The 56,353-nt window shown below is 60.8% G+C and carries 51 protein-coding genes and 1 other annotated feature (2 of these 52 running past the window's edge); of the genes, 27 read left to right on the forward strand and 24 right to left on the reverse strand.

Annotated elements, in window-relative coordinates; all coding sequences use genetic code 11:
* The 3 genes from WA302_RS01220 to WA302_RS01230 all read right to left on the reverse strand — a co-directional run.
* Positions 1 to 165, reverse strand: partial view of an HHA domain-containing protein gene (locus WA302_RS01220; RefSeq protein ID WP_004940313.1) — the 5' portion only. It extends 39 nt beyond the left edge of the window; the window shows 165 of its 204 coding nt (coding positions 1-165); it begins with the start codon at positions 163 to 165; its stop codon lies off the left edge, out of view.
* 50 nt (positions 166 to 215) lie between these two features.
* A complete protein-coding gene (tomB, locus tag WA302_RS01225) occupies positions 216 to 584 on the reverse strand; it encodes an Hha toxicity modulator TomB (protein ID WP_004940312.1) in 369 nt (122 codons plus the stop codon).
* A 158-nt stretch (positions 585 to 742) separates the two neighbouring features.
* Entirely contained in the window at positions 743 to 1,096 is a 354-nt protein-coding gene (locus WA302_RS01230) for a hypothetical protein (RefSeq protein ID WP_025301779.1), read from the reverse strand.
* 408 nt (positions 1,097 to 1,504) lie between these two features.
* Between WA302_RS01230 and WA302_RS01235 the strand changes: the two genes are divergently transcribed.
* Genes WA302_RS01235 through WA302_RS01245 form a run of 3 tightly spaced genes read left to right on the forward strand, consistent with a single transcriptional unit; the run spans position 1,505 to position 3,976 of the window.
* Positions 1,505 to 2,218 (forward strand): metal ABC transporter ATP-binding protein, encoded by a 714-nt coding sequence (locus WA302_RS01235; RefSeq protein ID WP_025301780.1) that lies wholly within the window; start codon positions 1,505 to 1,507, stop codon positions 2,216 to 2,218.
* A complete protein-coding gene (locus WA302_RS01240) occupies positions 2,215 to 3,072 on the forward strand; it encodes a metal ABC transporter permease (RefSeq protein WP_043135664.1) in 858 nt (285 codons plus the stop codon). Before WA302_RS01235 ends, WA302_RS01240 begins: the two co-directional genes overlap by 4 nt.
* A gap of 25 nt (positions 3,073 to 3,097) precedes the next feature.
* Positions 3,098 to 3,976, forward strand: coding sequence for a metal ABC transporter substrate-binding protein (locus WA302_RS01245; RefSeq protein ID WP_025301782.1), 879 nt, complete (start codon positions 3,098 to 3,100; stop codon positions 3,974 to 3,976).
* Positions 3,977 to 4,083: 107 nt separating this feature from the next.
* Here the strand turns inward: WA302_RS01245 and ykgO are convergent, their stop codons facing one another.
* The 4 genes from ykgO to sdeX all read right to left on the reverse strand — a co-directional run bounded on the left by ykgO (position 4,084) and on the right by sdeX (position 9,029).
* Positions 4,084 to 4,224, reverse strand: a complete 141-nt coding sequence (ykgO, locus tag WA302_RS01250; RefSeq protein WP_004940304.1) for a type B 50S ribosomal protein L36 — start codon at positions 4,222 to 4,224, stop codon at positions 4,084 to 4,086.
* 12 nt (positions 4,225 to 4,236) lie between these two features.
* Entirely contained in the window at positions 4,237 to 4,491 is a 255-nt protein-coding gene (locus WA302_RS01255; RefSeq protein ID WP_004940303.1) for a type B 50S ribosomal protein L31, read from the reverse strand.
* 186 nt (positions 4,492 to 4,677) lie between these two features.
* Positions 4,678 to 7,824 carry a multidrug efflux RND transporter permease subunit SdeY gene (gene sdeY / locus WA302_RS01260; RefSeq protein WP_147823682.1) on the reverse strand — a complete coding sequence of 1,049 codons (3,147 nt, stop codon included), beginning with the start codon at positions 7,822 to 7,824 and terminating at the stop codon, positions 4,678 to 4,680.
* Positions 7,825 to 7,841: 17 nt separating this feature from the next.
* Positions 7,842 to 9,029: a multidrug efflux RND transporter periplasmic adaptor subunit SdeX gene (gene sdeX, locus WA302_RS01265; protein ID WP_025301784.1), complete on the reverse strand. Its 1,188-nt coding sequence runs from the start codon at positions 9,027 to 9,029 to the stop codon at positions 7,842 to 7,844.
* Positions 9,030 to 9,171: 142 nt separating this feature from the next.
* On the opposite strand from sdeX, the gene acrR reads away from it, so the two are divergent.
* The 3 genes from acrR to mscK all read left to right on the forward strand — a co-directional run bounded on the left by acrR (position 9,172) and on the right by mscK (position 13,695).
* Positions 9,172 to 9,846, forward strand: coding sequence for a multidrug efflux transporter transcriptional repressor AcrR (gene acrR / locus WA302_RS01270; protein WP_043135668.1), 675 nt, complete (start codon positions 9,172 to 9,174; stop codon positions 9,844 to 9,846).
* Between the two features lie 11 nt (positions 9,847 to 9,857).
* Positions 9,858 to 10,211, forward strand: coding sequence for a DsrE/DsrF/TusD sulfur relay family protein (locus WA302_RS01275; protein ID WP_004940282.1), 354 nt, complete (start codon positions 9,858 to 9,860; stop codon positions 10,209 to 10,211).
* Between the two features lie 100 nt (positions 10,212 to 10,311).
* Entirely contained in the window at positions 10,312 to 13,695 is a 3,384-nt protein-coding gene (mscK, locus tag WA302_RS01280) for a mechanosensitive channel MscK (protein ID WP_261456726.1), read from the forward strand.
* 40 nt (positions 13,696 to 13,735) lie between these two features.
* On the opposite strand, the gene rsmS is transcribed toward mscK, so the two are convergent.
* Both rsmS and priC read right to left on the reverse strand, forming a co-directional pair.
* The gene (gene rsmS, locus WA302_RS01285; RefSeq protein WP_016928837.1) at positions 13,736 to 13,915 is read right to left on the reverse strand and encodes a pleiotropic regulatory protein RsmS; all 180 of its coding nucleotides are present in this window, start codon (positions 13,913 to 13,915) and stop codon (positions 13,736 to 13,738) included.
* A gap of 106 nt (positions 13,916 to 14,021) precedes the next feature.
* Positions 14,022 to 14,558, reverse strand: coding sequence for a primosomal replication protein PriC (priC, locus tag WA302_RS01290; protein WP_025301787.1), 537 nt, complete (start codon positions 14,556 to 14,558; stop codon positions 14,022 to 14,024).
* 134 nt (positions 14,559 to 14,692) lie between these two features.
* Between priC and WA302_RS01295 the strand changes: the two genes are divergently transcribed.
* The 12 genes from WA302_RS01295 (at position 14,693) to WA302_RS01350 (ending at position 27,998) form a co-directional block, all read left to right on the forward strand.
* Positions 14,693 to 15,073 carry a DUF454 family protein gene (locus tag WA302_RS01295; RefSeq protein WP_043135674.1) on the forward strand — a complete coding sequence of 127 codons (381 nt, stop codon included), beginning with the start codon at positions 14,693 to 14,695 and terminating at the stop codon, positions 15,071 to 15,073.
* Between the two features lie 153 nt (positions 15,074 to 15,226).
* Entirely contained in the window at positions 15,227 to 15,778 is a 552-nt protein-coding gene (apt, locus tag WA302_RS01300; RefSeq protein WP_019454166.1) for an adenine phosphoribosyltransferase, read from the forward strand.
* A 92-nt stretch (positions 15,779 to 15,870) separates the two neighbouring features.
* The gene (gene dnaX, locus WA302_RS01305; RefSeq protein ID WP_043135676.1) at positions 15,871 to 17,829 is read left to right on the forward strand and encodes a DNA polymerase III subunit gamma/tau; all 1,959 of its coding nucleotides are present in this window, start codon (positions 15,871 to 15,873) and stop codon (positions 17,827 to 17,829) included.
* Positions 17,162 to 17,226: a sequence feature (DnaX frameshifting element), on the forward strand. It overlaps the preceding gene by 65 nt.
* Before the next feature lie 41 nt (positions 17,830 to 17,870).
* Positions 17,871 to 18,200, forward strand: coding sequence for a YbaB/EbfC family nucleoid-associated protein (locus WA302_RS01310; RefSeq protein WP_025301790.1), 330 nt, complete (start codon positions 17,871 to 17,873; stop codon positions 18,198 to 18,200).
* Positions 18,200 to 18,805 carry a recombination mediator RecR gene (gene recR, locus WA302_RS01315; RefSeq protein WP_025301791.1) on the forward strand — a complete coding sequence of 202 codons (606 nt, stop codon included), beginning with the start codon at positions 18,200 to 18,202 and terminating at the stop codon, positions 18,803 to 18,805. Before WA302_RS01310 ends, recR begins: the two co-directional genes overlap by 1 nt.
* 144 nt (positions 18,806 to 18,949) lie before the next feature.
* Positions 18,950 to 20,815, forward strand: coding sequence for a molecular chaperone HtpG (htpG, locus tag WA302_RS01320; protein WP_038628970.1), 1,866 nt, complete (start codon positions 18,950 to 18,952; stop codon positions 20,813 to 20,815).
* 203 nt (positions 20,816 to 21,018) lie between these two features.
* The gene (gene adk, locus WA302_RS01325; RefSeq protein ID WP_025301793.1) at positions 21,019 to 21,663 is read left to right on the forward strand and encodes an adenylate kinase; all 645 of its coding nucleotides are present in this window, start codon (positions 21,019 to 21,021) and stop codon (positions 21,661 to 21,663) included.
* A gap of 166 nt (positions 21,664 to 21,829) precedes the next feature.
* Positions 21,830 to 22,963 carry a sugar diacid recognition domain-containing protein gene (locus WA302_RS01330; protein ID WP_025301794.1) on the forward strand — a complete coding sequence of 378 codons (1,134 nt, stop codon included), beginning with the start codon at positions 21,830 to 21,832 and terminating at the stop codon, positions 22,961 to 22,963.
* 119 nt (positions 22,964 to 23,082) lie between these two features.
* Positions 23,083 to 24,348, forward strand: a complete 1,266-nt coding sequence (locus tag WA302_RS01335; RefSeq protein ID WP_261456727.1) for a GntP family permease — start codon at positions 23,083 to 23,085, stop codon at positions 24,346 to 24,348.
* 9 nt (positions 24,349 to 24,357) lie between these two features.
* On the forward strand, positions 24,358 to 25,521 hold the full coding sequence (locus tag WA302_RS01340) for a glycerate kinase (RefSeq protein ID WP_025301796.1): 1,164 nt from the start codon (positions 24,358 to 24,360) through the stop codon (positions 25,519 to 25,521).
* A gap of 119 nt (positions 25,522 to 25,640) precedes the next feature.
* Complete coding sequence (gene hemH / locus WA302_RS01345) at positions 25,641 to 26,603, forward strand: ferrochelatase (RefSeq protein WP_004940253.1); 963 nt, start codon at positions 25,641 to 25,643, stop codon at positions 26,601 to 26,603.
* A gap of 90 nt (positions 26,604 to 26,693) precedes the next feature.
* Positions 26,694 to 27,998, forward strand: coding sequence for an inosine/guanosine kinase (locus WA302_RS01350; protein ID WP_025301797.1), 1,305 nt, complete (start codon positions 26,694 to 26,696; stop codon positions 27,996 to 27,998).
* Between the two features lie 58 nt (positions 27,999 to 28,056).
* Here WA302_RS01350 and ybaL read toward each other — a convergent pair whose 3' ends face one another.
* Positions 28,057 to 29,748: a YbaL family putative K(+) efflux transporter gene (gene ybaL / locus WA302_RS01355; RefSeq protein WP_025301798.1), complete on the reverse strand. Its 1,692-nt coding sequence runs from the start codon at positions 29,746 to 29,748 to the stop codon at positions 28,057 to 28,059.
* 245 nt (positions 29,749 to 29,993) lie between these two features.
* Positions 29,994 to 31,214: an MFS transporter gene (locus WA302_RS01360; protein ID WP_049206191.1), complete on the reverse strand. Its 1,221-nt coding sequence runs from the start codon at positions 31,212 to 31,214 to the stop codon at positions 29,994 to 29,996.
* Between the two features lie 178 nt (positions 31,215 to 31,392).
* On the opposite strand from WA302_RS01360, the gene ushA reads away from it, so the two are divergent.
* The gene (gene ushA / locus WA302_RS01365; protein WP_025301800.1) at positions 31,393 to 33,045 is read left to right on the forward strand and encodes a bifunctional UDP-sugar hydrolase/5'-nucleotidase UshA; all 1,653 of its coding nucleotides are present in this window, start codon (positions 31,393 to 31,395) and stop codon (positions 33,043 to 33,045) included.
* A 108-nt stretch (positions 33,046 to 33,153) separates the two neighbouring features.
* On the opposite strand, the gene WA302_RS01370 is transcribed toward ushA, so the two are convergent.
* The gene (locus WA302_RS01370) at positions 33,154 to 33,921 is read right to left on the reverse strand and encodes an AraC family transcriptional regulator (RefSeq protein WP_025301801.1); all 768 of its coding nucleotides are present in this window, start codon (positions 33,919 to 33,921) and stop codon (positions 33,154 to 33,156) included.
* Between the two features lie 100 nt (positions 33,922 to 34,021).
* Between WA302_RS01370 and WA302_RS01375 the strand changes: the two genes are divergently transcribed.
* Complete coding sequence (locus tag WA302_RS01375) at positions 34,022 to 35,179, forward strand: multidrug effflux MFS transporter (protein ID WP_025301802.1); 1,158 nt, start codon at positions 34,022 to 34,024, stop codon at positions 35,177 to 35,179.
* Positions 35,180 to 35,271: 92 nt separating this feature from the next.
* Complete coding sequence (gene dacB / locus WA302_RS01380; protein ID WP_043135694.1) at positions 35,272 to 36,738, forward strand: D-alanyl-D-alanine carboxypeptidase/D-alanyl-D-alanine endopeptidase; 1,467 nt, start codon at positions 35,272 to 35,274, stop codon at positions 36,736 to 36,738.
* A 10-nt stretch (positions 36,739 to 36,748) separates the two neighbouring features.
* Here the strand turns inward: dacB and ybaK are convergent, their stop codons facing one another.
* From ybaK to copA, 3 genes are all read right to left on the reverse strand, one after another.
* The gene (gene ybaK / locus WA302_RS01385; RefSeq protein ID WP_025301804.1) at positions 36,749 to 37,228 is read right to left on the reverse strand and encodes a Cys-tRNA(Pro)/Cys-tRNA(Cys) deacylase YbaK; all 480 of its coding nucleotides are present in this window, start codon (positions 37,226 to 37,228) and stop codon (positions 36,749 to 36,751) included.
* Between the two features lie 228 nt (positions 37,229 to 37,456).
* Positions 37,457 to 38,263, reverse strand: coding sequence for a TraB/GumN family protein (locus WA302_RS01390; protein WP_025301805.1), 807 nt, complete (start codon positions 38,261 to 38,263; stop codon positions 37,457 to 37,459).
* Positions 38,264 to 38,396: 133 nt separating this feature from the next.
* Positions 38,397 to 41,108 carry a copper-exporting P-type ATPase CopA gene (copA, locus tag WA302_RS01395; protein ID WP_336062392.1) on the reverse strand — a complete coding sequence of 904 codons (2,712 nt, stop codon included), beginning with the start codon at positions 41,106 to 41,108 and terminating at the stop codon, positions 38,397 to 38,399.
* A 107-nt stretch (positions 41,109 to 41,215) separates the two neighbouring features.
* Between copA and cueR the strand changes: the two genes are divergently transcribed.
* Positions 41,216 to 41,617: a Cu(I)-responsive transcriptional regulator gene (cueR, locus tag WA302_RS01400; protein ID WP_197837016.1), complete on the forward strand. Its 402-nt coding sequence runs from the start codon at positions 41,216 to 41,218 to the stop codon at positions 41,615 to 41,617.
* Here cueR and WA302_RS01405 read toward each other — a convergent pair.
* A complete protein-coding gene (locus tag WA302_RS01405; RefSeq protein ID WP_025301808.1) occupies positions 41,614 to 42,075 on the reverse strand; it encodes an NfeD family protein in 462 nt (153 codons plus the stop codon). The genes cueR and WA302_RS01405 overlap by 4 nt on opposite strands.
* A 2-nt stretch (positions 42,076 to 42,077) precedes the next feature.
* Positions 42,078 to 42,983, reverse strand: a complete 906-nt coding sequence (locus WA302_RS01410) for an SPFH domain-containing protein (protein ID WP_004940203.1) — start codon at positions 42,981 to 42,983, stop codon at positions 42,078 to 42,080.
* A 320-nt stretch (positions 42,984 to 43,303) separates the two neighbouring features.
* Here WA302_RS01410 and cfa point away from each other — a divergent pair, with 320 nt between their 5' ends.
* The gene (gene cfa / locus WA302_RS01415; RefSeq protein WP_049295151.1) at positions 43,304 to 44,455 is read left to right on the forward strand and encodes a cyclopropane fatty acyl phospholipid synthase; all 1,152 of its coding nucleotides are present in this window, start codon (positions 43,304 to 43,306) and stop codon (positions 44,453 to 44,455) included.
* A 112-nt stretch (positions 44,456 to 44,567) separates the two neighbouring features.
* On the opposite strand, the gene WA302_RS01420 is transcribed toward cfa, so the two are convergent.
* From WA302_RS01420 to tesA, 3 genes are all read right to left on the reverse strand, one after another.
* On the reverse strand, positions 44,568 to 45,422 hold the full coding sequence (locus WA302_RS01420) for a co-chaperone YbbN (protein ID WP_025301810.1): 855 nt from the start codon (positions 45,420 to 45,422) through the stop codon (positions 44,568 to 44,570).
* Between the two features lie 77 nt (positions 45,423 to 45,499).
* Entirely contained in the window at positions 45,500 to 46,276 is a 777-nt protein-coding gene (locus WA302_RS01425) for an SDR family oxidoreductase (protein WP_004940195.1), read from the reverse strand.
* A 26-nt stretch (positions 46,277 to 46,302) separates the two neighbouring features.
* Complete coding sequence (gene tesA, locus WA302_RS01430) at positions 46,303 to 46,941, reverse strand: multifunctional acyl-CoA thioesterase I/protease I/lysophospholipase L1 (RefSeq protein ID WP_336063430.1); 639 nt, start codon at positions 46,939 to 46,941, stop codon at positions 46,303 to 46,305.
* On the opposite strand from tesA, the gene ybbA reads away from it, so the two are divergent.
* The 3 genes from ybbA (at position 46,912) to WA302_RS01445 (ending at position 51,791) form a co-directional block, all read left to right on the forward strand.
* Positions 46,912 to 47,598 (forward strand): putative ABC transporter ATP-binding protein YbbA, encoded by a 687-nt coding sequence (ybbA, locus tag WA302_RS01435; protein WP_025301812.1) that lies wholly within the window; start codon positions 46,912 to 46,914, stop codon positions 47,596 to 47,598. The two genes, tesA and ybbA, sit on opposite strands and share 30 nt — an antisense overlap.
* Positions 47,595 to 50,027: a putative ABC transporter permease subunit YbbP gene (gene ybbP / locus WA302_RS01440; protein ID WP_043135711.1), complete on the forward strand. Its 2,433-nt coding sequence runs from the start codon at positions 47,595 to 47,597 to the stop codon at positions 50,025 to 50,027. Before ybbA ends, ybbP begins: the two co-directional genes overlap by 4 nt.
* 357 nt (positions 50,028 to 50,384) lie before the next feature.
* Positions 50,385 to 51,791: a sugar porter family MFS transporter gene (locus WA302_RS01445; RefSeq protein ID WP_043135713.1), complete on the forward strand. Its 1,407-nt coding sequence runs from the start codon at positions 50,385 to 50,387 to the stop codon at positions 51,789 to 51,791.
* 63 nt (positions 51,792 to 51,854) lie between these two features.
* On the opposite strand, the gene purK is transcribed toward WA302_RS01445, so the two are convergent.
* The 4 genes from purK to ppiB all read right to left on the reverse strand — a co-directional run bounded on the left by purK (position 51,855) and on the right by ppiB (position 54,820).
* Positions 51,855 to 52,922: a 5-(carboxyamino)imidazole ribonucleotide synthase gene (gene purK / locus WA302_RS01450; protein ID WP_004940189.1), complete on the reverse strand. Its 1,068-nt coding sequence runs from the start codon at positions 52,920 to 52,922 to the stop codon at positions 51,855 to 51,857.
* A complete protein-coding gene (gene purE / locus WA302_RS01455; RefSeq protein WP_025301815.1) occupies positions 52,919 to 53,443 on the reverse strand; it encodes a 5-(carboxyamino)imidazole ribonucleotide mutase in 525 nt (174 codons plus the stop codon). Before purE ends, purK begins: the two co-directional genes overlap by 4 nt.
* A gap of 149 nt (positions 53,444 to 53,592) precedes the next feature.
* Entirely contained in the window at positions 53,593 to 54,315 is a 723-nt protein-coding gene (locus tag WA302_RS01460; protein WP_043135719.1) for a UDP-2,3-diacylglucosamine diphosphatase, read from the reverse strand.
* A gap of 10 nt (positions 54,316 to 54,325) precedes the next feature.
* A complete protein-coding gene (ppiB, locus tag WA302_RS01465; RefSeq protein ID WP_025301816.1) occupies positions 54,326 to 54,820 on the reverse strand; it encodes a peptidylprolyl isomerase B in 495 nt (164 codons plus the stop codon).
* 309 nt (positions 54,821 to 55,129) lie between these two features.
* Between ppiB and cysS the strand changes: the two genes are divergently transcribed.
* Positions 55,130 to 56,353 carry the 5' portion of a cysteine--tRNA ligase gene (gene cysS / locus WA302_RS01470; protein WP_025301817.1) on the forward strand. Its footprint extends 162 nt past the window's final position, so 1,224 of the gene's 1,386 nt are visible here — the first part of the coding sequence; its start codon is at positions 55,130 to 55,132; the stop codon falls past the right edge of the window.

Here is a 56,353-nt window from a genome sequence, read left to right on the forward strand (position 1 = left end):
ATACAGTTTGTTCATGGTGAGCTCTGCCAGACGGTGATCGGCCGCTGAGTAAAACAGCTCCAGTTCATCATCGGAAAGCTCGTACTTATTTTTCTCAATAACACGTTCGAGAGTATCAATCGTGGTGCATTTACGTAAACGCATCAGATAGTCGGTTTTAGTCATGGTGGCCTTTAGTTTAATAACCGTAAAAATAGCTCGGGAATAATTATCCCTTAAGTTTTCATTGTCGTACAGATGTCCTCTCCTGAGAACATTCTGAATAATCTCGCCTTGGTTTTTTGCCAGCGGCGCAGGTCGGAATCATTGATACCGTAACTGCTGAACAGCGTATAGGTATCATCGAGATATTCTTCGACTAACTCCGACAGGTCAGATTCGTCCATGTATTTAATTTTATAGCTCATCACAAACGAAGCGATATGTTCGATCAACTCATTAAGCTGCAGGTTGACGGAGGACGTCGGATCGTTGACCCACCCATGATGACTGTCTCCCAGGGTAGCGATACCTTCATCATACAAATTTTCGCACAAGAATTTGAGCTGAGCAATGTCGTGTCGCTTAGGCGAATACTCATCCATATCATCCCCTCCGTAAGTCTTAATTGCGGTGTGATAACACTATGTGAGTAAGCTGATTTACATCATGGACGGAGGCAGCTTAACGGTCTTTAAATAAACTTCCCGTAAAGTGAATATAAATCATTTTTTCGCGTTTGGCCTGTAGTTATTACGTAAACTTACAATTCATCCGCTGTTGATGGACGTGAGTTATCAATGATGTCGAAGATTAAACCCCGTTCTGTCACACGGAACCGGACGCTATCGCTGAGAGTGTCTTCGCTGTTGATATCCAGGCAGGCATTAAAAATGCCCCACTTATAACGATAACTCATTGAATAATCGCTACCACCCTGTTGCACTATATCAAGTATTTCTAATGAATCTTCGGCATAGCGTGCGCTTTCAGAATAAAAACTGAGTCCGCTGGTCAGCGCCGGCACTAACTCCGCTATATTGTCATTAATCACTTTCTTTAATTTGTTAACAGAAAGTGCGTTGACATCCAGGTTACAGGCAAGGGTAACAAGCATTAATCTCGGCCAACAGCAATGTTATCTGCTTATCTTACTCCTTTTCCTCCCTCGTCGGTAAATTTTTCGATTTACCGCTGTTCTTTACCTTACGCCAACATTTCAACCGAATGGGAATATCCCTGGATTTGATAAGGAAGCTTGGGGGGAAAGTGCCGCTGCGCGAGAGATTGTTACGTTCCGTTGCATTATTGTCGCGCCATAGCTTGAGATGCGACAGTGTATGTGATGTTATATTATAACTATAAACCCATCATTTTTGGCTACGACATTGACTCCCACTTCGCAACATGACGCCACGCCGTCACTGAATTCGTTGTTCACCACCTCTGCTGCCGCGCGTTGCGCAGGTGCCGTTATGCTGCTGGCCCTGCTGTGGCTCGGCATCTTCTGGGCGGTGTCGCTGCCATGATTACCTTGCGTCAGCTGGCGATAGGCTATGGCGCCACGCCGCTTTTCCCGCCGCTGAGCGGGCAGTTTACCGCCGGATCGCTCACCGCGGTGGTGGGCGTCAACGGGGCAGGTAAGTCGACGCTGCTGAAAACCTTCGCCGGATTGTTGCCGCCGCTGGGCGGCAGCCTGAGTTTTATCGGCGGAAAGCCGCCGCGCAGAGCTTATCTACCGCAACAGGCGGAGCTGGATCGGCAATTCCCGATTGCGGTAAGCGATCTGGTGGCGATGGGCTGTTGGCCGCAAAGTGGCATGTTCGGCGGCATGAGCAAGCGTGCGGCGAGCCAGGTCAACGAGGCGTTGGCGAGCGTTGGCATGAGCGCGCTGGCGCACACTCCGGTGGGTGAACTGTCCGGCGGCCAGCTGCAGAGGGGGTTGTTTGCGCGCCTGCTGGTCCAACAGGCGCCGCTGATTTTGCTGGATGAACCTTTCACCGGTATCGACAGCGCCACCACGCAAATTTTGCTGCAGGTGATTGCACAACTGCACCGGCAGGGGAAAACGGTGATCGCCGTGCTGCACGATATGTCGATGGTCGCCGAGCATTTTTCACAGGTACTGTTGCTGACGCCGCAGGCTTGCCACTGGGGCGCGGCCAAGCGGGTGCTGGAACAGGTGCCGAGGTATCACGCCGCCGAACGGCAGCCGGATCTGCGGGCGGTGGCGCCATGATGTTGTTGCATGGGCTTATCGATCCTTTCCTCTCTTTCGGTTTTATGCGCCGCGCGCTCATGGCCTGTCTGGCGTTGTCGCTCAGCGCCGCCCCGCTGGGCGTGTTTCTGCTGCTGCGCCGCATGAGCCTGGTCGGGGACGCATTGTCCCACGCGGTGTTGCCGGGCGCGGCGATCGGTTATCTGATCTCCGGCATGTCGCTGGTGGCGATGGGGGTGGGCGGTTTTATCGCCGGGTTGGCGGTGGCGATGCTGTCCGGCCTGGTGAGCCGCCGCACGCCGTTAAAAGAAGATGCCAGCTTCGCCGGGTTCTATCTGGGGTCACTGGCGCTGGGGGTCACGCTGGTCTCGCTGCGCGGTTCCAGCGTGGATCTGCTGCACGTGCTGTTCGGTTCGATTTTGGCGGTGGATGCGCAGGCCATGCTGATGGTCGGTGCGATCGCCTCGGTTTCGCTGCTGGCATTGGCGGCGCTGTACCGCGCGTTAGTGATCGAATCCTTCGACGTCACTTTTCTGCGCGTCAACGCCCCGCGCCGGTTGGCACTGATCCACGGCCTATTTCTGGCGCTGGTGGTGGTCAATCTGGTGGCGGGATTCCAGATCCTCGGCACTCTGATGTCGGTGGGGCTGATGATGCTGCCCGCCGCCAGCGCGCGCTTCTGGGCGCGCAATCTGCCGCAGACGCTGGCGACGGCGATGGGCATCGGCGCGCTGTCCAGCGTGATTGGGCTGGTGTGGTCCTACTATGCTTCGCTGCCTGCCGGCCCGGCGATCGTGCTCAGCGCCAGCGTCATCTTTTTCGTCTCGATCCTATTTGGAACGCGCGGAGGCATTTGCGCCTTCGCGCGCCGTTGAGAAGTGCCATTTGCAAGGAGAAAGTATGAAACGTTTACCTATATCGCTGGCGGTTGCTGCTCTGCTGGCCAGCCCATGGGCGATGGCGAAGACCGTCGACGCCGTCGCCAGCTTTTCCATTCTGGGTGATATCGTCAAAGAGGTGGGCGGCGATCACGTTAAGGTCAGCACGCTGGTGGGGCCGGATGGCGATCCGCACAGCTTCGAGCCTTCGCCGCAGGACGGCAAGAAGCTGGCTCAGGCTGATGTGGTGTTCGTCAGCGGTCTGGGGCTGGAAGGGTGGATCGATCGCTTGGTCAGCGCTTCGGGTTATAAAGGGCAGGTGATCACCGCTTCACAGGGGATCAGTACCCGCCAGATGGAAGAGGACGGCAAACCGATTACCGATCCCCACGCCTGGAACAGCATGAAAAACGGCGTACAGTACGCCACTAACGTGATGAACGCCCTGATTGCCGCCGATCCCGAGGATGCCAACTATTTTCGCCAGCGCGGAGCCGAATACATTCAGCAGCTGCAAAAACTGGACCAGTGGGCCAAAACCCAGTTCGCCGCAGTGCCGCCACAGAAACGTAAGGTGCTGACCAGCCATGATGCGTTTGGCTACTTTGGGCAAGAGTATGGCGTCACCTTCCTTGCCCCGGTCGGGTTTTCCACCGAGGCCGAAGCCAGCGCCAGCGACGTGGCCAATCTGATCAAGCAAATCAAACAGGAAAAGGTCAACGCTTACTTTATCGAAAATCAGACCGATCCGCGGTTGGTGAAACAGATCGCCGCCGCCACCGGCGCCAAGGCGGGCGGCGAGCTGTACCCTGAAGCGCTCTCCCGCGCGGGCGGCCCGGCGGCCACCTATGAGCAGGCGTTCAAGCACAATGTCGACGCACTGCTGAGCAGCATGAAGTAATCTCCGCCCCCGCCTGCCGGCGGGGGACGGCTTGCAGGCACTTTCTCGCCATAAAAAAAAGCCCCGTTGAGCAGCAACGGGGCTTTGCGACAGATGACACTTTGGAGTTAACGCTTTTTCTTACGTCCCTGTACCGCTTTGAATCGCGGATTGCTTTTACAGATCACATAGATGCGGCCACGACGGCGCACGACTTTGCAATCAGGGTGGCGGTTTTTCGCCGAACGCAATGAACTCAATACCTGCATGGGATTTCCTTGTTACTTATTGCCGATAAAGCGGCCAAAGCGCTGCTGGAAGCGCGCCGTGCTGCCTTCTTTGGAATAGTCTTTCTGCTTGCCGGTGTAATACGGATGCGAAGCAGAAGAGACGTCAAGGGTGACATACGGCCAGCTTTCGCCGTCCAGCTCGATGGTGCGATCGGTTTTGATGGTCGATCCCACTTTGAAGTAGGCATTGGCGCTAACGTCGTGGAACACCACGGTGCGATAATCGGGATGGATGCCGGGTTTCATAATGGCTCTCTCGTGTAATGTTATACTATAACAATAATTATGCGCCGACCTGGCATCGCGATCAAGCGCAAATTGCACACAAAAGTGAATTAATGAGAACGGTTTGCATTAAGCAACTGAAGCAAAAGAAAAAGGCCGCATGCGCGGCCTTTTCGATTATCGGGTGGAGCTCACATCACTGAGCGATCAGTGGTGCTCTACCGGATGGCTGTGTTCCAGGTCCTCGTTCTTCTTGCTGAAGCGGCGGCGAACCACCACGAAGAACACCGGTACGAAGAAGATCGCCAAGACGGTGGCGGTGATCATCCCGCCCATTACGCCGGTACCTACCGCGTTCTGTGCGCCGGAGCCTGCACCGCTGCTGATAACCAGCGGCAGAACCCCGAGGATGAAGGCCAGAGATGTCATCAGGATTGGGCGCAGACGCATACGCACCGCTTCCAACGTCGCTTCGATCAGACCTTTGCCTTCTTTCTCCATCAGATCCTTGGCGAACTCAACGATCAGGATGGCGTTCTTCGCCGATAGACCTATGGTGGTCAGCAGCCCCACCTGGAAGTACACGTCGTTGTTCATGCCGCGCATCGTCGCGGCCAGCAACGCACCGATAACCCCCAGCGGCAATACCAGCATGACCGAGAACGGCACGGACCAGCTTTCATACAGCGCTGCCAGACACAGGAACACCACCAGAATCGAGATGGCGTACAGCGCCGGCGCCTGGTTGCCCGACAGACGTTCCTGATAGGACATACCGGTCCAGTCGTAACCGATGCCGCTTGGCAGTTTGGATGCCAGCTGTTCCATCAGGTTCATCGCTTCACCGGTACTCTTGCCCGGTGCGGCCTGGCCCAGAATTTCCATCGACGGCAAGCCGTTATAGCGTTCCAAGCGCGGTGAGCCGTATTCCCATTTCGCCGAAGAGAAGGCGGAGAATGGCACCATCTGGCCGCTCGTGCCGCGCACGTACCATTTGTTGATGTCTTCCGGCAGCATACGGAACGGCGCCTCGGCCTGCACGTACACCTTCTTCACACGACCGCGGTCGATGAAGTCGTTGACGTACGAACCACCCAGGGCGGTGCTCAGCGTGCTGTTGATGGTGGTGATGCTGACGCCCAGCGCCTTGGCTTTCTCCTGATCGACGATCAGTTTGAACTGCGGCGTATCTTCCAGGCCGTTCGGGCGCACGCCCACCAGCACGTCCGGATGCTGAGCAACCATGCCCAACAGTTGGTTACGCGCTTCGGTCAGTTTTTCGTGCCCCAGGCCACCCTGGTCAATCAGCTCGAAGTCGAAGCCGGTTGCGGTACCGAGTTCGATGATCGCCGGCAGGTTGAACGGGAACACCAGGCCTTCTTTAATCTGCGAGAAGGCGCCCATGGCACGGCCCGCGATCGCCTCGACCTTGTTCCCGGCCCCTGGACGCTCACCCCAGTCTTTCAGGCTGACGAATGCCAGGCCGTTGTTCTGGCCGTTACCGTTGAAGCCGAAGCCCGCGACGGTAAACACTGAAACCACGTTGTCCTTTTCCTTGTTCAGGAAGTAGTCGGAGACTTCTTCCAATACCTTGTTGGTACGGGATTCGGTGGCACCGGCAGGCAACTGCACCATGGTCAACAGGATGCCCTGATCTTCGTCCGGCAGGAACGAGGAAGGCAGGCGCAGGAACAGCAGGCCCATGCCAACCACGATCAACAGGTAGATGATCAGATAGCGGCCGGTGCTGCGCAGGATGTTGCCCACGCTGTCGGTATAGTGATGCGTGCTCTTCTCGAACATGCGGTTAAACCAGCCGAAGAAGCCTGTTTTAACCCCGTGATCGCCTTTCGGGATCGGTTTGAGTAGGGTGGCGCACAGCGCCGGCGTCAGGATCAAGGCCACCAGCACCGACAGCGCCATCGCGGACACGATGGTGATCGAGAACTGGCGATAGATGGCGCCGGTTGAACCGCCGAAGAACGCCATCGGCACGAATACCGCCGACAGCACCATGGCGATACCCACCAGCGCGCCCTGGATCTGGCCCATCGATTTACGGGTAGCTTCTTTCGGCGGCAGCCCCTCTTCGGACATGACGCGCTCGACGTTTTCCACCACCACGATGGCGTCATCCACCAGCAGGCCGATCGCCAACACCATGCCGAACATCGTCAGGGTGTTTATCGAGAAGCCGAACGCGGCGAGGATCGCAAAGGTCCCCAGCAGTACTACCGGCACCGCGATGGTTGGGATCAGCGTCGCGCGGAAGTTCTGCAGGAACAGATACATCACCAGGAAGACCAGGATGATGGCTTCGATCAGCGTTTTCACCACTTCGTTGATGGAGATTTTAACGAACGGGGTGGTGTCGTACGGATAAACCACTTTCATCCCTTGCGGGAAGAATGGCGCCATCTTGGCCAGCTCGTCTTTCACACCTTTGGCAGTGTTCAAGGCGTTGGCGCCGGTCGCCAGTTTGATACCCAGGCCGGCGGCAGGCTTGCCGTTGTAGCGAGCGGTAACGGCATAGCTTTCCGCGCCGCGCTCGATATGAGCGACGTCGCGCAGGCGTACCTGAGAACCGTCGGTATTCACTTTCAGCAGGATCTTGCCGAACTCTTCCGGCGAAGTCAGACGGGTCTGCGCGATGATCGAGGCGTTCAACTGCTGCCCCGGCACCGGCGGCAGGCCGCCCAGCTGGCCTGCGGCGATCTGGTTGTTCTGCTCGGTGATGGCGGAGGTCACGTCCGTGGTCGTCAGCTGGAAGTTGTTCAGCTTGTTCGGATCCAGCCAGATACGCATCGCGTACTGGGCACCGAACAGCTGCACTTCACCCACGCCGGACGAACGGCTGATCGGGTCCTTGATGTTGGACGCCACGTAGTCCGCAATATCGTCCTGAGTCATGTTCGGATCGTCGGAAACGAAGCCGGCCACCATCAGGAAGCTGCTGCTGGATTTTTCTACTTTCAGGCCCTGTTGCTGAACTTCTTGCGGCAGCAACGGGGTGGCCAACGACAGTTTGTTCTGAACCTGAACCTGCGCGATGTCAGGATCGGTGCCGGAATCAAACGTCAGGGTAATGGTGACGCTACCAGAGGAATCACTGGTGGAGGACATGTACATCAGGTTATCGATACCGTTCATGTTCTGTTCGATAATCTGCGTGACGGTATCCTGCACCGTTTTGGCATCTGCGCCCGGGTAGTTGGCGGAAATACTCACCGCCGGCGGTGCAATAGTGGGATACTGCGCGATTGGCAGTTTCATTATTGCAAGCACCCCCGCCAACATGACGATGATGGCGATTACCCAGGCGAAAATCGGGCGATCTATAAAGAACTTAGCCATGTATTACAGGCTCCTTTTTATGACTTCTGCGCTTCAGACTGCGGCTGTTTTTGCGCCTGAGTGTCAACTTCCTGCACTTTTACCTGCGCGCCCGGATGCACTTTCATCAGGCCGGAGACGATCACGCGATCGCCGGATTTCAGGCCATCGGTAACCAGCCATTTGTCGCCGATCGCCTGGTCGGCCTTCAGCGTGCGCAGCTCAACTTTGTCGTCTGCCCCTACCACCAACGCCGTCGCGTCGCCGCGCGGGTTGCGGGTAACGCCTTGCTGAGGCACCAGCAGCGCATCGCTGCGCACGCCTTCGTCCAGACGGGCGCGTACGAACATGCCCGGCAACAGCGTATCGTTCGGGTTAGGGAACAGGGCGCGAATGGTGATGGAGCCAGTGGTTTCATCGACGGTGACGTCAGAGAACTCCAGCGTGCCTTCCTGCGCGTATTCGGTGCCGTTTTCCAGCATCAGTTTCACTTTTGCCTTGCCGTTTTCCTGCTTCAGCGCGCCGCTGGCCAGCTCTTGCTTCAGGCGCAGGAAATCAGTGCTTGACTGGGTGACGTCGACATACATCGGATCCAGCTGCTGCACGGTAGACAGTGCGGTTGCCTGGCCGTTGCTGACCAGAGCGCCTTCGGTCACGGCGGACTTGCCGATGCGGCCGGAGATCGGAGAGGTCACCTTGGTGTACGCCAGGTTGATGCGCGCGGTTTCCACGGCGGCCTTGGCGGCCACGACGGCGGCGTCCGCCTGCTGCAGCGTGGAGACGGCGTTGTCGTAGTCCTGTTTACTGATGTAGCTCGTGCCCAGCAATGGCTTGTAGCGGTTTACCGTCACGCGTGCGATGGAAGCGCTGGCCTGTGCTTTGGCCAAATCGCCTTTCGCGCTGTCGTAGCTGGCTTGATAGGTTGCGGGATCGATTTGGTACAGAGACGTCCCGGCCTTGATATCGCTGCCTTCAACGAAGTTGCGCTTCAGGATGATGCCGCTGACCTGAGGGCGAACTTCGGCGATACGATACGCAGCGGTGCGGCCAGGAAGATCGGTAGTAATGTTGAGAGGCTCAGCCTTCAAGGTGACTACGCCCACTTCAGGCGCCTGTTGTTGGGCGCCTTGCTGTTGGGTTTCTTTATCGTTACATCCTGTTAGCACTAAGCTGCCTGAAAGCATCAGAACGGCCGCCAGAGGCGTTAACCCTCTGTTTTTGTTCATAGAAAAACCTCAAGTGTCCGATTTCAAAATGATCAATGGATCACAAGCTTTAAAACCCATTGCTGCGTTAATTATATGTGCGTGCTATGGTACATACATTCGCGAATGTATGTAAATCACACTCCCCCTAAATAACAATGCCATGGCACGAAAAACCAAACAGCAGGCGCAAGAAACCCGACAGCAAATCCTTGATGCTGCGGTGAGAGAGTTCTCTGAACGTGGCGTTGCTGCAACGTCACTGACAGATATTGCCACCGCTGCCGGGGTTACGCGTGGAGCCATCTACTGGCACTTCAAGAATAAGGTAGACCTGTTTAATGAAGTTTGGGAATCTACCGAGCCGAAAATTGACCAGCTCGAAACAGAGTATCAGGCAAAGTTTCCCGATAATCCACTGCGGGTTATCCGAGAAATTCTGATTTACATTCTGACGTCTACGGTTGAAGACGGCCGTAGGCGGGCGTTGATGGAAATTATATTCCACAAATGCGAGTTTGTCGGTGAAATGATGCCGCTGCTGGATTCGCGCAAGGTGCTGTACCTCGCCGGCTATGAACGCATCGAAGCGGTGCTGTATAACTGCATTCACCACGGGCAATTGCCCGCCGATTTACATACCCGTCGTGCGGCGATCATCCTGCGCGGTTATATCACCGGCCTGATGGAAAACTGGCTGTTTATGCCGGAAAGTTTCGATCTGCGGGCCGAAGCCGAAGCGCTGGTGGACGCGTTTTTGGAGATGCTGCAGTTTTGCCCCACCTTGCGCCTCAAACCCGACGCGGTGACGCCTGACGCCGACCGCGTTCCTTTATAAGGAGAGATTTCATGTCATCAGTTGTTCTTATTGCCAATGGCGCCGCCTATGGCCATGAATCCTTGTTCAATGCGCTGCGGTTGGCCATCGCCATGAAAGAGCAGCAGAGCAGCCTCGACCTGCGGCTGTTTCTGATGTCCGACGCGGTGGTGGCCGGGCTGGCCGGACAGCAGCCGCACGAAGGGTACCATCTGCAGCAGATGCTGGAGATCCTCACCGCGCAGCAGGTGCCGGTCAAGCTGTGCAAGACCTGCGCCGACGCGCGCGGCGTCAGCCGCTTGCCGCTGGCGGACGGCGTGGCGATCGGCACCTTGGTCGAGCTGGCGCAGTGGACGCTGGCGGCGGAGAAAGTGCTGACTTTCTGATTTCGCGACAACGAGACATCACCGGCAACGTTTTTGTTGTTCGTTGCCCGCCGGCGGTCGTGATAATCTTCAGGCTTCTTTACCGATCCGAAGCCAAATCATGCATCGCTGGTTGACTCTGCCTTCTCTGACGCCGCTCACGTTTGTCGGCGCATGCCGGCGGCGCATCGCCGCCGTGACACTCTTTTTCCTAATTTTTGCGTGTTGCTTGCCGGCACAGGCGGCGCTGAACGGCGATCTGCCGCAGCGCAGCGAAGTGCAAAGCCAGCTGGAAACGCTGAACAAACAAAAAGCCCTGACGCCGGTCGAAAAGCTCTCCCAGCAGGATTTGACCCGCACGCTGGAACTGCTGGATGCCATCGAGCGCAACCGGCAAGACGTCGCACAGCTTAAACAGCAGGTGCAGCAGGCGCCGGCGAAGCTCAATCAGGTCACCGCCGAACTGGATGCGCTGAAGCAGCCGACGGACAACGCGGCCGCGCGCGCCGCGCTGTTGCCGCTGTCGCTGCGCCAGCTGGAAAGCCGGCTGTATCAAACGCTCGACGAGCTGCAAAGCGCGCAGGAGAGCCTCTCGACCTACAACAGCCAACTGGTGTCGCTGCAAACCCAGCCTGAACGGGTGCAGAGCACCATGTACGCCGCTTCGCAGCGCCTGCAGGAGATCCGCAGCCAGCTCAGCGGCCAGACGCCGGGGCAAGATTCGCTGCGCAATAGCCAGCAGGTCATGCTGGCCACCGAACAGGCGCTGCTCAACGCGCAGTTGGAGCTGCAGCGCAAGAGCCTGGAAGCCAACACCACGCTACAAGATCTGCTGCAAAAACAGCGTGATTACACCACGGCGCATATCGATGCGCTGGATCGGTCGGTGCAGCTGCTGCAGGAGCTCGTCAACAGCAAGCGCCTGACGCTGTCTGAAAAAACCGCCAAAGAGGCGCAGAACCCGGAAGACGCCACCGATATCCAGCACGATCAGCTGGTCAGCAAGCAGCTGGACGTCAACCGACAGTTGAGCCAACAGCTGATTGCCGCCACCGAAGAGAGCAACACCCTGTTCCAGCAGAATATTCGGGTCAAAAACTGGCTCGATCGCGGTCTGCAGGCGGAACGTAACCTGAAAGAGCAGATCCAGGTGCTGAAGGGCAGCCTGGTGCTGTCGCGCATTCTGTATCAGCAGCAGCAGAGCCTGCCGCAGGGCACGCTGCTGGCTGATATAGACACGCGCATCGCCGATCTGCGGCTGGAGCAGTTCGATATCAATCAGCAACGCGACGATCTGTTCAAGGGTGAGGATTACATCAATCAGCTGGTGGCAGAGAGCAAGGAAAAGGCCGGCCCGGAAGTGATCGACGCGCTGAACGAGATTGTCGACATGCGCCGCGAACTGCTGGATCAGCTGAACAAGCAGCTCAGCAACCAGCTGTCGCTGTCGATCAACCTGCAGATCAACCAGCAGCAGCTCACCAGCGTCTACGGCTCGCTGCAGGATACGCTGACCCAACAGATTTTCTGGGTCAACAGCAACAAGCCGGTCGATCTGGCGTGGCTGAAGGCAATGCCGGAGGCGGTGCGCGATCAGCTCGCCGGGCTCGATATCAAATTCGACGGTGGCAAGCTATTGCAGGGCGGCTTGAATGCGCTGGTGTTCCTGATCCCGCTGCTGTTGGCGATCGGGGTATTGCGCTGGCGCTACCGGTTGATCGACAGTCATTTGCAAAAGCTGGCCAACGACGTGGGGCAACTGAAGCGCGACGGCCAGCTGCACACGCCGAAGGCCATCGCGCTGACCTTGCTGAAGGTGTTGCCTGGCGCCGCGCTGCTGCTCGGCGTCGGTTTCTGGATGTATCGCGCGGATTTGGGTATCAGCGACTTTATTTGGGCGTTGTCGCAGCAGCTGGCGTTGTCGTGGCTGGTGTTCGGCTTCAGCTATCGCATGCTGAAACCGGGCGGCATCGCCGAGCGGCATTTCAACTTCGGCGCTAACCTGTGCGCGCATTACCGCCGCCAGACGCTGCGGCTGGGGCTGGCGCTGCAGCCGCTGATCTTCTGGTCGGTATTGGGCGAGAAAGCGCCGCTGCGTCTGGTGGAAGACGTCATCGGCCAGATCGTGGTGATGTTGACGCTGGCGCTGCTTGCGGTGCTGGTGTTCCCGCTGTGCCGCGACAGCTGGCGTGAAAAGGGCTCGCATGCCGTGCGGCTGGTGGTGGTGACCGCGCTTGCCGCCACACCGCTGATCCTGCTGGGGCTGATGTTCGCCGGTTACTTCTATACCACGCTGCGGCTGGCCAGCCGCTGGATAGACAGCCTGTATCTGTTCTTCCTGTGGAATATCGTGTATCTGACTGCCCTGCGCGGCCTGAGCGTGGCGGCGCGGCGTTTGGCCTACCGGCGCGCGCTGGCGCGGCGGCAAAACGTGGTGAAAGAGGGGGCCGAAGGCGGTGAAGCGGTGGTGGAAGAGCCGCCGCTAGCGCTCGATCAGATCAACCAGCAGTCGCTGCGCCTGACCACCCTGGTGCTGTTCGCCATCTTCGCCAGCGCCTTCTACGCCATTTGGTCGGATCTGGTGACGGTCATCGCTTACCTGGACAGCATCACGCTGTGGCATTACACCAGCACCGTGGCGGGCAGCAGCGTGTCGCAGGCGGTGACGCTGGGTAACATGATGGTGGCGATCGCCGCGGTGATCGTCGCTTATGTGCTCACCCGCAACTTGCCCGGCCTGCTGGAGGTGGTGGTGCTGTCGCGGCTGCAGCTGCGGCAGGGGGCGTCTTATGCCATCACCACCGTGCTCACTTACCTGATCACCGCCGTGGGTGCCGTGGTTGCGCTGGGATCGCTGGGCGTATCCTGGGACAAACTGCAATGGCTGGCCGCCGGTCTGACGGTCGGGCTTGGCTTTGGCCTGCAGGAGATCTTCGCCAACTTCGTCTCCGGCCTGATCATTCTGTTCGAACGCCCGATCCGCATCGGCGATACCATCACCATCGGCACCTTCTCCGGTTCGGTCAGCAAGATCCGCATTCGTGCCACCACCATTACCGACTTCGATCGCAAAGAGGTGATCATTCCGAACAAGGCGTTCGTCACCGAGCGGCTGATCAACTGGTCACTGTCCGACACCATCACCCGCGTGCTGATCAAGGTGGGTGTGGCCTACGGTTCCGATCTCGACAAGGTGAAAAAGGTGCTGCTGCAGGCGGCGCACGACAACCCGCGGGTGATGACCGATCCCGAACCGCAGGTGTTCTTCCTCAACTTCGGGGCCAGCACGCTGGATCACGAACTGCGGCTCTATGTACGGGAACTGCGCGATCGCAGCTACACGGTGGACGAACTGAACCGCTCAATCGACCGCTTGTGCCGGGAAAACGATATCGACATTGCCTTCAATCAGCTGGAGGTGTATCTGCATAACCAGCAGGGCAATGAAGTGCAGGAAGTGAAAAGAACGCTCTCGCCGGATGAAGGCGGCCAGACGGCGGGCTGATGTGCGTTGAAAGATGGAAGGGACAGCGGGCTGTCCCTGATTACTGTCCGGCAGGCAAATAGGGAGAGGTGACGCCGGCGCGCTGCAGCTTTTCCTGATAATCCCGTTTGACGATATCCAGTGCTGCCAACGCGGTAGCCGGATCGATCTCGTTGCATTCCAGCAGGTAAATCAAGTCTACCGCCAGCTGCAGTTCGGGTGAGGCATTTTCCAGAGACATAGCACCTGCGCTTATTAATTAATGGGATGAAAAACTCGTGTCTCGGCAGAGTATAGTGAACCCGGCGCGCAACCGGGAATAATCATTAAAATATTGTGATAAATCTTCAAAAACCGTTTTCTTTGCGCTCGATATTGCGCTCGATGCGCGCCAGCGCCTGACGGCAGCGCATCAGTCTCCCCTCCAGCGCCGCCAGCTCGTGCTGCAGCTTTTGCTGCGCCGCCAGTGTGGTCTGGCGCCCCAGCAGGCTTTCCCGATCCTGAATCATGGCGATCAGCCGGCGTTCGTAATCCTGGTGCTCGGCCAGCTTGTGGTACAGATCGGCCTCGGGGGCTTCCTTCGGCTGATTCTTGCGCCGTAGCGCCTGGGTTGCCAGCTCGCGCTGCAGGGCAGAGATTTGGGCAACCAGTTTTTCGGCCAGAAAGGCCACCTGGCTGGCGCGGCTGTCGTTAGCGGCGTTTTGCAGCTGGGCGAAATTCTTCTCCACCTCGGCCAGGTAGTCGCGCAGCCGCGTGCCGCGGTTGGCGAACAGGGCGGCGTCGAACCGCGCCTGCGGGATCGGGGCGTCGCCGCGCGGAGTGACTTCGGCCGCCAGCGCCGCGATCTGCTGCGCCAACACCTGTAATAGACGCTGAGTGCTCACATAAGCTCCCTCTTGATTTCAACAGGCGTAAGCTTGCCCGCGATGCCGCCCTGAAACAAGCGCCGCATGCATATTCCGCCGGCGCGGCGCCGATGCTACAGTAAGCCGCAACCGATTGAGGAGCGAAGAGCCGCATGAAGCGAGGGTTATTGATCATTTTGGGCTGGCTGGCGGTGGTGCTGGCGACGTTGGGCGTGGTGCTGCCGCTGTTGCCGACCACGCCGTTCCTGCTGTTGGCTGCCTGGTGCTTCGCCCGCTCTTCGCCGCGCTTTCATCACTGGCTGCTGTACCGTTCCTGGTTTGGCCCTTATCTGCGCCACTGGCAGCAGCATCGCGCGCTGCCGCCGGGAGCGAAGTGGAAGGCGGTGCTAGTGATCGTGCTGACCTTCGCCTGTTCGCTGTGGCTGGTGAAAATCTGGTGGGTGCGCGGTCTGTTGCTGCTGATGTTGGCTATTTTGCTGACCTTTATGCTGCGCCTGCCGGTTATTGACCTGTCGCAACAAAAACAGCGCTGATTGTGCGCCGCTGGTTGCATTTGTCCGCCAGTTTGCATAGATTTGGGCGTTTTCGTGCGCGGATCGCCTGCCATTCCTTCTCCGGTGTGTTTCACCCAGAGGCGGCGGGTGAGCGGCGCGCCGGTTTTCAGGCAGCTTTATCAGGCAACAATTATGACCGCTACTGCGCAGCAGCTTCAGTTTATTAAAGACAGTATCAAAACCATCCCGGATTATCCGAAGCCGGGCATCCTGTTCCGCGACGTGACCAGCCTGCTGGAAAACCCGTTGGCCTACGCCGCCAGCATCGAGCTGCTGGTTGAGCGCTATCGCGAAGCGGGCGTGACCAAGGTGGTGGGTACCGAAGCGCGTGGTTTCCTGTTCGGCGCGCCCGTCGCGCTGGCGCTGGGCGTCGGTTTCGTGCCGGTGCGCAAACCGGGCAAACTGCCGCGTGCCACGCTCAGCGAAAGCTATGAGCTGGAGTACGGCACCGACAAGCTGGAGATCCACACCGACGCCATCACCGCGGGTGACAAAGTGCTGGTGGTGGACGATCTGCTGGCGACCGGCGGCACCATCGAAGCAACCACCAAACTGATCCGCCGTCTGGGCGGTGAAGTGAAAGACGCCGCGTTCATCATCAACCTGCCGGATCTGGGCGGGGAAGCGCGTCTGAACAAGCTGGGTATCGACTGCTACTGCCTGGTGGACTTCGCCGGCCATTGATGCGGCATCGCCCCTTGGGCACAACGGCCTCGCGGATCGCCGCGGGGCTGTGTTAGCATGACCCTCCAGATTACTCGACTTCTCCGGTATTAATGAGCTATCAGGTTCTCGCCCGTAAGTGGCGCCCTCAAACGTTCGCAGACGTGGTCGGCCAGGAACATGTCCTGACCGCGCTGGCCAACGGCCTCTCGCTGGGGCGGATCCATCACGCCTATCTGTTCTCGGGCACCCGCGGCGTGGGGAAAACCACCATCGCGCGCCTGCTGGCTAAAGGCCTGAACTGTGAAACCGGCATCACCGCCACGCCGTGCGGCCAATGCGACAACTGCCGTGAGATCGAACAGGGGCGTTTCGTCGATCTGATCGAGATCGACGCCGCTTCCCGAACCAAGGTGGAAGATACCCGCGATCTGCTGGACAACGTTCAGTACGCGCCGGCGCGCGGCCGCTTCAAGGTCTACCTGATCGATGAAGTGCACATGCTCTCGCGCCACAGCTTCAACGCGTTGCTGAAGACGCTGGAAGAGCCGCCATCGCACGTGAAATTCCTGTTGGCCACCACCGATCCGCAAAAATTGCCGGTGACCATTCTTTCCCGCTGCCTGCAGTTTCACCTCAAAGCGCTGGACGTCGATCAGATCCGTCAGCAGCTGGAAACGGTGCTGACGGCGGAGCAGATCACCAGCGACGCCCGCGCGCTGCAACTGCTGGCGCGCGCCGCCGACGGCAGCATGCGCGATGCGCTGAGCCTGACCGATCAGGCGATCGCCATGGGGCAGGGGCAGGTGACCGCCGCCACCGTCAGCCAGATGCTCGGCACGCTCGATGACGAGCAGCCGCTGGCGATCCTCGAAGCGCTGGTCAGCGCCGACGGCGAAAAGGTGATGGCGCAGGTCGCGCAGGCCGCTTCGCGCGGCGTGGACTGGGAAAACCTGCTGGTGGAGACGCTGGCGTTGCTGCACCGCATTGCGATGGTGCAACTGCTGCCTTCGATGCTCGACAACCACTACGCCGCCGTAGAACAACGGCTGCGTGAGCTGGCGCGCACTCTGCCGCCGGCCGATGTGCAACTCTATTACCAAACGCTGTTGGTGGGCCGCAAAGAGCTGGCCTATGCGCCGGATCGTCGCATGGGGGTTGAGATGACCCTGCTGCGTGCGCTGGCGTTTCACCCGAAAGCGGTGATCCCGGAGCCGGTGGCGTTGGTGCAGACCGCGCCGGCGCCGATGGCGCAGCCGCAGCAGGCCACATCGCCACAGCCGCCGCAGTTTCAGGACGTGCCGCCCCCGCTAGGGCAGCCGGCCGCGCCGCAGCGACAATCATCGACCCCTTTACCGGATGCCACCGCCCAGCTGTTGAAAGCGCGGTCCCAGCTGCAACGGCAGCAGGGAGCATCCACACCAAAAAAGAATGAGCCGGCGGCGCCAGGAATAGCGCGGCCGGCAAACTCGGCGCTGGGGCGTTTGGCTTCCGTGACCGAGCGTAGCCAGCAGCGCCTGGCGGAGAAGAAGGTGCCGGAAAAACCGGCGAAGCCGGAAGCCTATCGCTGGCGCGCGCAGACCGAGCCGGAAGCGGCGCCGGAACCGTTGGCGACGCCGAAAGCGCTGCGCACGGCGTTGGAGCACGAGAAAACGCCGGAGCTGGCCGCCAAGCTGGTGGTGGAATCGCTGGAGCGCGACGCCTGGGCGGCGGAAATCGATAAGCTCAAGATCCCGAAACTGGTGCAGCAGCTGGCGTTGAACGCCTTCAAGCAGCAGCCGGAAGCGGGCAAGATTTGCCTCCATCTGCGGTCTTCGCAGCGCCATCTGAATTCGCCTTCGGCGCAGAAGACGCTGGCCGAAGCGCTCGGCGAGCTGTACGGCAGCCCGGTTGAGCTGACCGTGGTGGAGGACGATAATCCGGCGGAGCGCACCCCGCTGGAGTGGCGACAAGCCATCTATGAAGAAAAGCTGGCGCAGGCGCGCCAGTCCATCGTTGCGGATACCCATATCCAGACGCTGTGCCGGTTCTTCGACGCGGATCTGGATGAAGAGAGTATCCGCCCCCTTTAAACGCCGCGCGAGGTGCGCGGCCCTAGCGACGAGAGACGACTATGTTTGGTAAAGGCGGTCTGGGCAACCTGATGAAGCAAGCCCAGCAAATGCAAGAAAAAATGCAGCAGATGCAGGAAGAAGTCGCCAAATTGGAAGTGACCGGCGAGTCTGGCGCAGGCCTGGTGAAAGTCACCATCAACGGCGCACACAACTGCCGCCGCGTGGAGATCGATCCTAGCCTGATGGAAGATGACAAAGACATGCTGGAAGATCTGATCGCCGCCGCGTTTAACGACGCCGCGCGCCGCATCGAAGAGACTCAGAAAGAGAAAATGGCCTCCGTTTCCAGCGGCATGCAGTTGCCGCCTGGCTTCAAGATGCCGTTCTGATGCAAACCAGCCCGCTCCTTGAATCCCTGATGGAGGCGCTGCGCTGCCTGCCGGGCGTCGGCCCGAAATCGGCGCAGCGCATGGCGTTTCAATTGCTGCAGCGCGATCGCAGCGGCGGCATGCGCCTGGCGCAGGCGTTGACGCGCGCGATGTCGGAAATCGGCCACTGCGCCGACTGCCGCACCTTCACCGAGCAGGACATCTGCACCATCTGCGCCAATCCGCGCCGTCAGCAAAACGGCCAGATTTGTGTGGTGGAAAGCCCGGCGGATATTCACGCCATCGAGCAGACCGGCCAGTTCGCCGGGCGCTACTTTGTGCTGATGGGCCATCTGTCGCCGCTAGATGGCATCGGGCCGGGGGATATCGGTCTCGATCGCCTGGAGCAACGGCTGGAAAAGGAAAGCATCACCGAAGTGATCCTCGCCACCAACCCGACGGTGGAAGGGGAAGCGACTGCCAACTACATCGCCGAGATGTGCGGCCAGTATGGCGTGCTCGCCAGCCGCATCGCCCACGGCGTACCGGTGGGCGGCGAGCTGGAGATGGTCGACGGCACCACGCTGTCGCATTCGCTGGCCGGGCGTCACGCCATCAAGTTCTGATGTTTTCCCGGACGGGGCCACTCGGCCCCGTCGTTTTTTTGCCAAAAATTTCCCGCCGTCCGCTTGAAAAACAAGACCCTGACCCTCATCTGATCCTCATTGTTCGATTTTGGTAGCCATTGTCTTTTGAGGTAATCAATGAGTATGAAAGGTCAAGAAACCCGCGGGTTCCAGTCTGAAGTAAAACAGCTGCTTCATTTGATGATCCATTCGCTGTACTCCAACAAAGAAATTTTCCTGCGCGAGCTGATTTCCAACGCCTCTGACGCCGCCGACAAGCTGCGCTTCCGCGCCCTGTCCGCGCCAGAGCTGTATGCCGGCGACGGCGAGCTGCGCGTGCGCTTGTCCTTCGATAAAGAGCAGCGCACCCTGACCATCGCCGACAACGGTATCGGCATGCGCCGCGAAGAAGTGATCGAAAACCTCGGCACCATCGCCAAATCGGGCACCAAAGCGTTCCTGGAATCCATCGGTTCAGATCAGGCGAAAGACAGCCAGCTGATCGGCCAGTTCGGTGTCGGTTTCTACTCGGCGTTCATCGTGGCGGACAAAGTGACCGTGCGCACCCGCGCTGCCGGCGCCGCCGATGACGAAGGCGTGTTCTGGGAGTCCGCCGGTGAAGGCGACTACACCATCGCCGACATCACCAAAGAGACCCGCGGCACCGAAATCACCCTGCATCTGCGCGAAGGCGAAGATGAGTACCTCGACGCCTGGCGCTTGCGCTCGGTGATCGGCAAATATTCTGATCACATCGCCCTGCCGGTAGAGATCGAAAGCAAGAACGAAGAAGACGGCACCGTCACCTGGGAGAAGATCAACAAGGCGCAGGCCCTGTGGACCCGCAGCAAGGCTGACGTCACCGACGAAGAGTACAAAGAGTTCTACAAACACATCGCCCATGACTTCACCGATCCGCTGAGCTGGAGCCACAACCGGGTGGAAGGCAAGCAGGAGTACACCAGCCTGCTGTATATCCCGGCGCAGGCGCCGTGGGACATGTGGAACCGCGATCACAAACACGGCCTGAAGCTGTACGTGCAGCGCGTGTTCATCATGGACGACGCCGAGCAGTTCATGCCGAACTACCTGCGCTTCGTGCGCGGCCTGATCGATTCCAACGATCTGCCGCTGAACGTGTCGCGCGAGATCCTGCAAGACAGCCGTGTGACGCAGAACCTGCGCGGTGCGCTGACCAAGCGTGTGCTGCAGATGCTGGATAAGCTGGCCAAAGACGACGCCGAAGGCTACCAGAAATTCTGGCAGCAGTTCGGTCTGGTGCTGAAAGAAGGCCCGGCGGAAGACAACGGCAACCAGGAAGCGATCGCCAAACTGCTGCGCTTCGCGACCACCCACGGCGACAGCTCGGCGCAGACCGTGTCGCTGGAAGAGTACGTCGGCCGCATGGCGGAAGGGCAGGAAAAGATTTACTACATCACCGCCGACAGCTACGCCGCCGCCAAGAGCAGCCCGCATCTGGAGCTGTTCCGCAAGAAAGGCATCGAAGTGTTGCTGTTGTCCGATCGCATCGACGAGTGGATGATGAGCTACCTGACCGAGTTCGACGGCAAGCCGTTCCAGTCGGTCAGCAAAGCGGATGAAACGCTGGATAAACTGGCGGATGAAACCGAAGAGCAGAAGGCGGCCGAGAAGCAGTTGGAACCGTTCATCGAACGTGTGAAAACCCTGCTGGGCGAGCGTGTGAAGGATGTACGCCTGACGCACCGCCTGACCGATACGCCGGCGATCGTGGTGACCGACGCCGACGAAATGAGCACCCAGATGGCCAAGCTGTTCGCCGCCGCCGGTCAGCAGGCGCCGGAAGTGAAGTACATTTTCGAGCTTAATCCCGAGCATGCGCTGGTCAAACGAGCATCCGACGTGGGCGATAACGAACATTTCGCCGAATGGATCGACCTGTTATTGGATCAGGCGCTGCTGGCTGAACGCGGCACGCTGGAGGATCCGAACTTGTTCATCCGTCGCATGAATAAGTTGCTGTCCGCATAAAAGCTGAAGATATGCGCCCTTAACGGCACCGTTAGGGGCGTATTTCCGGTTTTTCCCCGCTTTTTCTTGCCTTTTGTTCGTCCGTTTTTTTGCACATTCCGCAATCGATTTCCTTCGCGCGCCTTGAGCCTGCCCCCCCTGAAATGGTATCGTTGAGCGTTTTCGCAATTTTATAAAAACTACATAGCAAGGGGATTTACGCAATGCGTATCATTCTGCTGGGCGCTCCGGGCGCTGGTAAAGGTACTCAGGCTCAATTCATCATGGAGAAATACGGCATTCCGCAAATCTCCACCGGTGACATGTTGCGCGCAGCCGTGAAGGCCGGCAGTGAACTGGGCAAGCAGGCGAAAGAGATCATGGACGCCGGCAAGCTGGTGACCGATGAGCTGGTGATCGCGCTGGTCAAAGAGCGCATCACGCAGGAAGATTGCCGCAAGGGCTTCCTGCTGGACGGCTTCCCACGCACCATTCCGCAGGCTGACGCGATGAAAGAAGCCGGCATCAACGTGGACTTCGTGCTGGAGTTCGACGTGCCGGACGAGCTGATCGTTGACCGCATCGTTGGCCGCCGCGTACACGCGCCGTCCGGCCGCGTCTACCACGTGAAGTTCAACCCGCCGCAGGTGGAAGGCAAAGACGACGTGACCGGCGAAGAGCTGACCACGCGCAAGGACGATCAGGAAGAGACCGTGCGCAAGCGCCTGGTGGAATACCATCAGATGACCGCGCCGCTGATCTCTTACTACAGCAAAGAAGCGGCAGCGGGCAACACCCAATACCGCAAAATCGACGGCACCCGCAAGGTGGCCGAAGTGAGCGCAGAGCTGGCGACTATCCTCGGTTGATAGCAAACTGGCAGTGCATGACGCCGGGCCTGTGGTCCGGCGTTTTTTTTTGCCGTTTTCCCGCCAAATTGTGATCGCGGCAGCTTGTTGCGGCCGTGCCCGTTAATCGCCCGCGCCAAATGGCGTATAACAAGCCTGCGTTTTCACCCTCAGCAGGGAGCCGGGCATGCTCAGACAAACCAATCTTCTGGCGGAAGCCACCGCGCGCCAGATCGTCCAGCGGGCGATGGGCATCATCAGCCATTCCGTCAACGTGATGGACAGCAACGGCGTGATCATCGCCTCCGGCAACCCGCAGCGCCTGTTCCAGCGTCATGAAGGCGCGGTGCTGGCGCTGGCGGAGAACCGGGTGGTGGAAATCGACCGCGCCACCGCCGAACACCTGAAGGGCGTGCGGCCCGGCATCAACCTGCCGTTCAGCTTTCGCAATCAGCGGGTGGGGGTGATCGGCATCTCCGGCGAGCCGGCCGAGGTGCGCGCCTATGCCGAGCTGGTGAAGATGGCGGCGGAGATGATGGTGGAGCAGGCGGCGCTGCTGGATCAGCACCAGTGGGAAAAACGTTACCGGGAAGAGCTGGCGAATCAGCTGCTGCAGCCGCAGCCGAACACGGCGTCGCTGGAAGCGATGGCGGCGTATCTGGGATTGGATCTGCGCCAGGCGCGCATCGTCTGGATCGTCGAGCTGCAAGAGGCGCAGCCGCACCTGCTGCGTGAGCTGTTGGCGGAGCTGGAGGCCACCCAGCGCGACGCGTTGATCGCCATTACCGGCTTCAATGAAATGACCCTGTTGCGCCCGGCCTGCATGGCTCAGGGCGAATGGAGTTTGAAGCTGGAGCGCCAGCAGGCGCAGCGTTTGCAAAACCAGCTAAAACACCGCTTTCGGGTGCGGCTGATCGTCGGCGGTTTTTATGACGATCCGCAAAGCGCCTACCGTTCCAGCCTGACGGCGCGTGCCACCCAGGCAATGGCGCAGCGCCTGAAACTGCGTCACGCCACGCTGTTCTACCACGACTATCCGCTGCCGTCGCTGCTGTGCGATCTCGGGGAGGACTGGCGAGCGCAAGAGCTGGGGCGCCCCTGGCGGACGCTGGGCGAACAGGATGAAAAAGGCGTGCTGCGCGCCACGCTGCGCCACTATTTTTCGCAGAATTGTGATCAGACGCAGGCCGCCGCGCAGCTGCATATTCACGTCAATACCCTGCGCTACCGCCTGCAGCGCATCGAAGCCATAACCGGCATGAAAATCAATCAATTAACCGACGCTCTGCGGTTGTATATCGGCATGCTGATGCACGACTGAGTTGTGCCAACCCACAAATTTCTCGCCGTTCCTTCGGCGATTTTTTGTTGTTTCCCCTCAGGTCAACGCCGGGCGCGCGGGATATGTTGGCCTGCACATCAACCACGGAGAAAACAACAATGACAACCGTATCCACTCTGGGAGCGCTGGTGGCGTTAGCCGTCGCCATCGTTCTGATCCTACGCAAGGTGCCGCCGGCTTACGGCATGATTGCCGGCGCGCTGGCGGGCGGGCTGTGCGGCGGCGCCGATCTGGTGCAGACCGTAACGCTGATGATCGGCGGGGCGCAGGGCATCACCAACGCCGTGATGCGCATTCTGGCGGCGGGGGTATTGGCCGGGGTGCTGATCGAATCCGGCGCGGCGCACACCGTCGCCGAAACCATCGTGCGCAAAGTGGGCGAAACCCGCGCGCTGCTGGCGCTGGCGGTGGCTACACTGATCCTGACGGCGGTGGGGGTGTTTATCGATGTGGCGGTGATCACCGTCGCGCCGATCGCGCTGTCGATCGCCCAGAGGGCCGGCATTTCACGCGCGGCGATCCTGCTGGCGATGATCGGCGGCGGCAAGGCCGGCAACGTGATGTCTCCCAACCCGAACACCATCGCGGCGGCGGACAACTTCCACGTGCCGCTCACTTCGGTGATGATGGCCGGCATCGTGCCGGGGCTGTGCGGCCTGGTGGTGGCCTATCTGCTGGCGCGCCGCCTGAGCGATAAAGGCGGCAGGGTGATGGCTGAAGAGCTGACTCAGCATGCCGAAGGGGCGCGGCCGGGCTTCGCTGCGGCGATCAGCGCGCCGCTGGTGGCGATCCTGCTGCTGTCGCTGCGGCCGATCGCCGGTATCGCCGTCGATCCGCTGATCGCGCTGCCTGCTGGCGGGTTGGCGGGCGCGCTGCTGATGGGGCGCATCCGCCAGTGCAATCAGTTTATGGTTTCCGGCCTGTCGCGCATGGCGCCGGTGGCGATTATGCTGCTCGGCACCGGCACGCTGGCGGGCATTATCGCCAACTCGGCGCTGAAGGATGTCTTGATTAACGGTTTGACGCACACCGGGCTACCGGCCTGGCTGCTGGCGCCGCTGTCCGGCGCGCTGATGTCGATGGCGACCGCCTCGACCACCGCCGGCACCGCCGTGGCTTCCGGGGTGTTCAGCTCCACGCTGCTCGAGCTGGGGGTGAGCGGATTGGCCGGTGCGGCGATGATCCATGCGGGCGCCACGGTGCTGGATCACCTGCCGCACGGCAGCTTCTTCCACGCCACCGGCGGCAGCGTCAATATGGCGGTGCACGAGCGGCTGAAGCTGCTGCCGTATGAAACGCTGGTGGGGTTCACCATTGCGGCAATCTCGGCGCTGATGTTTGGCGTATTTAACCTGGCGGGATAAGGAACAGTGATGAAAACGCTGAAAAAAGTGGTTATTGCCCCGGATTCTTTCAAAGAGAGCCTGAGCGCGCTCGGCGTCGCTGACGCCATCGAGCGGGGATTCCGCCAAATTTACCCGCAGGCGCACTACGTGAAGCTGCCGATGGCGGACGGCGGCGAAGGCACAGTGGAGTCGATGGTGGCGGCCACCGGCGGCGAAATCGTCCAGGTGACGGTCACCGGGCCGCTGGGGGAGCCGGTGTTGGGATTTTATGGCCTGCTGGGCGACGGCGAAACCGCGGTGATTGAAATGGCCGCCGCTTCCGGGCTGCATTTGGCGCCGCCCAACCGGCGCGATCCGCGCATCACCACCAGTTACGGCACCGGTGAGCTGATGCTGGCGGCGCTGGAGCGCGGCGTGAAGGCGATCATTCTCGGCATCGGCGGCAGCGCCACCAACGACGGCGGCGCTGGGATGATGCAGGCGCTGGGCGTTAAATTGCTGGATAAGGATCGCCGGCCGCTGCCGGTGGGCGGTGCGGCACTGGCGCAGCTGGCGCATCTCGATCTCGCCGGGCTGGACGCGCGTTGGCAACGGGTGAGCGTAACCGCCGCCTGCGACGTGGATAACCCGCTGTGCGGCGAAAAGGGCGCGTCGGCGGTGTTCGGGCCGCAGAAGGGGGCGACGCCGGAGATGGTGGCCCAGCTCGATGCGGCGCTGCATCACTATGGCGAACTGCTGGAGCGGGAAACCGGCCGCGCCGTGCTGACCCAGCCAGGGGCGGGCGCGGCGGGCGGCATGGGGGCGGCGCTGCTTGGCATGCTCGAAGCGCGCTTGCGGCCGGGCATCGAGATTGTCACCGAAACCCTGCGCCTGGATGAAGCGGTGCGCGATGCCGACTTGGTGATCACCGGCGAAGGGCGGCTGGACAGCCAGTCGATCCACGGCAAAACGCCGATCGGCGTGGCGCGAGTGGCCAAGCGTCACGGCGTGCCGGTGATCGCCATCGCCGGCAGCCTGACGCCGGATTATTCGGTGGTGCATCAACACGGCATCGATGCGGCGTTTTCGGTGCTCGATCGCATCGTGACGCTGGAAGACGCGCTGGCGGACGCCGATCGCAATCTGCAGGTGACGGCGCGCAACGTGGCGGCGGTATGGCAACTGGCGCAAGGGGGAAGCCCACAGGGATAGCCTGTTGCTGTTATCGGTTCCGACGCAGGACTTTTCCGTTACAATAGCCGGCATTAATGGCTGCTGACATCCCGACCCAGAACGGAATGCCGGCCGGAAAGGAAATGAGGGGAACTGAGATGAAGCAAGAGAAACACGGCGTATTGCTGGTGAACCTGGGCACACCAGATGCGCCGACCTCGTCGGCGGTCAAACGCTATCTGAAGGAATTCCTCAGTGACGATCGCGTGGTCGACACGGCGCCGCTGATCTGGTGGCCGATCCTCAACGGCGCGATCCTGCCGATCCGCTCGCCGCGCGTGGCGAAGCTCTATCAGTCGGTGTGGATGGAAGAAGGCTCGCCGCTGCTGGTATACAGCCGCCGCCAACAGCGGGCGCTGGCGGCGCGCATGCCGAATACGCCGGTGGAGCTGGGAATGAGCTACGGCTCGCCAAGTTTGGCGGAAGCCATCGACAAGCTGCTGGCGCAAGGTGTGACCAACCTGGTGGTGCTGCCGCTCTACCCGCAATACTCCTGTTCCACCAGCGCGGCGGTATGGGATGGCGTAGCGCGAGTGCTGAAAGGCTATCGCCGCTTGCCGTCGGTGGCCTTCATCCGCGATTACGCCGAACACCCGGCCTATATCGCCGCGCTGCAGCAAAGCGTGGAGCGCTCGTTCGCCGAGCACGGCCAGCCGGATCGGCTGGTGCTGTCGTTCCACGGCATCCCCAAACGCTATGCGCGCCTGGGCGACGACTACCCGCAGCGCTGCGAGGATACGCTGCGTGCGCTGAGCGCCACGCTGCCGCTGGCGCCGGAGCGCGTGATGATGACGTACCAATCGCGCTTTGGCCGCGAGCCGTGGCTGACGCCATACACCGATGAGACCCTGAAGGGGCTGCCGGCGCAGGGCGTGAAGCACATTCAGCTGATTTGCCCCGGTTTCTCGGCGGACTGCCTGGAAACGCTGGAAGAGATCAAAGAACAGAACCGCGAGATCTTCCTCAAGGCCGGCGGCGAGAAGTTTGAATATATCTCGGCGTTGAACGACGAGCCGGCGCATATCGATATGATGCAGCAGCTGGTGGCGCAGCGCCTGTAATCATCCATAATCTGTCTATTAGATGCATCGTGATCGGGCGGGGATGTGTTAACATTCTCCGCTTGTTAAACCGTCACCACCGCCAATCACATGAAATTTCCTGGTAAACGCAAGTCCAAACACTATTTCCCGGTGAGCGCCCGCGATCCGCTTCTGCAGCAGGCTCAGCCCGAAAGTGAAATCAGCACCTCGTATATCGTCGGCATCGATCAGACGCTGGTGGATATCGAGGCGAAAGTGGACGACGCTTTTGTCCAGCGCTACGGCCTGAGCCTGGGCCACTCTCTGGTGATCGAAGACGACGTCGCCGAGGCGCTGTATCAGGAACTGAACGAAAACAACCTGGTTACCCATCAGTTCGCCGGCGGCACCATCGGTAACACCATGCACAACTATTCGGTGCTGGCGGACGATCGCTCGGTGCTGCTCGGCGTGATGTGCAGCAACGTGAAAATCGGCAGCTACGCTTACCGTTACCTGTGCAATACCTCCAGCCGTACCGATCTCAACTATCTGCAGGGCGTAGACGGCGCCATCGGCCGCTGCTTCACGCTGATCGGGGAAAGCGGCGAGCGCACCTTCGCCATCAACCCTGGCCAAATGAACCAGCTGCGCCCGGAAAGCATTCCTGAAGAGGTGATCGCCGGCGCGTCGGCGCTGGTGCTGAGCTCTTATCTGGTGCGCTGTAAGGAGGGGGAGCCGATGAAGGCCGCTACCCTGCAGGCGATCGAATATGCCAAAAAACACGACGTGCCGGTGGTGTTGACGCTGGGCACCAAGTACGTGATCGCCGACAACCCGCAGTGGTGGCGCGACTTCCTGAAGGAAAACGTGACGATTCTGGCGATGAATGAAGACGAAGCGCTGGAGCTGACCGGGCTGAGCGATCCGCTGACCGCCTCGGACATGGCGCTGGAGTGGGTGGATCTGGTGCTGTGCACCGCCGGGCCGAACGGCCTGTATATGGCGGGTTACACCGAAGAAGCCAACAAGCGCCAGACCCAGCACCCGCTGCTGCCGGGGCATATCGCCGAGTTCAACCGCTACGAATTCAGCCGCGCCATGCGCCGCGAACACTGTGAAAATCCGCTGCGCGTTTATTCGCACATCGCGCCTTATATGGGCGGCCCCGAGAGGATCATGAACACCAACGGCGCCGGCGACGGCGCACTGTCGGCGTTGCTGCACGATATCGCCGCCAACGGCTATCACCGCCATAACGTGCCGAATTCCAGCAAGCACGTGCGCAGTTACCTGACATACTCCTCATTGGCGCAGGTGTGCAAATACGCCAACCGCGTCAGCTACCAGGTGTTGAACCAGCATTCGCCGCGCCTCACTCGCGGCCTGCCGGAGCGCGAAGACAGCCTGGAAGAGTCTTACTGGGAGCGTTAACCCGCTGAAAAAGAAAAGGTCCGGCATGCCGGACCTTTTTTTGTGCGCGCGGGGCGTTTCAGATCGGGCAGCCGCCCATTTTTTCTTCTTCGCTCAGGGTGTCCAGCTGCAGGATGTTCAGCATGCTGTTGGCGATCTCCCGTTCGCCCATCACTACCTGATTGGCGCCGCGATCGGTGATGTAGGCCACCTCGTCGTCGTAGTGGGCGCGGGCGATGATCTCGATGTTCGGGCGCTTGGCGCGCGCCGAGGCGACGATCTCGCCGGCCTCATAGCCGTTGGGGATAGTCAGCAGCAGCCAGCGTGCGCAGTCGAGCCGCGCCAGATCCATCACTTCCGGATTGGCGGCGTTGCCCAACACCGTCTTAATGCCTTGCTCGCGCAGCGCTTCCACCCGCGGGCGGGAGTTTTCGATCACCACCAGCGGAATGCCCGCCTCGGCCAGTTTGCCGCCCAGCAGGCTGCCGACGCGGCCGTAGCCGACCACCAGCGCATGGTTGCACATCTCTACCGGGATCTGCTTCTCTTCTTCCACCGCCTCTTCGAGGATTTGCTCTTCGATGGTTTCGGTCTTGGCCAGATAGCGCTCCAGCAGGGTGAACAACAGCGGGTTGAGCATGATCGACAGGATAGCGCCTGCCAGCACCAGATTGCGACCGTGTTCCGACATCATGCCGAGCGTGATGCCGAGGCCCGCCAGAATAAAGGCGAACTCGCCGATCTGTGCCAGGCTGGCGGAGATGGTCAGCGCGGTGCGCTTGGAGTGGCCGAACATTTTCACCAGCAGGAACGCAGCGGCGGATTTGCCGAACACGATGATCGCCAGCGTCGCCAGCACCGCCAGCGGTTCGTTAATCACGATCATCGGATCGAACAGCATGCCGACCGAGACGAAGAACAGCACCGCGAACGCGTCGCGCAGCGGCAGGGTATCGTGCGCCGCGCGGTGGCTCAGTTCGGACTCGTTCAGCACCATGCCGGCGAAGAAGGCGCCCAGGGCGAAGGAGACGTCGAACAGTTTCACCGCGCCGTAGGCGATGCCGAGCGCCAGCGCCAATACCGCCAGGGTGAACAGTTCGCGCGAGCCGGTGCTGGCGGTTTTCGACAGGATCCACGGTACCAGACGGCGGCCGACCACGATCATCAGCGCGATGAAGGCGATGACCTTGCCGATGGTCAGCGCCAGCTCCATCAGCAGTTGGCCGCTGCTGGCGTTGTTGTTGCCCAGCATGTTGCCGAAGGCCGGTAGTAACACCAGCGTCAGCACCATCGCCAAATCTTCGACGATCAGCCAGCCGATGGCGATTTGCCCGCGCTGGCTGTCGATCAGCTGCCGTTCCTCCAGCGCGCGCAGCAGCACCACGGTGCTGGCGGTGGAGAGACAGAGGCCGAACACCAGCCCGGAGATCAGATCCCAGCCGAGCAGCTTGGACAGCCCCATGCCGAGCAGGGTAGCGACGGCTATCTGCGCCACGGCGCCGGGTATGGCGATAGATTTTACTGCGAGGAGGTCTTTCAAAGAGAAGTGCAGGCCAACACCGAACATCAACAGGATAACGCCGATTTCCGCCAGTTCCGGCGCCAGTGAGGTATCAGCAACGAAACCGGGGGTGAACGGGCCGGCGAGTACCCCTGCGGCCAGATACCCCACCAGAGGGGAGATGCGCAGGCGGTTCGCCAGCATGCCGAGGAGGAAGGCGAGTACTAACCCTCCGACGATGGTGGTAATGAGCGGTGTTGAATTATGCATCCATACTCCTTCTGGCTATGCATCGCGGCACGGGAGAAACGCAACAAAGTTACGAAAAGATACATTTAGTTTATTGCATTTGTTCGCGGCTTGCTTGGCTAATTTGGCCTTTTTTGTAAAAAAGCAGAGGATTTCACTTAAGGCGGGGCAATAAGGGAGTTTTGTGTCAGATAAGCCAAATAACATTGATTTATCCGTAGGATAACCCGGATGAATAAATAATTTCATCCGGGCGGTTCGCGGGGTTATTGCGGTTTATGCTCCATATTGGGCAGTAGCGCGGTAATAATGCCGATCAGCGGTAGGAAAGCACAGATTTGGTAGACCAGTTCGATACTGGTTAAATCGGCGACATAACCAAGAACTGCCGCGCCTAACCCGCCCATACCGAAAGCAAAACCGAAGAATAAGCCGGAAACCATGCCGACTTTACCGGGGATAAGCTCCTGAGCGTAGACCAGAATGGCGGAGAACGCCGAGGCGAGAATAACCCCGATGATCACCGTTAAAATGCCGGTCCAATAGAGTGATGCATAGGGTAAAACAAGGGTAAATGGCGCAGCGCCGAGAATAGAGCCCCAAATAACGTATTTACGCCCTATCTTATCGCCAAGAGGCCCGCCGATAATGGTGCCAGCTGCTACCGCGAACAGGAAGGCGAACAGATGAATTTGCGCATTCTGCACTGAAACGCCGAACTTATGTATCAGATAAAAGGTGTAATAGCTGCTAATGCTGGCCAAGTAGAAGTATTTGGAGAAAATTAGCACCAGAAGAATGCCCAGCGAGTAGGCAACGGTACGTTTTGGCAGCGGTTTCAGCATCGACGGGCTTTTCGGCTGCCCTTTAGTTGCCCGGTGCTGATGTTGATACCACTTGCTGACCTGCAGCAATACCACGATCGCCAGCAGTGCCGCCAGCGTGAACCAGGCGACGTTGCCTTTGCCGTAAGGCGCGATGATCAGCGCGGCCAGCAGCGGGCCGAGCGAGCTGCCGAAGTTGCCGCCGACCTGGAACAGCGACTGCGCCAGGCCGTGTCGTCCGCCGGAGGCCATGCGCGCCACGCGCGAGGATTCCGGGTGGAAGACCGATGAGCCGGTGCCCACCAGCGCCGCCGCCAGCAGCACCAGCGGGAAGGTGCTCGCCACCGACAGCAGCAGCAGGCCGGACAGGGTAAAGCCCATGCCGATCGGTAACGAGTAAGGCTGCGGGTGTTTATCGGTGTAATACCCGATCAGCGGCTGCAGCAGCGAGGCGGTTAGCTGATAGGTCAGGGTGATCATGCCGATCTGCACGAAGCTGAGGTGGAAATCGGCTTGCAGGATCGGGTAGATCGCCAGGATCAGCGACTGGATCATATCGTTGAGCAGGTGAGACACGCTGATGGCGCCAAGGATGGAGAAGGCGGTTCCCTTCACCGCACTGCCCTTGGCGGGCGGCATCGCGCTTTGGCTACTGTCGGTCATATTATTATTAGCCTGAGAAGTTGTTGAGCACAGAGATGACATCTTAGGCAGGGCGCCCAATTTTTACCATATCTGAAATAATCAGACTCACATCGCAAAAATTTGAAATCAGCTGTCATTAATTCGCGCTACAATTCCGCCCTCATCATAAAAGCTATTGAATACACGGAGATCCGCCATGCGTTTTTCGCTGAAAACCACCGCATGCGCGCTGGCCGTTTCCCTGACGTTGCTGTCGGGGGCCGCCAGTGCCTGGGAAAAGGATAAGACCTACGCCATCACCATTCTGCATACCAACGATCATCACGGTCACTTCTGGCAGAACGATCACGGCGAATACGGTCTGGGCGCGCAGAAAACGCTGGTGGACGGCATTCGTCAGGAAGTGGCGGCGCAGGGCGGCAGCCTGCTGTTGCTGTCCGGCGGCGATATCAACACCGGCGTGCCGGAATCGGATTTGCAGGACGCCGAGCCGGACTTCCGCGGCATGAACCTGGTGGGCTATGACGCGATGGCGATCGGCAACCACGAATTCGACAACCCGCTGAGCGTACTGCGCCAGCAGGAGAAATGGGCAACTTTCCCGCTGCTGTCCGCCAATATCTATCAGAAAAGCACCGGCCAACGCCTGTTCAAGCCTTACGCCTTGTTCGACAAGCAGGGCATCAAGATTGCCGTTATCGGCCTGACGACCGACGACACTGCTAAGATTGGCAACCCGGAGTACTTCACCGACATGGAGTTCCGCGTGCCGGCGCAGGAAGCGAAGCAGGTGGTGGAGCAACTGCGCAAGGACGAGAAGCCGGACGTGATTATCGCCGCCACCCACATGGGGCACTACGATAACGGCGAACACGGCTCGAATGCGCCGGGCGACGTGGAGATGGCGCGCAGCCTGCCGGCCGGATATCTCGACATGATCGTCGGCGGCCACTCACAGGATCCGGTGTGTATGGCCGGCGACAACCGCAAACAGGTGGATTATGTGCCGGGCACACCGTGCTCGCCGGATCGCCAGAACGGCACCTGGATCGTGCAAGCGCATGAGTGGGGGAAATACGTGGGTCGCGCCGACTTCGAATTCCGCAACGGCGAGCTGAAGCTGGTGCATTATCAGCTGATCCCGGTAAACCTGAAGAAGAAGGTGGAGAAGGCGGACGGCACCAGCGAGCGGGTGTACTACACCCAGCAGATTGCGGAAGATCCGACCATGATGAAGCTGCTGACGCCGTTCCAGGATAAGGGCAAGGCGCAGCTGGGCGTGAAGATCGGCAGCGTCAACGGCAAGCTTGAAGGCGATCGCAGCAAGGTGCGCTTCGTGCAGACCAACCTGGCTCGGGTGATGCTGGCGGCGCAGAGGGAGCGCGCCGACGCCGACTTCGCCGTGATGAGCGGCGGCGGGGTGCGCGATTCGATTGAAAGCGGCGATATCACCTACAAGAACGTGCTCAAGGTGCAGCCGTTTGGCAACACGTTGGTGCATGTCGATATGAAAGGCCGTGAGGTTGAACAGTATCTGGCGGTGGTGGCCAACATGAAGCCGGACTCCGGCGCCTACGCCCAGTTCGCCAACGTCAGCCTAGTGGCGGACGGCAAGGGCGTCAGCGAGGTGAAGATTAACGGCCAGCCGCTGCAGGCGGATAAAACCTACCGCATGGCGACACTGAACTTCAATGCGCTGGGCGGCGACGGCTATCCGAAGCTGGACGGGCTGCCGAGCTACGTCAACACCGGTTTTATCGATGCCGAAGTGCTGAAGCAGTACATCGAGAAACACTCGCCGCTGGATGCGGCGGCCTACGAGCCAAAGGGCGAGATCGTCTATCGATAGAGGTGTAGCGGAACGGCGTTCTCGCTTGTCGCGGGGGCGCCGTGCCCGCCTTCGCGAGCCTCCTCTCCATCAACGCCTTCTGTCGGCGTTGCCGTTTTAGACGGCGTCTTACTTTCGTCTCTCCATATACGCCCTCGCTGGGCAACCCATCATATTCTTGAAAAAAGTGGCGAAGGCGCTGTCGCTGGAAAACGCCAGCTGGCCGGCGACCTCGGATTGGCTCAGCCCTGCGGCCAACATCTCTATCGCTTTGATCAGGCGCCATTGCTGACGCCACTGTTGATAACTGAGACCGGTTTCACGGCGGAAAATCCGGCTGATGGTTTTCTCGGAAGCGCCGCTATAGCGCGATAGCTCGTGCAGCGGCGGAAGCATGTCCAGATTGGCCAGATGGCGCAGGCGCCGGTCGCTGGGCAGCTGCAGCAACGTCAGTTCGCGCGGTGCGGCGGCGATCTCGTCGAGGCAGACCGCCAGAATATTGGCGTGAGGCCCGTGCTGCCAGTCGGTGTCGAAGGCGGCGAACGCGATGCGTTCCAACACCTCGCGCAGCAGCGGCGAGGCTGTCAGTACGGCAAGCTGCGCAGGCAGACAGGCATAGCGATTGGCGTCGAGATAAAGCGAACGGTAACCGACGACGCCGTTGACCTGAACGCGGTGAGCCACCTGCGGCGGGATCCAGGCGACTCTGCCCGGCGGCAGCATACAGATGCTTTGGTTGAGCGTGATGCGCATGCTGCCTTGCTGACAGAACAGCAACTGCCCCCTGTCATGCCAATGCGTGCCCGAGTCGTGCTGCGCCAGTTCGGCGGCGATCCCGAGTACCCCGTTGTCGAGCGTATCCGGATTAAAACTGTCCTGCGCCTGAAGCCACGCCATAGTATGTCCGATTTTGTAAATTTATTGTCTTTTATATTGTAATCGGTACCGGGGAGCTGATGCTACCTTGTGCAGCCTATTCTTGGCTACAGGATCTGTTATGCAACGTAAACTGACGCTGACGTTGGCGACGTCGATGATGATGTTTCCCCAGGTGGTGGAGACCATCTACAGCCCGGCATTGACGCACATTGCGCACGGTTTCCGGGTCAGTGCGGAGATGGCGGCGCAAACGCTCTCTTGTTACTTTTTCGCTTTTGCGCTCGGCGTGGTGGTATGGGGGCGGATGTGCGACGTCATCGGGCGGCGTCCTACCATTTTGGCCGGGCTGACGCTCTATCTGCTGGCTTCTATCATCGCGCTGTTCAGCGGCAGCTTCAGCGTGCTGCTGGCGGCGCGTGTTCTGGCCGCCTTTGGCGCGGCGGTCGGCTCGGTCGGGACGCAAACGGCGATTCGCGATCGCTTCGACGGTTATGAGTTGGCGCGGGTGTTCTCGGTGATGGGGATCGCCATGGCGATCAGTCCGGCGGTTGGCGTGTTGAGCGGCGCAGTGCTGACTTACTATTGGGGCTATCAGGGGGTGTTCGGCGGTTTGGCGCTGTTGGCGGCGCTGTTGTTGGGCTATGCCGGTTGGCAACTGCCGGAGACGCGTCCGCAACAGGTGGTGAAGAGTTCATTTTTCGGCACGCTGGGGCGGATGATCAAGGACGGGGATATTTGGCTCAGTGCGCTGTTGGTGGCGTTGTTCAATATTTGCATGTTCAGCTATTACCAACTGGCGCCATTCCACTTCTCAGCGTTGGGATTGCCGACGCAGTGGTTCGGTTATACCGGTTTGGTATTGGCGGTCGGAGTGGGTATCGGCGCGGCGATCAACAAGTTTTTGATCGGCAAACGCTGGCTGTTCCCCGCACTGTTGATGCTGGCCTGCGCGCTGTCGCTGACCGGCGGCCTGCTGGTATTGCTGCTGGAAGGGACCTTGTGGTTTGTTCTGCCGATGATGCTGGTGGTGATGGCGTACGGCATCGCCATTCCCAATATTCTGGCGCGCGCGCTGCGCCATTATAAAGACTGCATGGGCACTGCCGGCGCCATCCTTGGCCTGATGTATTACCTGATGCTCGGCGGTGGCCTGGTGCTGGCGGGGCTGTCGCTGCACCTGGGTGCCGTGCTGTCGCTCTGCAGTCTCTGCGTGCTGCTGTTGGCGTGGCGGGTGGCGCACAACGAGCGTCGTTTGGCGTTGCCTGCGCGTAGCTGAATGATAAACGGGGCGGACATTCTCGCCACCGCTGCCTTCCAATGATAGCCTGAGCGACAATTTGGTTTTGATAACGCAAACAGGAAGATGACATGTTGAAAACCGCAGGCTGGCTGCTGCCCGCCATCCTGGCGCTGGCGGGGTGTTCGTCATCCGGCCAAGGTCATGAGCAAACGCTTAGCCAGGCGCTGGCGGCCCTCGGCCAGGACAAGGCGCTGGTTGGGGCGTCGAGCGGCGTGATGGTGCGCGATGCCGAGAGCGGCACCGTGCTTTATCAGGCGCACGCGGAGCAGCGTTTGGCGCCGGCTTCCAACATGAAGATGTTCACTTCTCTGGCGGCGTTCGGCGTGCTGGGGGCGGATTACCGGTTTGAAACCCGGCTGCTGACCACCGGTGAACAGCGCGGCAACACCTTGCAGGGGGATCTCTATCTGCAGGGCAGCGGCGATCCGACGTTGCATCCTGACGATCTCGACACCTTCGCCGCCACGCTGGCGCAGCGCGGCGTTCGCCAGATTCATGGGCGGCTGATCCTGGACGCCAGCGCGTTCGATCAAACGCCATTCGGCGCCGGCTGGAGCTGGGACGATGAACCCTTTGCCTTCGCTGCACCGATCTCGGCGCTAAACTACGCCTTTACCCCCGGCGGCGATATCAACGTGGTGCGGGTGGATGTGCAACCGGGCGCCCGCGCCGGTGCGCCGGGGCGGGTGAGCTTCTATCCCGCCAATGACGCGGTGACGCTGGTCAACCGTACCAGCACCGGCGGCGACACCGCACTGACGTTCGAGCGCCAACCGGGCAGTAACCGGGTTGTGGTCAGCGGCACCATTGCCGCGCAGGCGGAGGCTCGTTCGCGATTGATCACTGTCGATCAACCCACCCGCGTGGTTGGTGCCTTACTGCAAAATGCCCTGCGCGCGCACGGCATTACCCTGCGCGGTAATGCTGAAGAGGGTGTGACGCCAGCCGGCGCACAGCTGCTGGCGCAAAAAAACTCGCCGCCGCTCTCCCGCTTGGTCGTCACCTTCCTGAAAGTGTCCAATAACGGTTACGGTGAGGTACTGACCAAAGCGATGGGCCGCAAGACGCAGGGTAAGGGGGATTGGGCCGCCGGCCTGCAGGCGATCGGCCAGTTTGTGCAAAGCCAGGGCATCGAGGCCGGCGCGTACCGTCAGGTGGACGGTTCAGGGCTGTCGCGCATGAACCAGATCACGCCGCAACAGCTGACGACGCTGCTGTTGGCGGCCAGAAAACAGCCGTGGTTCGCCGACTGGTATCGCGCTTTGCCCGTCGCGGGCCAGCCGGGGTTGCTGGTGGGCGGCACGCTGCAGAGCCGTATGGTGAAGACGGCGGCGGCGGGCCGCGCCCACGCCAAGAGCGGCTCCATGACCGGGGTCTCGTCGCTCAGCGGCTATGTCGATTCGGCGACCGGGCGGCCGCTGGCGTTCGCCATCATCAGCAACAACTATCTGGTGCCCGGCGCGGAGGTGAAGGCGCTGGAGGACCGCCTGGTGGAAACGCTGGCAGCCTGTGATGCCACGGTGGTGTGCCGCTGAGTACGCGGCGTCAGTCGCGTTTGGCGATGTCGGCGAAGCTGCCGGCCAGCAGGAGGCACAGATCGGCGGCGGCCAACTCGATGTCCAGCCCGCGTTTACCGCCGGAGACGTAGATGGTGGCGAACGCTTGCGCCGGGCTGTCGATCACCGTCGGCAGCCGTTTTTTCTGCCCCAGCGGGCTGATGCCGCCCACCAGATACCCGGTGACGCGCTGCGCCAGCTGCGGATCGGCCATCTCGGCCTTTTTGGCGCCGAGGGCGCGGGCAACCTTTTTCAGATCCAGCTGGGTGGCGACCGGCGTGACCGCCACCGCCAGGTGTTTGGCGTCGCCGTTCAGCGCCACCAGCAAGGTTTTGTAAACCCGATCGGCATCCAGCCCCAGCTTTCTCACCGCCTCGTCGCCGAAATTAGTTTCGTCGCTGTCGTGGTGATAAGGATGGAGGGTGAAGGCGACCTTTTGTTTTTCAAGCAGAACGACTGCGGGCGTCATGATGTGTTGTCCAAAATGTCCCCAGCGGGGAAGGGGTGATAACCAGTCTTAAAAATACAAAAATCCAACCTGCACGGCAACCTGAGCGGCTGTTACATAAAGCGGGTTGCCAAGATATTCACCGGGTTGCTACCCTGTTTACTGTAACCGTTAACACGGTTGCTATGCGTATAACTAGAATACAAGAAATTCCTCTTTGACTGGCCAATAGCGATATTGGCCACTTTTTTACCCCTGCGGCTGCAGCATCGCCGGCAGGTTATCCTCGCCATACAGGTGCAATGCGCCAACCGCCACCACATAGTCCCCGGCCGGCAGTGCCTCCAGCTGACGCCGCCAGTCGCGATTGCGCTGGTGCATCAGCACGTCGTACAGCCCGGCGCTGAAGGTGGCGGGCAAGGTGTCCAGCGTGCCGCGCGGTTTGGCGTCCAGCCACCAGCTCACCATGGTTTGCAGCAGCCGCGCGTTGGTATGCCAGTGTTCCAGCGTATCGCGCAGCAGCGCGATGCCGCCTTCCGGCAGCTGTTCCAGCATCGCCAACTGCTGCTGCGCCCCTTCAAGTTCGATCACCGGTTTGTCCTGCGCCCGGGCGGCCTGCAGCAGCTGATAATCTACGCCGTACTCTGCGCGCAGCCCCAGACGCTGAGCCTGCCGCGCCTGCATCATCAGCGCCACCTGCCAGCCGGGCAGGGTGGCGAAGGCGTGCGGGTCGGCGCCCAGTTCGTGGCACAGCGCCAGCAGCTGTTGATACTCTTCGGCGGACAGGCGCTGTTCCAGCTCCGGCTGCTGTTCGGCGTGGTCGAAAGGGGAGGCGGCGCCGGTGATATCGGCTTCGACGATCAGCGCGTCGGCCTGTTGCAGCCGGGCGGCCAGCCGGGGCGGCAGCGGCGACATATCGACGGTGCCCATATGGATGCTGCCCACCAGATGCAGCCGACGTTCGCCCGGCAGGGTGATGTCCAGCGCCGGATAAGCGTAACTTTTGGGCGAGATCAGGCCGAGAAAGGCGGCGAGGCGGCGTAACAGTTGACCCATACGGCGTGGCTCCTGAATAACGGGTGCGCGTTTTCGCGTGCAAGGCGAGGGAAAATCGTCATTCATGCTAAACGCTATCCGCCGCGCAGGGAAGCCCGGAAAACAGCGGGGCGCCTTGACGGCGCCCCGGAGCTCACTTCCTGGGTTTAAAACGCAGCAGCCGGTTGGCGTTGCTGACTACGGTAATCGATGACAGCGCCATCGCCGCGCCCGCCACCACCGGGCTGAGCAGCGTGCCGGTCAGCGGGTAGAGCACGCCGGCGGCGATTGGAATGCCCAGCGTATTATAGATAAAGGCGCCGAACAGGTTCTGCTTCATGTTGCGCAGCGTGGCCTTCGACAGCGCTACCGCATCCGCCACCCCGTGCAGGCTATGACGCATCAGGGTGATGGCGGCGGTCTCGATGGCGATGTCGCTGCCGCCGCCCATCGCGATGCCCACGTCGGCCTGCGCCAGCGCCGGGGCGTCGTTGATGCCGTCGCCGACCATCGCCACGCGTTGGCCCTGCGCCTGCAGTTGTTTGATCGCCGCCGCTTTGCCGTCCGGCAGCACGCCGGCAATCACCCGATCGATACCGGCTTCTTTGGCGATGGCGTTGGCGGTCACCGGGTTGTCGCCGGTCAGCATCACCAGCTGATATCCCTGCTGGTGCAGGCGCTGCAGCGCCGCGACGCTGTCCTCGCGTAGCGGATCGCGAATGGCGAACAGCGCGGCCGGTTTACCGTCAACGGCCAGCAGCACCGGCGTCACGCCGCGTTCGGCCTGGGCGCGCATCGGCGCATCCAGTTCGGCGGTCGCGACCTGATGCTGTTCCAGCAGCGCGGCGTTACCCAGCAGCAACTGCGCGCCGTCGATCTCCCCGCTGACCCCGGCGCCGCGCAGGGTGCGGAACTGCGCCACCTGCGGCAGCGTTTGCCCGGCGGCGCGTTCCATGATGGCGCGCGCCAGCGGGTGGTTGGAGCCTTGTTCCAGCGCGGCGGCCCAGCCGATCGCCTGCTGCTCGCTGACCTGATTGAAGGTCAGGATCTCCACCACCTGCGGTTTCCCTTCGGTCAGGGTGCCGGTTTTGTCGAACACCAGGGTGTCCAACTGGCTGGCCTGTTGCAGGGCGTCGGCGTCGCGAACCAGCACGCCGAACTCCGCCGCGCGGCCGACGCCGGAGATGATCGACATCGGCGTTGCCAGGCCCAATGCGCACGGGCAGGCAATGATCAGCACCGTAGTGGCGATCACCAGCGTATAGACCAGCTGCGGCTGCGGGCCGAAGAAGTACCACATCGCTGCGCTGAACAGGGCGATCGCCACCACCGCCGGCACGAACACCGCCGAGACGCGGTCAGCCAACTGGCCAATCGCCGGTTTACTGCTCTGCGCCTGACGCACCAGTTTGATGATGCGCGCCAGCGTGGTTTGGCTACCGATGGCGGCGGCGCGGAACAGCACGCTGCCGTCGTCGACCACCGTCCCGGCATGCACCGTATCGCCGGGGCCTTTCTGCTGTGGCACCGCTTCGCCGGTCAGCATCGCTTCATCGAGCCAGACTTCGCCCTGCACGATTTCACCGTCGACCGGCACGCGATCGCCGGTGGTCAGCCGCAGCGTCATGCCGAGCTGCACCTCCGCCAGCGGGATATCGCGTTCGCCGTCGTCGGTCACCAGCCGCGCGGTGGGCGGTGTCAGATCCAGTAACCGCTCCAGCGCCTGTGAAGAACGCTGACGAGCGCGCTGCTCCAGCGCATGGCCGAGGTTGATCAAACCGATGATCATCGCGCTGGCCTCGTAATAGAGGTGGCGCGCTTCCGTCGGGAAGAAATCGGGCCAAATGTTGACGGCGATCGAGTAAAGCCAGGCGGCGCCGGTGCCGAGTGCCACCAGGGTATCCATGGTGGCGCTGCCGTTCATCAGCGCGCGCCAGGCGTTGCGGTAGAAGTGCCCGCCGGCAAACACCATCACCGCCAGGGTGATGACGCCGACCAGCAGCCAGGGGCGCTGGGTTTCCGGCGTCAGCGTCATGCTGCCGCCGAACAGCCCCCAGGCCATCAGCGGGATACCCAACGCCAGCCCCAGCGCCGCCTGCCAGCTAAAGCGCTTCATGTTGGCGCGTGCGGTCTGCTGTTGGCGTTCGCGACGTTCGGTCTCGTCCTGAATCATCTCGGCACCGTAGCCGGCTTTTTCCACCGCCGCTACCAGTGCCTGCGCATCGGCGGCGCCGGTGACCAGCGCACTGCGCTCCGCCAGGTTGACGCGCGCGTGTTCAACGCCGGGGACGCTTTGCAGCGCATGCTGCACTTTATTGACACAGCTGGCGCAGGTCATGCCGCTGAGCAGCAGCTGTACGCTGTCGTCCGCGTTGTCGGTTGCCGGAAGGGGAGGCTGCGCCGCTGGCTGAACGTCCGGCAACGAAGGTGTTGCGTCAGTCAACGGCTTAGTTTTTGGGACGACGGCACCCGCCACGCTGGCGTGATAACCGGCATGTTCCACCGCGGCGATCAGCGCCTGCGGATCGGCATCGCCGTACACTTTCGCGCTGTCGATCTCGACCTCGGCGGCGAACACCCCCGGCACCGCTTCCAGCGCCTTGCGGGTGCTGCCGACGCAGTGCATGCAGCTCAGACCGCTCAGCTGTAGTTCGGTGTCGGCGCGCGGCGCGACTTCGGCCTGATAGCCGGCGGCGATCACGCTGTCGATCAATGCGCTGTCCGGCGCTTCGCCGGTCACTTTGGCGTAATGAACGTTAACCTCCGCCTGTTCGACATCGCTGCGGCTTTCCAGGGCTTTTTTCACCCGCTGCGCGCAGTTCATGCAGGACAACCCCTGCAATGCCAGCATAGTGGTGTGTGACATGATTGAACTCCTTGCGTAGAGGCGGTGTTTAAAGGTTGACCGCCTGACCTGTTTTCACTAAGAATGGAGCTTAAACCTTCCAGCAAGGGTAAGGTCAAGGAGGGAAAATGAATATTAGCGACGTCGCGAAAAAAACCGGGTTAACCAGCAAGACGATTCGTTTTTACGAAGAGAAAGCGCTGATTACCGCCCCGATCCGCAGCGACAACGGTTACCGCCACTATTCCGCCAAGCATGTCGAAGAGCTGACGCTGCTGCGTCAGGCGCGGCAGGTGGGCTTCAACCTGGACGAGTGCCGCGAACTGGTGGCGTTGTTCAACGATCCGGCCCGCCACAGCGCCGACGTGAAGGCGCGCACGCTGCTGAAGGTGGCGGAGATCGAAAAGCACATCAGCGAGCTGGGGAACATGCGCCAGCGCCTGCTGACGCTGGCGGAACAATGCCCGGGCGATGAGGGGGCGGAGTGCCCCATCATCAATAACCTGGCGGGGTGTTGTCGTTCTAATTAACGGCTGATGGCGCGGATCACCAGCGTGACCCCTTCCACCGCCACCACTTCCACCTCGGTGCCGGCGGGCAGATCTTCCGCCGCCTGCGCGCGCCAGCTGCTGTCGCCGATATTAATGCGCCCCATACCGTTGTGCATCGGCTCCGTCAGCGTGGCGCGGGTGCCGATCAGCTGGCGGTTGCGCTGGTTGAGCACCGGCGACCCGCCGGATGCGGCTGCCGGGCGCCGACGCAGCCAGTACCACCACAGGTAAGCGACGACGACGGTCAGGACGGCGAAGATCATGCCTTGCCATGCCCAGGAAAGCGGCGGCAGTAGCCAGATCAGGGCGCCGACCAACAGCGCCGCCACACCGCTCCACAGCAGGTAGCCGCCGGCGCCGAGCATTTCCGCCGCCAGCAACACGCCCCCGAGAGAGAGCCAGAACCACAGCGGATTCGCCGCGATCAGTTCGAGCATGATTATTTGCCTTTGCTTTCTTTCAGCAGTTCGGTAATGCCGCCGATCGAGCCGAGCAGGCTGCTGGCGTCCAGCGGCATCATCACCACTTTGCTGTTGTTGGAGGAACCGATCTTTTGCAGCGCGTCGGTGTATTTCTGCGCCACGAAGTAGTTCACCGCCTGAATGTTGCCGCTGGCGATGGCGTCGGATACCAGCTGGGTGGCGCGCGCCTCGGCCTCGGCGGCGCGTTCACGCGCTTCCGCCTGCAGGAACGCCGACTGGCGTTCGCCCTCGGCCTTCAGGATCTGCGATTGTTTCTCCCCCTCGGCGCGCAGAATGGCCGCCTGACGCACCCCCTCTGCCTCCAGGATGTCGGCACGCTTGGTGCGCTCGGCCTTCATCTGGGCGTTCATCGAGGCGATCAGTTCCGCCGGCGGCCGCACGTCGCGGATCTCGATACGGGTGATTTTCACCCCCCAAGGATTGGTCGCTTCATCGACGATGTGCAGCAGGCGGCTGTTGATGCTGTCGCGCTGCGACAGCATTTCGTCCAGCTCCATCGAGCCGAGCACGGTGCGGAAGTTGGTCATGGTCAGGTTGACGATCGCCTGTTCGAGGTTGCTAACCTCGTAGGCGGCGCGCGCCGGATCGACCACCTGGATGAAGCACACCGCGTCGATGGCGACGTTGGCGTTATCGCGGGAAATCACCTCTTGGGAAGGGATATCCAGCACCTGCTCCATCATGTTGATTTTGCGGCCGATGCGGTCCATGAACGGCACCACCAGGTTCAGCCCCGGCATCAGCGTTTTGGTGTAGCGGCCGAAGCGTTCTACCGTCCATTGGAACCCCTGCGGCACAATTTTGACGCCGGCGAACACCACAATCAGCGCGACGACGATCACGATGGGAATAAAAGTAAGCATGCAAACCTCCTGTCAGACATATGTAAACAGATATTACGTCAGCGCCGGAAAAATGCCTACTGATACCGCGACTTAATCCAGGGCGCTGACGCAACCCGCGAGCGGTGGATCCCGCGTCTGGAACAGAGTGTTGTCACGACAAGTGTGGCACAGCTGAAAAATAAGTATGCCTAAATGGCATGATTTCAATAATTTTTATTCATTTCATGCTGTTGCTCGCCTTGGCTAGAGTAAAAACACCCCCTGTATTTACCGTCAAAAAGTTGTCATTTTTATTTGCGACTATGCTTTTTGAAATGACATTTCGGCCAAGGATTGTTATGGATTCGCTCAGTGTTGATGAACTCGCCCAGAAGAAGGATCGTTGGTATCGCATTGTGGAGGAGATGTTGGCGGAAGCCGGCGTCGCCATCAACGGCCCGCGCGCCTGGGATATCCGGGTGCATAACCCGGCGCTGTTCAAACGCATTTTGCAGGAAGGCTCGCTCGGCTTCGGCGAAAGCTATATGGACGGCTGGTGGGAGTGCGAACGGCTGGACATGCTGTTCACCCGCATTCTGCAGGCCGGCGTCGATGAGCGGCTGCCGAAAAGCCTGAGTGACATCGCGCGCATCGCCTATGCCCGGCTGTTCAATCGCCAATCGCGCAAGCGTGCCTGGCAGGTGGGCAAAGAGCACTACGACATCGGCAACGACCTGTTCCGGGCGATGCTCGATCCTTATATGCAATACTCCTGCGGCTACTGGAAAGAGGCGCAGACGCTGGAGCAGGCGCAGCAGGCCAAGCTCAGGATGATCTGCGAAAAACTGCAGTTGAAACCGGGCATGACGCTGCTGGATATCGGCTGCGGCTGGGGCGGGCTGGCGCAGTTTGCGGCGCAAAACTACGGCGTCTCGGTGCACGGCGTGACCATTTCGGCCGAGCAGCAGAAGCTGGCGCAGGAACGCTGCGCCGGGCTGGACGTCGAGATCTTGCTGCAGGATTACCGCGATCTGGATCGTCAGTTTGATCGCATCGTGTCGGTCGGCATGTTCGAGCACGTCGGGCCGAAAAACTACGAGACCTACTTCAGCGTCGCGGCGCGCAACCTGAAGCCCGACGGTCTGTTCCTGCTGCACACTATCGGTTCCAATCAAACCGATCTCAACGTCGACGCCTGGATAGACAAATACATCTTCCCCAACGGCTGCCTGCCTTCGGTGCGGCATATTGCCGAGGCCAGCGAAGGGCGTTTCGTGATGGAGGATTGGCACAACTTTGGCGCCGATTACGATCGCACGCTGATGGCCTGGCTGGAGAACTTCAAACGGGCGTGGCCGGATCTGATGGGCGGTTATTCCGAGCGCTTCGAACGCATGTTCACCTATTACCTGAACGCCTGCGCCGGCGCGTTCCGTTCGCGCAACATTCAGCTGTGGCAGGTGTTGTTCAGCCCGGCGGGCGTGGAGGGTGGGGTGCGGGTCTATCGCTAATCCCCGTCATATTTCAAGCTGGCTGCATGTTCGAGCCCTGGTCACTTAGTTATCTAAGTTCCCAGGGCTTCTCACGTTTGCCGCCTGGATGCAGCTTCAAGTATGACGGATATCAGTACAGCAGAGAGTACAGCTGGCGGCGATATTTAGCGGCCAGCGCGTCGCCGGTGCCGAGCGCGGCCAGAATGTCCATCAGGGTTTTGCGCGCGCTGCCGTTGGCGGCGGCCAGATCCTTCTTCAGATGCCCCATCAGCAGTTCCAGCGCTTCTTCGTTACGCCCGACCTGATGCAGCTGCAGCGCCAGCTGCACCGCCAGTTCGACGTTGTCCGGCTGCTGCTGCACCTGCTGTTGCAGCTGTTGGATTTCCGGCGTGTCCGCCGCCTGCTTCAACAGTTCAATCTGCGCCACCAGGCCCTGATAGCGGGTATCGCGATCCTGCAGCGGGATGGTCGCCAGCACCGCTTCGGCATCTTCGCTGCGGCTGAGGGCGATCTGGGTTTCGGCCAACGTCAGACCGATGTCGCTGCGCTGCTGGCTGCTCTGCCAGGCGTCTTTCAGCAGCGGCAGCGCTTCGGCGGCGTTGCCGGCGGCCAGCAATTCTTGCGCCTGCGCCAGTTTCAGATCTTCTTCCTTCGGCAGGAAACGCTGCAGCAAGTCGCGGATCGCTTCTTCCGGCTGCGGGCCCTGGAAGCCATCGACCGGCTGACCGTCTTTAAACAGGTAGACCGTCGGAATCGAACGCAACCCGAATTGGGAGGCGATCATCTGTTCGGCGTCGCAGTCCACCTTGGCCAGAATGAACTGACCGGCGTATTCCGCCGCCAGCTTGTCCAGCACCGGCGTGAGCTGCAGGCAGTGTTGGCTGCGCTCGGACCAGAAGTAGAACAGCACCGGAATGGACATCGACTGTTCCAGCGTCTGGTGCAGGTTAGTTTCGTTAATATCAACAACAGCTTGAGCTAGCATCTTTTTTCTCTCTGATCGTGCGGAGCCATGGGGTGTAGATGGGGGCGCGCCGCCATTCTTCAACCCCGGCGGGCGAATTAAGCGTTGCTGCGCAGCAGCCAATCCAGGCAGCGGCCCGGCAAAATGCGGCGCAGCACGCTCATGGCGTGCGCCAGCAGGGTCACCGGGTAGCGCAGTTTGGCGCGCGGGCTTTCCAGCGCGTGGCGCAGTTTGGGCAGAATGGCCTCCGGCGGCAGCGTCAGGCGCTTGGCGATGCCGGGATTGTGCACCGGTTTGTCGCTCTGCGCCTGGTTGACGTTCTGGCTAAAGTGGGTGGAGATCGGCCCCGGTTCGATCAGGCTGACCTGAATGCCGCTGCCGTGCAGCTCCATGCGCAGCGCGTCCGACCAGGCTTCCAGCGCGAACTTGCTGGCGGCGTAGGCGCCGCGCCCGGCGCTGGAAACCAGGCCCATCACCGAACTGGTCTGAATAATGCGTCCTTCGCCGTGCGGCAACATCGCGGGCAACAACAGTTGGGTCAGTTGGTGGGTGCCGAACAGGTTGGTGGCGAACTGCCGCTCCAGCTGGCTGCGCGAAATGCGGCTGAGCGGGCCGTAAACGCCGAAACCGCCGTTATTGAACAGGCCGTACAGGCGGCCGTCGGTCAGCGCGATCACCTCGGCGGCGGCGCGCTCGACGCTGGCGCTGTCGTCCAGATCCAGCTCGATGCCTTCCAGCCCGAGCTGGCGCATGTTTTCCACGTCCTGCGGTTTGCGGCAGGCAGCCAGCACCCGGTAGCCGCGGTTGCGCAGATCCTGCGCCGCAATCAAGCCTATCCCGCTGGAACAGCCGGTTATCAATACCGCTTTTTGCATAACTTTACCTAGTGTACGACCCTAATTTAGTGAGACTCATGCTTTACTAGAGGCTCCAGGCGCTCCGCCATCCAGGTGGCGATAAACGGCTGGGCGTCCCCATTGGGATGCAATCCGTCATCCTGCATCCATTCCGGCTTCACCACCACCTGTTCCATATAGAACGGCAGCAGCGGAATGTTGAACTGTTTGGCCAGCGCCGGGTAGACGGCGCTGAACGCTTCAGTATAGCGGCGGCCGTAGTTCGGCGGGATGCGGATCTGCATCAGCAGCGGCTGCGCGCCGGCTTGCTGCACCAACGTGATGATTTGGCCGAGATCGCGCTGTACGTCCTGCGCCGGGAAGCCGCGCAGGCCGTCGTTGGCGCCCAGCTCGATCAGCACCCAGCGCGGCTGATGCTGTTTCAGCAGCGCGGGCAGACGCGCCAGCCCCTGCGCGGCGGTGTTGCCGCTGATGCTGGCGTTGACCAGCTGCGGCGCGCCCGATTTTTTCTGCCACTGTTCGGCCAACAGCGTCGGCCACGCCCGCTCGATCGGCAGGCGGTAGCCGGCGCTTAAACTGTCGCCCAAAATCAACAAGGTATCGGCGGCGGCAGCGCGTAAACTGAATAATCCCAACAGCAAAAGGAAGGGAAGATGCCAGCGGAAAACGTTCTTGAAGTTCATCATCTTAGTAAACACGTTGGTCAGGGTGAGCATCAGCTCACCATCCTTACCGGAGTCGAGCTGCTTGTCAAACCCGCGCAGACGATCGCCCTGATCGGCGAATCCGGATCGGGGAAATCGACCTTGCTGGGCATTTTGGCCGGGCTGGATGACGGCAGCGAAGGCGAGGTGCGCTTGCTCGGCGAGTCGCTGACCGCGCTGGACGAAGAGGGGCGCGCCGCGCTGCGCGCCAGGAATGTCGGCTTCGTGTTTCAGTCGTTCATGCTGGTGCCGACGCTGAACGCGCTGGAGAACGTGCAGCTGCCGGCGCTGTTGCGCGGCGAGAGCGACAGACAGAGCCGCGAGCAGGCGGTGCAACTGCTCGATCAGTTGGGGCTGGGGAAACGGCTCGATCACCTGCCGGCGCAGCTGTCCGGCGGCGAGCAGCAGCGCGTGGCGCTGGCGCGCGCCTTCAGCGGCCGACCGCGGGTGCTGTTCGCCGATGAACCGACCGGCAACCTCGATCGTCAGACCGGCGATCGCATCGCCGACCTGCTGTTTTCCCTCAACCGCGATTTTGACACTACCCTGATCCTGGTGACCCATGACGAAACCCTGGCGGCGCGCTGCCAGCGGCGGCTGCGGCTGCGTGAAGGCAAGCTATGGGAGGAAGCATGATCTGGCGCTGGTTCTGGCGCGAATGGCGCTCGCCGTCGCTGCTGATCGTTTGGTTGGCGTTGACGCTCTCCGTGGCCTGCGTGCTGGCGCTGGGCAGCATCAGCGATCGCATGGACAAAGGGCTCAGCCAGCAGAGCCGTGACTTTATCGCCGGCGATCGGGTGTTGCGCAGCGCGCATCCGGTGCCGGAAGGCTGGCTGCTGGACGCGCAGCAACAGGGGCTGAAGGTGAGTCGTCAGCTGTCGTTCACCACCATGACCTATGCCGGCGATCGGCCGCAGCTGGCGGACGTGAAAGCCACCGATCTGGCCTATCCGCTGTACGGCAAGCTGGAAACGCGCCCGGCCAACATCCAGCCCGAACCGGGCAGCGTGCTGGTGGCGCCGCGTTTGCTGGCGCTGCTGAACGTGAAAGTGGGGGATTCGCTCGAGGTGGGCGACACCACGCTGCGCATCGCCGGTGAAATCATTCAGGAGCCGGACGCCGGTTTCAATCCGTTCCAGACCGCGCCGCGCATCATGATCAACCTGGCGGACGTCGATAAGACCGGCGCAGTGCAGCCGGGTAGCCGGCTGACCTACCGCTACATGTTCGCCGGCGCCGAGCCGGATATTCAGCGTTACGAAGCGCGGTTGACGCCGCAGTTGACGCCGGATCAGCGCTGGTTCGGGCTACAGGAGTCCGGCAGCGCGCTCGGCAAGTCGCTGCAGCGCTCCCAACAGTTCCTGCTGCTGTCGGCTCTGCTGACGCTGCTGTTGTCGATCGCTGCCGTGGCGGTGGCGATGAGCCACTATTGCCGCAGCCGCTACGATCTGATTGCGGTGCTGAAAACTCTTGGTGCCGGGCGCGGCGCGCTGCGTAAATTGATCGTCGGCCAGTGGCTGGCGGTGATGGCGCTGGCGGCGGTGTGCGGCGGGGCGATCGGGCTGGCGTTCGAAGCGCTGCTGATTCGCCTGCTGAAACCGGTGTTGCCGGCTGCATTGCCCGCCGCCGGCGCCTGGCCGTGGCTGTGGGCGCTCGGCGCGCTGGTGCTGATTTCGCTGCTGGTCGGGTTGCGGCCGTATCGCCAGCTGCTGGCTACCCAGCCGCTGCGGGTGCTGCGCCGCGATGTGGTGGCCAACGTCTGGCCGCTGCGCTACTTCCTGCCGGTGACGGTGGCGATCGTGGTGGCGCTGTTGGTGACGCTGATGGGGGCCAGCACGCTGCTGTGGGCGATCCTGGCGGGTATGGCGGTACTGGCGCTGCTGCTGGGCGGCATCGGCTGGGGCAGCCTGCTGCTGCTGCGCCGCATCACGCTCAAGAGCCTGGCGCTGCGGCTGGCGGTCAACCGCCTGCTGCATCAGCCGTGGGTGACCATCAGCCAGCTGGCGGCGTTCTCGCTGTCGTTCATGCTGCTGGCGCTGCTGTTGGTGCTGCGCGGCGATCTGCTCGAACGCTGGCAGCAACAGCTGCCGCCGGACAGCCCGAACTATTTCCTGCTCAACATGACCGAGGCGCAGGTGCCGCAGGTGAAAACCTTCCTGCAGCAGCACCAGATCAAACCGGAAACCTATTACCCGATCGTCCGGGTGCGCCTGACCGAGATAAACCAGCAGATGGCGACCGAACGGGTGCATGAAGACGATCCGGGCGGCGAGGCGGTGAACCGTGAGCTGAACCTGACCTGGCTGGCCGAACTGCCGGATCACAATCCGTTAGTGGCGGGCAATTGGCCGCCGAAAAGCGGCGAAGTCTCGATGGATGAAGGTATCGCCGGGCGGCTGAAGATCACGCTGGGCGACACGCTGACCTTCAGCGGCGATACCCAGGCGTTCAGCGCCAAAGTCACCAGCCTGCGCCAGGTGGATTGGGAAAGCCTGAAGCCGAACTTTTACTTTATCTTCCCGCCGGGCGCGCTGGACGGCCAGCCGCAGACCTGGCTCACCAGCTTCCGCTACGACGGCGACGGCCAGATGCTGACCCAGCTCAACCGTCAGTTCCCAACGCTCAGCCTGCTGGACATCGGCGCGATCCTGAAACAGGTCGGCGGCGTGCTGCAACAGGTCAGCCGCGCGCTGGAGGTGATGGTGGTTCTGGTGGTGCTGTGCGGCGGCCTACTGCTGCTGGCACAGGTGCAGGTCGGCATGCGTCAGCGCCGCCAGGAGCTGGTGGTGTACCGCACGCTGGGGGCCGGCAAACGGCTGCTGCGCCGCACGCTGTGGTGCGAGTTCGCCCTGCTGGGGCTGGTGGCGGGCATCGCGGCGGCGGTAGGCGCCGAGGCGGCGCTGTGGCTGCTGCAGAGCCGGGTGTTTGACTTCCCGTGGACGCCGACGCCGGTGCTGTGGTGGGCGCTGCCGCTGGCCAGCGCGCTGCTGCTGTCGCTGTGCGGCGGCTGGCTGGGCGTGCGCCTGCTGCGCGGCCGGGCGTTGTTCCGCAGTTATGAGGGCTGATCTTGCTGTCGCAGGTCCGTTGCCGCCAAGCGTGGCCGGGCCTGCCGTTTTTCTTGGGCGCGTTACTGGCGCTATTCCTCTTCATGCCTATCTTGAGTGAAATCGATTACACTTATATTGTGTCAATACGGCTACCTTTGATAATCGGTGCAACGGATATCAGGTCGGTTTCGCCTGTTTTATGCATTAATTTATAGGGTTATGCATAAATTAAGCGACTTTATCCACCTTAAAAAACAGCATATCCATTTTTAATGGAATGTAACCGTTTTCACTAATGTGATCGCACTCACTTATCTTCGACGCATTGCCTCCTATCATGTCGCACACTGATGACCGTTTTCTCCTGGAGGCTGTATGAGCGATACCGTCAAAGTGACACCGGCGGAGAAAAGCCCGACTCATGTCGGCATGACTTTTTTCGTCTGTTTTTTAGCCGCCTTGGCCGGCCTGCTGTTCGGTCTTGATATCGGCGTGATCGCCGGCGCCCTGCCGTTTATTACCGAGACTTTTCAGATCACCAGCTCTCAGCAGGAGTGGGTGGTCAGCTCAATGATGTTTGGCGCCGCCGTCGGCGCTATCGGCAGCGGTTGGATGAACTTCCGGCTGGGGCGCAAATACAGTTTGATGATCGGCGCTATCCTCTTCGTGGCGGGATCGCTGTGTTCTGCGTTCGCCCCCAACGTGGAGGTGTTGATCGTTTCACGTATTCTGCTGGGATTGGCGGTGGGGATCGCTTCTTATACCGCGCCGATTTATCTTTCTGAAATCGCGCCGGAGAAAATCCGTGGCAGCATGATCTCGATGTATCAATTGATGATCACCATCGGCATTCTGGCCGCTTACCTGTCTGATACGGCATTCAGCTATACCGGTGCCTGGCGCTGGATGTTGGGCGTCATCACCATCCCGGCCGGGCTGTTGTTGGTCGGCGTGTTCTTTTTACCTGACAGCCCGCGGTGGTTGGCCTCGCGCAATCGTCATGAGCAGGCGCGTCAGGTGTTGGAGAAGCTGCGCGACAGCAGTGCCCAGGCGCAGTATGAACTGAATGAAATTCGTGAAAGCCTCAAACTGAAGCAAAGCGGTTGGGCGTTGTTCAAAGGCAATAAAAATTTCCGCCGCGCGGTTTTCCTTGGCATTCTTCTTCAGGTGATGCAGCAGTTCACCGGGATGAACGTCACCATGTATTACGCGCCGAAAATTTTCGGTCTGGCGGGCTTCGCCAGTACGGAACAGCAGATGTGGGGCACGGTGATCGTCGGTCTGGTCAACGTGCTGGCCACCTTTATCGCTATTGGGCTGGTAGACCGCTGGGGCCGCAAGCCCACTTTGATCCTTGGGTTTATCGTGATGGCCGTCGGCATGGGGGCGCTGGGAACCATGATGAACATCGGCATGAACTCGGCGGCGGAGCAATATTTCGCCATCGTCATGCTGCTGATGTTTATCGTCGGCTTTGCCATGAGCGCCGGCCCGCTGATTTGGGTGCTGTGCTCAGAGATCCAGCCATTGAAAGGCCGCGATTTCGGCATCACCTGTTCCACCGCCACTAACTGGATCGCCAATATGATCGTGGGGGCGACATTCCTGACCATGCTGAATTCGTTGGGTAGCGCTCACACCTTTTGGGTCTATGCGGGGCTTAACGTGCTGTTTGTTTTCATCACGCTGGCGCTGATCCCGGAAACGAAAAATATTTCTCTGGAACATATTGAACGCAATCTGATGGCCGGCAAACCGTTGCGTAACATCGGCTCGCGTTGATCTTTGCGGCAAAAAAAAGGTTCAGCCTGGGCTGAACCTTCTTCTTTTCGGCGGTATAAACCGTTAAGCCAGCTTCTGCTGTGCCCAGGCCAGCCCGCTTTGGTATTCACCCGGCAGCAGCGGTGCCAGCGCCTGCAGCGCCTGGCGCAGATCGGCGGCGCTCGGGTCGTTCAGATTGAGGTGGCCGACCTTGCGGCCCGGGCGCACCTCTTTCTCATACCAGTGCAGATGCACCAGCGGCAGCGACAGCCACTGTTCGTTGACGGCGGTGCCGATCAGGTTGACCATCACCGACGGCGTGCTCACCACCGGCTGCGGCAGCGGCAGGCCGAGAATCGCGCGCAGGTGCAATTCGAACTGGCTGATGGACGCGCCGTTTTGCGTCCAGTGGCCGCTGTTGTGCACGCGCGGCGCCAGTTCGTTGATCAGCAGCCGATCGCCGACGATAAAGCACTCCATCGCCATCACGCCGACGTAGTTCAGCTCGTTCAGGATCGCCGCCAGCATCTGCTCGGCCTGTTGCTGCAGTGCCGGGTTGGGCTGCGGCAGCGCCACGCTGGTGCGCAGGATGCCGTCTTCATGCAGGTTGTGGGTCAGCGGGTAGAATACCGAACGGCCGTCGTGGCCGCGCGCGCCCACCAGCGACACTTCGCCGGAGAAATTGATGCCTTGCTCGACGATGCACTCGCCATAGGCGTCGGCCGGCAGTTCGGCTTCCTGGCCCGGGCGCAAGCGCCATTGACCGCGGCCGTCATAGCCGCCGACCCGGCGTTTGACGATCGCCAGCTCGCCCAGCGCAGCGAACACCTGCGGCCATTCGGCGGCGCTCGCCAGCAGCTGCCACGGCGCGGTCGCCAGGCCGAGCTGGTCGAGCAGCTGTTTTTGCGTCAGGCGATCCGCCAGACGCGGGAAGATGTCACGGTTGACGAAGGCGCTGTGGGTCGCCAGCTCGCGCGTCAGCGCGGTTTCTGGCCAGCGTTCGATCTCGGCGGTAATGACGCTGTTCTGATACGGCACCGCTTCAGGTTCGGCATCGATGCCGACAGGGTAGACGGCGATGCCCAGCGGTTCGCCGGCCTGGCGCAGCATGCGCCCCAGTTGGCCGTTGCCCAGTACGCAAACCGGCTTCATGCGTCCTCCCGCGGATCGGGGTGGTTCAAGACGTCTTCGGTCTGCGCCTGACGCCAGTCCGCCAAACGCTGCGCCAGCGCGGCGTCGTGCAGCGCCAGGATCTGCATCGCCAGCAGCCCGGCGTTGGCGGCGCCGGCTTTGCCGATCGCCAGCGTGCCCACCGGAATGCCGCGCGGCATCTGTACGATGGAGTACAGGCTGTCTACGCCGCTCAGCGCGGCGCTTTGCACCGGCACACCCAGCACCGGCACCAGGGTTTTCGCCGCCAGCATGCCCGGCAGGTGCGCCGCACCGCCGGCGCCGGCGATGATCACGTCAAAGCCGTTGGCGGCAGCCTGCTCGGCGAAGCTGAACAGCTTGTCCGGCGTGCGGTGAGCGGAAACGACTTCGACATGGAAGGGGACATCGAGCTGGGTCAGGACTTCGGCGGCGAACTGCATGGTGGCCCAGTCACTTTTCGATCCCATTACAATTGCGATTTTAGCCCCGGTAGTGGCGGCTGAAGCGGCGTTGGCTCCCATGGGTGTAAGGCTCCTGTGATTTTTCTGGCGTCGGCTGAGGGCCGAATGAGGGCGTAGAGCATACCATGAGCGCACGGCTAGGAAAACGGTTGCGTCGCCGGTTTTCACCGTCGAAAGCGCGAATTTTTACTCGCGCGCCAGTGCGGAATTCAGAATGGGAATGAGATCAGCTCGACGGCGTCGGCGCTGACTTTGATCATCGATCCTTCGACGTGCCAGGCACCCAGCACCGCGCGATGGGCTTCGCCGTTGCTCAATGCCAGCCGGTGCACCGCCGGGCGATGGGTATGGCCGTGGATCATCCAGTGCACGTCGTGGCGCAGCATGGTTTGCTCGACCGCCTGCGGGTTGACGTCCATGATGGCGTCCGACTTGTACTGGTTGGATTGCTGGCTGCGGGCGCGCATCTTGGCGGCGATCTTCAGTCGCCAGCGCAGCGGCATCGCGAGGAACAGTTTTTGAATCAGCGGGTTGTGCACTTTACGGCGGAATTGCTGATAGGCTTGATCGTCAGTGCACAGGGTGTCGCCGTGCAGGATCAGGATCCTGCGGCCGTACAGCTCCAGCACTTTTTCTTCCGGCAGCAGCTGCATGCCGCTGGCGCGGGCGAAGCGTTTGCCGAGCAGAAAATCGCGGTTGCCGTGGATGAAATAGCAGGGCACGCCGGCCTGTTGCAACGTTTTCAGCGCCGCGGCGATCTCCGCATGCAGCGGCTCGGGATCGTCGTCGCCGATCCAGGCTTCAAACAGGTCGCCGAGGATGTACAGCGCGTCGGCGTGCACCGCTTCGCGCCGTAAAAAACGCAGAAAACCGGCAGTGATTGCCGGTTCCTGTGCGCACAAGTGCAGATCTGCGATGAACAGCGTACTCATGCAGCCGCGATTACTCGCTGACGGTCACGCTGTTGATCACGACGTCTTCTACCGGTACGTCCTGGTGCATGCCGCTGCGGCCGGTTTTCACGCCTTTGATCTTGTTGACCACGTCCATGCCTTCAACCACTTCTGCAAACACGCAGTAGCCCCAACCTTGCGCGTTTTCGCCGCGGAAGTTCAGGAAGTCGTTGTCAGCCACGTTGATGAAGAACTGTGCGGTGGCGGAGTGCGGATCGTTGGTACGTGCCATTGCCAGGGTGCCGATGGTGTTTTTCAGACCGTTGTTGGCTTCGTTCTTGATAGTCGCGTTGGTCGCTTTCTGGTTCATGCCCGGCTCGAAACCGCCGCCCTGGATCATGAAGCCGTTGATCACACGGTGGAAGATGGTGTTGTCGTAGAAACCGGCGCGGCAGTAGTTCAGGAAGTTTTCAACGGTAACCGGCGCTTTGTCAGCAAAGGTCTTGATAACGATATCGCCGTGATTGGTGTGGAAAGTAACCATAGTTTTAATCCTAACAAGGTGAAGTGAGACGTCACGTAAAGCGAGTGAACATTCAGACCGCCCTTATAACATATCCGCCCCAGCGAGTCAGCAGCGGCTCAACCGCGCACTGTCTGTGGTAATTGCATTTATGTTATATTATAACAATTACGCCGACCGCCGAATTTCGCGCATTTTATTCGCGTGAAATCAGCAAAGCATGGCCTTAACCTTGCAATAGATCAGGCTTCAGGTTTCAATACGCTACCGGGCGGAAAACCTGAAGCCCGGTTATCTTTTTTGTTATCACGCACACCACGGAATCTCCCGATGCTAAAGATTTTTAATACCCTGAGTCGTCAAAAAGAGGAATTCAAACCCATTCATGCCGGGAAAGTGGGCATGTACGTGTGCGGGGTAACCATCTATGACCTGTGTCACATCGGCCACGGTCGTACCTTTGTCGCTTTCGACGTGGTGGCGCGTTACCTGCGCTACCTCGGCTATTCGCTGAACTACGTGCGCAACGTCACCGACGTGGACGACAAAATCATCCGCCGCGCGGCGGAAAATCATGAAACCTGCGACCAGCTGACCGAACGCATGCTGGCGGAAATGCACGCCGACTTCGACGCGCTGCTGATCGACCGCCCGGATCAAGAGCCGCGCGCGACCCAGCATATCGCCGAGATCATCGAGATCACCCAGCGCCTGATCGATCGCGATCACGCCTATGTGGCCAGCAACGGCGACGTGATGTTCTCCATCGACAGCGATCCGCAATACGGGCTGCTGTCGCGCCAGGATCTGGATCAGCTGCAGGCCGGCGCGCGCGTGGAAATCGACGACGTGAAGCGCAACCCGATGGATTTCGTGCTGTGGAAGATGTCCAAGCCGGGCGAGCCGAGCTGGCAGTCGCCGTGGGGGCCGGGCCGTCCAGGCTGGCACATCGAATGCTCCGCCATGAACTGCAAGCAGCTGGGCACCCACTTTGACATTCACGGCGGCGGTTCCGATCTGATGTTCCCGCACCACGAGAACGAGATCGCACAGTCGAGCTGCGCCCACGACGGGCCGTACGTCAATTACTGGATGCACTCCGGCATGGTGATGATCGACAGAGAGAAGATGTCCAAATCGCTGGATAACTTCTTCACCATCCGCGACGTGCTCGGCCATTACGATGCGGAGACGGTGCGTTACTTCCTGATGTCCGGCCACTATCGCAGCCAGCTGAACTACAGCGAAGAGAACCTCAAACAGGCGCGCACCGCGCTGGAGCGCCTCTATACCGCGCTGCGCGGTACCGACGCCGATGCCGCACCGGCCGGCGGCGAAGCGTTCGAAGCCCGCTTCCGCGAAGCGATGGACGACGACTTCAACACCCCGGAAGCCTACTCGGCGCTGTTCGATCTGGCGCGCGAAGTTAACCGCCTGAAGGGTGAAGACATGGCGGCGGCCAACGGCATGGCGGCGGAACTGCGCAAGCTGGCGAACGTGCTCGGCCTGCTGCAGCAGGAGCCGGAGCAGTTCCTGCAAGGGGGCGCTCAGGTT

It is taken from the genome of Serratia sp. 201 (assembly GCF_037027545.1).
Classification (GTDB): Bacteria; Pseudomonadota; Gammaproteobacteria; order Enterobacterales; family Enterobacteriaceae; genus Serratia; species Serratia bockelmannii.

Bases quoted from the DNA above. Each gene is read 5' to 3' on its own strand.
- WA302_RS01360 (WP_049206191.1), bottom strand. From the start codon at position 31,214: ATGACCGACAGTAGCCAAAGCGCGATGCCGCCCGCCAAGGGCAGTGCG.
- purE (WP_025301815.1), bottom strand. From the start codon at position 53,443: ATGGGAGCCAACGCCGCTTCAGCCGCCACTACCGGGGCTAAAATCGCA.
- ushA (WP_025301800.1), top strand. From the start codon at position 31,393: ATGCGTTTTTCGCTGAAAACCACCGCATGCGCGCTGGCCGTTTCCCTG.
- tesA (WP_336063430.1), bottom strand. From the start codon at position 46,941: ATGAACTTCAAGAACGTTTTCCGCTGGCATCTTCCCTTCCTTTTGCTG.
- ybaL (WP_025301798.1), bottom strand. From the start codon at position 29,748: ATGCATAATTCAACACCGCTCATTACCACCATCGTCGGAGGGTTAGTA.
- WA302_RS01375 (WP_025301802.1), top strand. From the start codon at position 34,022: ATGCAACGTAAACTGACGCTGACGTTGGCGACGTCGATGATGATGTTT.
- WA302_RS01240 (WP_043135664.1), top strand. From the start codon at position 2,215: ATGATGTTGTTGCATGGGCTTATCGATCCTTTCCTCTCTTTCGGTTTT.
- WA302_RS01255 (WP_004940303.1), bottom strand. From the start codon at position 4,491: ATGAAACCCGGCATCCATCCCGATTATCGCACCGTGGTGTTCCACGAC.
- ppiB (WP_025301816.1), bottom strand. From the start codon at position 54,820: ATGGTTACTTTCCACACCAATCACGGCGATATCGTTATCAAGACCTTT.
- WA302_RS01275 (WP_004940282.1), top strand. From the start codon at position 9,858: ATGTCATCAGTTGTTCTTATTGCCAATGGCGCCGCCTATGGCCATGAA.
- WA302_RS01335 (WP_261456727.1), top strand. From the start codon at position 23,083: ATGACAACCGTATCCACTCTGGGAGCGCTGGTGGCGTTAGCCGTCGCC.
- ybaK (WP_025301804.1), bottom strand. From the start codon at position 37,228: ATGACGCCCGCAGTCGTTCTGCTTGAAAAACAAAAGGTCGCCTTCACC.
- dacB (WP_043135694.1), top strand. From the start codon at position 35,272: ATGTTGAAAACCGCAGGCTGGCTGCTGCCCGCCATCCTGGCGCTGGCG.
- purK (WP_004940189.1), bottom strand. From the start codon at position 52,922: ATGAAGCCGGTTTGCGTACTGGGCAACGGCCAACTGGGGCGCATGCTG.
- copA (WP_336062392.1), bottom strand. From the start codon at position 41,108: ATGTCACACACCACTATGCTGGCATTGCAGGGGTTGTCCTGCATGAAC.
- WA302_RS01245 (WP_025301782.1), top strand. From the start codon at position 3,098: ATGAAACGTTTACCTATATCGCTGGCGGTTGCTGCTCTGCTGGCCAGC.
- WA302_RS01370 (WP_025301801.1), bottom strand. From the start codon at position 33,921: ATGGCGTGGCTTCAGGCGCAGGACAGTTTTAATCCGGATACGCTCGAC.
- cfa (WP_049295151.1), top strand. From the start codon at position 43,304: ATGGATTCGCTCAGTGTTGATGAACTCGCCCAGAAGAAGGATCGTTGG.
- WA302_RS01295 (WP_043135674.1), top strand. From the start codon at position 14,693: ATGAAGCGAGGGTTATTGATCATTTTGGGCTGGCTGGCGGTGGTGCTG.
- adk (WP_025301793.1), top strand. From the start codon at position 21,019: ATGCGTATCATTCTGCTGGGCGCTCCGGGCGCTGGTAAAGGTACTCAG.
- WA302_RS01235 (WP_025301780.1), top strand. From the start codon at position 1,505: ATGATTACCTTGCGTCAGCTGGCGATAGGCTATGGCGCCACGCCGCTT.
- cueR (WP_197837016.1), top strand. From the start codon at position 41,216: ATGAATATTAGCGACGTCGCGAAAAAAACCGGGTTAACCAGCAAGACG.
- WA302_RS01410 (WP_004940203.1), bottom strand. From the start codon at position 42,983: ATGCTTACTTTTATTCCCATCGTGATCGTCGTCGCGCTGATTGTGGTG.
- sdeX (WP_025301784.1), bottom strand. From the start codon at position 9,029: ATGAACAAAAACAGAGGGTTAACGCCTCTGGCGGCCGTTCTGATGCTT.
- WA302_RS01310 (WP_025301790.1), top strand. From the start codon at position 17,871: ATGTTTGGTAAAGGCGGTCTGGGCAACCTGATGAAGCAAGCCCAGCAA.
- WA302_RS01425 (WP_004940195.1), bottom strand. From the start codon at position 46,276: ATGCAAAAAGCGGTATTGATAACCGGCTGTTCCAGCGGGATAGGCTTG.
- sdeY (WP_147823682.1), bottom strand. From the start codon at position 7,824: ATGGCTAAGTTCTTTATAGATCGCCCGATTTTCGCCTGGGTAATCGCC.
- ybbA (WP_025301812.1), top strand. From the start codon at position 46,912: ATGCCAGCGGAAAACGTTCTTGAAGTTCATCATCTTAGTAAACACGTT.
- WA302_RS01340 (WP_025301796.1), top strand. From the start codon at position 24,358: ATGAAAACGCTGAAAAAAGTGGTTATTGCCCCGGATTCTTTCAAAGAG.
- mscK (WP_261456726.1), top strand. From the start codon at position 10,312: ATGCATCGCTGGTTGACTCTGCCTTCTCTGACGCCGCTCACGTTTGTC.
- WA302_RS01390 (WP_025301805.1), bottom strand. From the start codon at position 38,263: ATGGGTCAACTGTTACGCCGCCTCGCCGCCTTTCTCGGCCTGATCTCG.
- WA302_RS01420 (WP_025301810.1), bottom strand. From the start codon at position 45,422: ATGCTAGCTCAAGCTGTTGTTGATATTAACGAAACTAACCTGCACCAG.
- apt (WP_019454166.1), top strand. From the start codon at position 15,227: ATGACCGCTACTGCGCAGCAGCTTCAGTTTATTAAAGACAGTATCAAA.
- recR (WP_025301791.1), top strand. From the start codon at position 18,200: ATGCAAACCAGCCCGCTCCTTGAATCCCTGATGGAGGCGCTGCGCTGC.
- ykgO (WP_004940304.1), bottom strand. From the start codon at position 4,224: ATGCAGGTATTGAGTTCATTGCGTTCGGCGAAAAACCGCCACCCTGAT.
- WA302_RS01445 (WP_043135713.1), top strand. From the start codon at position 50,385: ATGAGCGATACCGTCAAAGTGACACCGGCGGAGAAAAGCCCGACTCAT.
- WA302_RS01460 (WP_043135719.1), bottom strand. From the start codon at position 54,315: ATGAGTACGCTGTTCATCGCAGATCTGCACTTGTGCGCACAGGAACCG.
- WA302_RS01330 (WP_025301794.1), top strand. From the start codon at position 21,830: ATGCTCAGACAAACCAATCTTCTGGCGGAAGCCACCGCGCGCCAGATC.
- acrR (WP_043135668.1), top strand. From the start codon at position 9,172: ATGGCACGAAAAACCAAACAGCAGGCGCAAGAAACCCGACAGCAAATC.
- WA302_RS01230 (WP_025301779.1), bottom strand. From the start codon at position 1,096: ATGCTTGTTACCCTTGCCTGTAACCTGGATGTCAACGCACTTTCTGTT.
- tomB (WP_004940312.1), bottom strand. From the start codon at position 584: ATGGATGAGTATTCGCCTAAGCGACACGACATTGCTCAGCTCAAATTC.
- hemH (WP_004940253.1), top strand. From the start codon at position 25,641: ATGAAGCAAGAGAAACACGGCGTATTGCTGGTGAACCTGGGCACACCA.
- WA302_RS01350 (WP_025301797.1), top strand. From the start codon at position 26,694: ATGAAATTTCCTGGTAAACGCAAGTCCAAACACTATTTCCCGGTGAGC.
- dnaX (WP_043135676.1), top strand. From the start codon at position 15,871: ATGAGCTATCAGGTTCTCGCCCGTAAGTGGCGCCCTCAAACGTTCGCA.
- ybbP (WP_043135711.1), top strand. From the start codon at position 47,595: ATGATCTGGCGCTGGTTCTGGCGCGAATGGCGCTCGCCGTCGCTGCTG.
- htpG (WP_038628970.1), top strand. From the start codon at position 18,950: ATGAAAGGTCAAGAAACCCGCGGGTTCCAGTCTGAAGTAAAACAGCTG.
- rsmS (WP_016928837.1), bottom strand. From the start codon at position 13,915: ATGTCTCTGGAAAATGCCTCACCCGAACTGCAGCTGGCGGTAGACTTG.
- WA302_RS01405 (WP_025301808.1), bottom strand. From the start codon at position 42,075: ATGCTCGAACTGATCGCGGCGAATCCGCTGTGGTTCTGGCTCTCTCTC.